Origin of the sequence: Caballeronia arvi (assembly GCF_001544695.2) — a bacterium.
Taxonomy (GTDB): Bacteria; Pseudomonadota; Gammaproteobacteria; order Burkholderiales; family Burkholderiaceae; genus Caballeronia; species Caballeronia arvi.
The window spans coordinates 56,038-112,187 of the sequence record NZ_FCOM02000016.1 but is presented as its reverse complement, the minus strand read 5'-3'; the positions used below and the strand labels follow the sequence as shown (position 1 = coordinate 112,187).

55 protein-coding genes and 1 riboswitch (2 of these 56 only partly in view) are annotated in these 56,150 nt (G+C 64.5%); of the genes, 34 read left to right on the top strand and 21 right to left on the bottom strand.

What is annotated here, in order from left to right; translation table 11 throughout:
- From cobN to AWB74_RS19655, 3 genes are all read left to right on the top strand, one after another.
- On the top strand, positions 1-1,919 hold the 3' portion of the coding sequence (cobN, locus tag AWB74_RS19665; RefSeq protein ID WP_061148407.1) for a cobaltochelatase subunit CobN. Its footprint begins 1,852 nt before the window's first position; 1,919 of the gene's 3,771 nt are visible here — the last part of the coding sequence; the start codon falls outside the window, past its left edge; its stop codon occupies positions 1,917-1,919.
- A gap of 14 nt (positions 1,920-1,933) precedes the next feature.
- Positions 1,934-2,929: an ATP-binding protein gene (locus AWB74_RS19660; protein WP_061148406.1), complete on the top strand. Its 996-nt coding sequence runs from the start codon at positions 1,934-1,936 to the stop codon at positions 2,927-2,929.
- A 119-nt stretch (positions 2,930-3,048) separates the two neighbouring features.
- Complete coding sequence (locus AWB74_RS19655; protein ID WP_061148405.1) at positions 3,049-3,627, top strand: vWA domain-containing protein; 579 nt, start codon at positions 3,049-3,051, stop codon at positions 3,625-3,627.
- Here the strand turns inward: AWB74_RS19655 and cobJ are convergent.
- Genes cobJ through cobG form a run of 4 tightly spaced genes read right to left on the bottom strand, consistent with a single transcriptional unit; the run spans position 3,603 to position 7,831 of the window.
- Positions 3,603-5,231, bottom strand: a complete 1,629-nt coding sequence (gene cobJ / locus AWB74_RS19650) for a precorrin-3B C(17)-methyltransferase (protein ID WP_061148404.1) — start codon at positions 5,229-5,231, stop codon at positions 3,603-3,605. The two genes, AWB74_RS19655 and cobJ, sit on opposite strands and share 25 nt — an antisense overlap.
- On the bottom strand, positions 5,219-5,947 hold the full coding sequence (locus AWB74_RS19645; RefSeq protein ID WP_061148403.1) for a precorrin-2 C(20)-methyltransferase: 729 nt from the start codon (positions 5,945-5,947) through the stop codon (positions 5,219-5,221). The genes cobJ and AWB74_RS19645 overlap by 13 nt, the downstream gene beginning before the upstream one ends.
- Positions 5,944-6,570, bottom strand: a complete 627-nt coding sequence (locus tag AWB74_RS19640) for a precorrin-8X methylmutase (protein ID WP_061148443.1) — start codon at positions 6,568-6,570, stop codon at positions 5,944-5,946. The genes AWB74_RS19645 and AWB74_RS19640 overlap by 4 nt, the downstream gene beginning before the upstream one ends.
- Positions 6,563-7,831, bottom strand: coding sequence for a precorrin-3B synthase (cobG, locus tag AWB74_RS19635; protein ID WP_087039103.1), 1,269 nt, complete (start codon positions 7,829-7,831; stop codon positions 6,563-6,565). Before cobG ends, AWB74_RS19640 begins: the two co-directional genes overlap by 8 nt.
- 65 nt (positions 7,832-7,896) lie before the next feature.
- A riboswitch (cobalamin riboswitch) is annotated at positions 7,897-8,085 on the bottom strand.
- 76 nt (positions 8,086-8,161) lie between these two features.
- On the opposite strand from cobG, the gene AWB74_RS19630 reads away from it, so the two are divergent.
- From AWB74_RS19630 to AWB74_RS19610, 5 genes are read left to right on the top strand one after another with little or no spacing between them, the layout of a single operon-like run.
- The gene (locus AWB74_RS19630) at positions 8,162-9,373 is read left to right on the top strand and encodes a bifunctional cobalt-precorrin-7 (C(5))-methyltransferase/cobalt-precorrin-6B (C(15))-methyltransferase (RefSeq protein WP_061148401.1); all 1,212 of its coding nucleotides are present in this window, start codon (positions 8,162-8,164) and stop codon (positions 9,371-9,373) included.
- 6 nt (positions 9,374-9,379) lie between these two features.
- Entirely contained in the window at positions 9,380-10,471 is a 1,092-nt protein-coding gene (locus AWB74_RS19625; protein WP_061148400.1) for a cobalt-precorrin-5B (C(1))-methyltransferase, read from the top strand.
- A complete protein-coding gene (locus tag AWB74_RS19620; protein ID WP_061148399.1) occupies positions 10,468-11,205 on the top strand; it encodes a cobalt-precorrin-6A reductase in 738 nt (245 codons plus the stop codon). The genes AWB74_RS19625 and AWB74_RS19620 overlap by 4 nt, the downstream gene beginning before the upstream one ends.
- Positions 11,202-11,927: a precorrin-4 C(11)-methyltransferase gene (cobM, locus tag AWB74_RS19615; protein ID WP_061148398.1), complete on the top strand. Its 726-nt coding sequence runs from the start codon at positions 11,202-11,204 to the stop codon at positions 11,925-11,927. The genes AWB74_RS19620 and cobM overlap by 4 nt, the downstream gene beginning before the upstream one ends.
- A gap of 7 nt (positions 11,928-11,934) precedes the next feature.
- The gene (locus AWB74_RS19610; RefSeq protein WP_061148397.1) at positions 11,935-12,339 is read left to right on the top strand and encodes a DUF4186 domain-containing protein; all 405 of its coding nucleotides are present in this window, start codon (positions 11,935-11,937) and stop codon (positions 12,337-12,339) included.
- Between the two features lie 4 nt (positions 12,340-12,343).
- Here AWB74_RS19610 and AWB74_RS19605 read toward each other — a convergent pair whose 3' ends face one another.
- Positions 12,344-13,102: a TerC family protein gene (locus tag AWB74_RS19605; RefSeq protein WP_061148396.1), complete on the bottom strand. Its 759-nt coding sequence runs from the start codon at positions 13,100-13,102 to the stop codon at positions 12,344-12,346.
- A gap of 299 nt (positions 13,103-13,401) precedes the next feature.
- On the opposite strand from AWB74_RS19605, the gene AWB74_RS19600 reads away from it, so the two are divergent.
- The 3 genes from AWB74_RS19600 (at position 13,402) to AWB74_RS19590 (ending at position 16,864) form a co-directional block, all read left to right on the top strand.
- Entirely contained in the window at positions 13,402-14,544 is a 1,143-nt protein-coding gene (locus AWB74_RS19600) for an OpgC domain-containing protein (RefSeq protein WP_061148395.1), read from the top strand.
- 146 nt (positions 14,545-14,690) lie between these two features.
- On the top strand, positions 14,691-14,864 hold the full coding sequence (locus AWB74_RS19595; RefSeq protein ID WP_087039102.1) for a DUF1328 domain-containing protein: 174 nt from the start codon (positions 14,691-14,693) through the stop codon (positions 14,862-14,864).
- A gap of 149 nt (positions 14,865-15,013) precedes the next feature.
- A complete protein-coding gene (locus tag AWB74_RS19590; protein ID WP_061148394.1) occupies positions 15,014-16,864 on the top strand; it encodes a sigma-54-dependent Fis family transcriptional regulator in 1,851 nt (616 codons plus the stop codon).
- Here the strand turns inward: AWB74_RS19590 and eutC are convergent.
- Both eutC and AWB74_RS19580 read right to left on the bottom strand, forming a co-directional pair.
- A complete protein-coding gene (gene eutC / locus AWB74_RS19585) occupies positions 16,861-17,631 on the bottom strand; it encodes an ethanolamine ammonia-lyase subunit EutC (RefSeq protein WP_061148442.1) in 771 nt (256 codons plus the stop codon). The two genes, AWB74_RS19590 and eutC, sit on opposite strands and share 4 nt — an antisense overlap.
- A complete protein-coding gene (locus AWB74_RS19580; protein ID WP_061148393.1) occupies positions 17,631-19,010 on the bottom strand; it encodes an ethanolamine ammonia-lyase subunit EutB in 1,380 nt (459 codons plus the stop codon). The genes eutC and AWB74_RS19580 overlap by 1 nt, the downstream gene beginning before the upstream one ends.
- A 144-nt stretch (positions 19,011-19,154) precedes the next feature.
- Here AWB74_RS19580 and mnmH point away from each other — a divergent pair, with 144 nt between their 5' ends.
- The gene (mnmH, locus tag AWB74_RS19575; RefSeq protein ID WP_061148441.1) at positions 19,155-20,219 is read left to right on the top strand and encodes a tRNA 2-selenouridine(34) synthase MnmH; all 1,065 of its coding nucleotides are present in this window, start codon (positions 19,155-19,157) and stop codon (positions 20,217-20,219) included.
- 26 nt (positions 20,220-20,245) lie between these two features.
- Positions 20,246-21,298 carry a permease gene (locus AWB74_RS19570; protein WP_061148392.1) on the top strand — a complete coding sequence of 351 codons (1,053 nt, stop codon included), beginning with the start codon at positions 20,246-20,248 and terminating at the stop codon, positions 21,296-21,298.
- 10 nt (positions 21,299-21,308) lie between these two features.
- Here the strand turns inward: AWB74_RS19570 and AWB74_RS45700 are convergent, their stop codons facing one another.
- The 3 genes from AWB74_RS45700 to AWB74_RS19560 are packed head-to-tail and all read right to left on the bottom strand — an operon-like array spanning position 21,309 to position 23,827.
- Positions 21,309-21,446, bottom strand: a complete 138-nt coding sequence (locus AWB74_RS45700; RefSeq protein WP_143749284.1) for a DUF2474 domain-containing protein — start codon at positions 21,444-21,446, stop codon at positions 21,309-21,311.
- A complete protein-coding gene (cydB, locus tag AWB74_RS19565) occupies positions 21,424-22,425 on the bottom strand; it encodes a cytochrome d ubiquinol oxidase subunit II (RefSeq protein ID WP_061148391.1) in 1,002 nt (333 codons plus the stop codon). Before cydB ends, AWB74_RS45700 begins: the two co-directional genes overlap by 23 nt.
- Positions 22,426-22,429: 4 nt before the next feature.
- Positions 22,430-23,827 (bottom strand): cytochrome ubiquinol oxidase subunit I, encoded by a 1,398-nt coding sequence (locus AWB74_RS19560; RefSeq protein ID WP_061148390.1) that lies wholly within the window; start codon positions 23,825-23,827, stop codon positions 22,430-22,432.
- A gap of 389 nt (positions 23,828-24,216) precedes the next feature.
- Between AWB74_RS19560 and ypfJ the strand changes: the two genes are divergently transcribed.
- From ypfJ to AWB74_RS19545, 3 genes are all read left to right on the top strand, one after another.
- Positions 24,217-25,092, top strand: a complete 876-nt coding sequence (gene ypfJ, locus AWB74_RS19555; protein WP_061148389.1) for a KPN_02809 family neutral zinc metallopeptidase — start codon at positions 24,217-24,219, stop codon at positions 25,090-25,092.
- A 226-nt stretch (positions 25,093-25,318) separates the two neighbouring features.
- The gene (waaC, locus tag AWB74_RS19550) at positions 25,319-26,332 is read left to right on the top strand and encodes a lipopolysaccharide heptosyltransferase I (RefSeq protein WP_061148388.1); all 1,014 of its coding nucleotides are present in this window, start codon (positions 25,319-25,321) and stop codon (positions 26,330-26,332) included.
- 176 nt (positions 26,333-26,508) lie between these two features.
- Positions 26,509-27,411, top strand: a complete 903-nt coding sequence (locus AWB74_RS19545; protein WP_061148387.1) for a flagellar brake protein — start codon at positions 26,509-26,511, stop codon at positions 27,409-27,411.
- A 24-nt stretch (positions 27,412-27,435) separates the two neighbouring features.
- Here the strand turns inward: AWB74_RS19545 and AWB74_RS19540 are convergent, their stop codons facing one another.
- The 4 genes from AWB74_RS19540 to AWB74_RS19525 form a co-directional block, all read right to left on the bottom strand.
- Positions 27,436-28,089 (bottom strand): DsbA family oxidoreductase, encoded by a 654-nt coding sequence (locus AWB74_RS19540; protein ID WP_061148386.1) that lies wholly within the window; start codon positions 28,087-28,089, stop codon positions 27,436-27,438.
- A 125-nt stretch (positions 28,090-28,214) separates the two neighbouring features.
- Positions 28,215-29,564 carry an NAD(P)/FAD-dependent oxidoreductase gene (locus tag AWB74_RS19535; protein WP_061148385.1) on the bottom strand — a complete coding sequence of 450 codons (1,350 nt, stop codon included), beginning with the start codon at positions 29,562-29,564 and terminating at the stop codon, positions 28,215-28,217.
- A gap of 1 nt (position 29,565) precedes the next feature.
- Positions 29,566-29,949 carry a HEPN domain-containing protein gene (locus tag AWB74_RS19530; RefSeq protein WP_061148384.1) on the bottom strand — a complete coding sequence of 128 codons (384 nt, stop codon included), beginning with the start codon at positions 29,947-29,949 and terminating at the stop codon, positions 29,566-29,568.
- The gene (locus AWB74_RS19525; protein ID WP_061148383.1) at positions 29,946-30,713 is read right to left on the bottom strand and encodes a hypothetical protein; all 768 of its coding nucleotides are present in this window, start codon (positions 30,711-30,713) and stop codon (positions 29,946-29,948) included. Before AWB74_RS19525 ends, AWB74_RS19530 begins: the two co-directional genes overlap by 4 nt.
- A 407-nt stretch (positions 30,714-31,120) precedes the next feature.
- Here AWB74_RS19525 and AWB74_RS19520 point away from each other — a divergent pair, with 407 nt between their 5' ends.
- Entirely contained in the window at positions 31,121-31,552 is a 432-nt protein-coding gene (locus AWB74_RS19520) for an OsmC family protein (protein WP_061123217.1), read from the top strand.
- Positions 31,553-31,591: 39 nt separating this feature from the next.
- On the opposite strand, the gene AWB74_RS19515 is transcribed toward AWB74_RS19520, so the two are convergent.
- A complete protein-coding gene (locus AWB74_RS19515; RefSeq protein ID WP_061148382.1) occupies positions 31,592-32,530 on the bottom strand; it encodes a LysR family transcriptional regulator in 939 nt (312 codons plus the stop codon).
- 135 nt (positions 32,531-32,665) lie between these two features.
- Between AWB74_RS19515 and AWB74_RS19510 the strand changes: the two genes are divergently transcribed.
- The 10 genes from AWB74_RS19510 (at position 32,666) to AWB74_RS19470 (ending at position 40,867) form a co-directional block, all read left to right on the top strand.
- Positions 32,666-33,511, top strand: coding sequence for a fumarylacetoacetate hydrolase family protein (locus tag AWB74_RS19510; protein WP_061148381.1), 846 nt, complete (start codon positions 32,666-32,668; stop codon positions 33,509-33,511).
- Entirely contained in the window at positions 33,508-34,260 is a 753-nt protein-coding gene (locus AWB74_RS19505; RefSeq protein WP_061148380.1) for an SDR family NAD(P)-dependent oxidoreductase, read from the top strand. The genes AWB74_RS19510 and AWB74_RS19505 overlap by 4 nt, the downstream gene beginning before the upstream one ends.
- 33 nt (positions 34,261-34,293) lie before the next feature.
- Complete coding sequence (locus tag AWB74_RS19500) at positions 34,294-35,610, top strand: MFS transporter (RefSeq protein WP_061148379.1); 1,317 nt, start codon at positions 34,294-34,296, stop codon at positions 35,608-35,610.
- Positions 35,611-35,992: 382 nt separating this feature from the next.
- The gene (locus AWB74_RS19495; RefSeq protein WP_061148378.1) at positions 35,993-37,087 is read left to right on the top strand and encodes a calcium:proton antiporter; all 1,095 of its coding nucleotides are present in this window, start codon (positions 35,993-35,995) and stop codon (positions 37,085-37,087) included.
- A gap of 115 nt (positions 37,088-37,202) precedes the next feature.
- On the top strand, positions 37,203-38,000 hold the full coding sequence (locus tag AWB74_RS19490; RefSeq protein ID WP_061148377.1) for an ABC transporter substrate-binding protein: 798 nt from the start codon (positions 37,203-37,205) through the stop codon (positions 37,998-38,000).
- 75 nt (positions 38,001-38,075) lie between these two features.
- The gene (locus AWB74_RS19485) at positions 38,076-39,197 is read left to right on the top strand and encodes a succinylglutamate desuccinylase/aspartoacylase family protein (protein WP_061148376.1); all 1,122 of its coding nucleotides are present in this window, start codon (positions 38,076-38,078) and stop codon (positions 39,195-39,197) included.
- 59 nt (positions 39,198-39,256) lie between these two features.
- Positions 39,257-39,724, top strand: coding sequence for an RbsD/FucU family protein (locus tag AWB74_RS19480; protein ID WP_061148375.1), 468 nt, complete (start codon positions 39,257-39,259; stop codon positions 39,722-39,724).
- Between the two features lie 107 nt (positions 39,725-39,831).
- Complete coding sequence (locus AWB74_RS46435; protein WP_160110283.1) at positions 39,832-39,981, top strand: hypothetical protein; 150 nt, start codon at positions 39,832-39,834, stop codon at positions 39,979-39,981.
- Positions 39,982-40,110: 129 nt separating this feature from the next.
- Positions 40,111-40,437 (top strand): ArsR/SmtB family transcription factor, encoded by a 327-nt coding sequence (locus AWB74_RS19475; RefSeq protein ID WP_061148374.1) that lies wholly within the window; start codon positions 40,111-40,113, stop codon positions 40,435-40,437.
- Positions 40,427-40,867 (top strand): SRPBCC family protein, encoded by a 441-nt coding sequence (locus AWB74_RS19470; RefSeq protein ID WP_061148373.1) that lies wholly within the window; start codon positions 40,427-40,429, stop codon positions 40,865-40,867. The genes AWB74_RS19475 and AWB74_RS19470 overlap by 11 nt, the downstream gene beginning before the upstream one ends.
- Before the next feature lie 54 nt (positions 40,868-40,921).
- Here AWB74_RS19470 and AWB74_RS19465 read toward each other — a convergent pair whose 3' ends face one another.
- The 4 genes from AWB74_RS19465 to AWB74_RS19450 all read right to left on the bottom strand — a co-directional run bounded on the left by AWB74_RS19465 (position 40,922) and on the right by AWB74_RS19450 (position 46,321).
- Positions 40,922-42,328 (bottom strand): NCS2 family permease, encoded by a 1,407-nt coding sequence (locus AWB74_RS19465; protein ID WP_096032023.1) that lies wholly within the window; start codon positions 42,326-42,328, stop codon positions 40,922-40,924.
- Between the two features lie 325 nt (positions 42,329-42,653).
- Positions 42,654-44,387, bottom strand: coding sequence for a gamma-glutamyltransferase (gene ggt, locus AWB74_RS19460; RefSeq protein WP_061148372.1), 1,734 nt, complete (start codon positions 44,385-44,387; stop codon positions 42,654-42,656).
- 65 nt (positions 44,388-44,452) lie between these two features.
- Positions 44,453-45,214: an SDR family NAD(P)-dependent oxidoreductase gene (locus AWB74_RS19455; RefSeq protein WP_061148371.1), complete on the bottom strand. Its 762-nt coding sequence runs from the start codon at positions 45,212-45,214 to the stop codon at positions 44,453-44,455.
- A 150-nt stretch (positions 45,215-45,364) separates the two neighbouring features.
- Positions 45,365-46,321 (bottom strand): LysR substrate-binding domain-containing protein, encoded by a 957-nt coding sequence (locus AWB74_RS19450; protein ID WP_061148370.1) that lies wholly within the window; start codon positions 46,319-46,321, stop codon positions 45,365-45,367.
- A gap of 449 nt (positions 46,322-46,770) precedes the next feature.
- Here AWB74_RS19450 and AWB74_RS19445 point away from each other — a divergent pair, with 449 nt between their 5' ends.
- The 7 genes from AWB74_RS19445 to oxlT all read left to right on the top strand — a co-directional run bounded on the left by AWB74_RS19445 (position 46,771) and on the right by oxlT (position 55,522).
- Positions 46,771-48,417, top strand: a complete 1,647-nt coding sequence (locus AWB74_RS19445) for a peptide ABC transporter substrate-binding protein (protein WP_061148369.1) — start codon at positions 46,771-46,773, stop codon at positions 48,415-48,417.
- Between the two features lie 18 nt (positions 48,418-48,435).
- Positions 48,436-49,356: an oligopeptide ABC transporter permease OppB gene (gene oppB / locus AWB74_RS19440; protein WP_061148368.1), complete on the top strand. Its 921-nt coding sequence runs from the start codon at positions 48,436-48,438 to the stop codon at positions 49,354-49,356.
- 11 nt (positions 49,357-49,367) lie between these two features.
- The gene (locus tag AWB74_RS19435; protein ID WP_061148367.1) at positions 49,368-50,258 is read left to right on the top strand and encodes an ABC transporter permease subunit; all 891 of its coding nucleotides are present in this window, start codon (positions 49,368-49,370) and stop codon (positions 50,256-50,258) included.
- A gap of 3 nt (positions 50,259-50,261) precedes the next feature.
- Positions 50,262-51,248 (top strand): ABC transporter ATP-binding protein, encoded by a 987-nt coding sequence (locus AWB74_RS19430; RefSeq protein WP_061148366.1) that lies wholly within the window; start codon positions 50,262-50,264, stop codon positions 51,246-51,248.
- Positions 51,241-52,224, top strand: coding sequence for a murein tripeptide/oligopeptide ABC transporter ATP binding protein OppF (gene oppF, locus AWB74_RS19425; RefSeq protein WP_061148365.1), 984 nt, complete (start codon positions 51,241-51,243; stop codon positions 52,222-52,224). The genes AWB74_RS19430 and oppF overlap by 8 nt, the downstream gene beginning before the upstream one ends.
- A gap of 225 nt (positions 52,225-52,449) precedes the next feature.
- Positions 52,450-53,856, top strand: coding sequence for an OprD family outer membrane porin (locus AWB74_RS19420; protein WP_061148364.1), 1,407 nt, complete (start codon positions 52,450-52,452; stop codon positions 53,854-53,856).
- Between the two features lie 349 nt (positions 53,857-54,205).
- On the top strand, positions 54,206-55,522 hold the full coding sequence (gene oxlT, locus AWB74_RS19415) for an oxalate/formate MFS antiporter (RefSeq protein ID WP_200821998.1): 1,317 nt from the start codon (positions 54,206-54,208) through the stop codon (positions 55,520-55,522).
- Between the two features lie 186 nt (positions 55,523-55,708).
- On the opposite strand, the gene AWB74_RS46430 is transcribed toward oxlT, so the two are convergent.
- Positions 55,709-55,885, bottom strand: a complete 177-nt coding sequence (locus AWB74_RS46430; RefSeq protein ID WP_160110281.1) for a hypothetical protein — start codon at positions 55,883-55,885, stop codon at positions 55,709-55,711.
- A 141-nt stretch (positions 55,886-56,026) separates the two neighbouring features.
- Positions 56,027-56,150 carry the 3' portion of a hypothetical protein gene (locus tag AWB74_RS46960; protein ID WP_200821997.1) on the bottom strand. It continues 20 nt past the right edge of the window, so the window shows 124 of its 144 coding nt (coding positions 21-144); the start codon falls outside the window, past its right edge; its stop codon occupies positions 56,027-56,029.

Here is a 56,150-nt window from a genome sequence, read left to right as displayed (position 1 = left end):
ACTATGGGCCGTTGCAGGATCTCGAGCGTCAGGTCGACGAATACTACGAAGCGCTGATGGTCGATGCGCGCCGCGCGAAGCTGTTGCGCAAGTCGATTCTCGAGAACATCGTAGAGAACAGGCTGCATGAAGAGCTCGGGCTCGATGCGCCGCGCGATGTCGCCGGTGAAGACACGCTGCTCACGCGCGCCGATGCCTATCTTTGCGAGCTGAAGGAAGCGCAGATACGCGACGGGTTGCATGTCTTCGGCATCTCGCCGCAAGGTGTGCAACGACGCGACACGCTGCTGGCGCTCGGCCGCTTTCCGATCGGCGACGGGCAGGGCGCGAACGCGAGTCTCATTGCCGCAATCGCGCGCGATCTGCAACTTCCCGATAGCTTCGATCCGCTCGACGCCGACTGGGCCGCGCCGTGGAGCGGGCCGCGTCCGCAAGCACTCGTCGATGTCATCGATGCGCCCTGGCGTCATCACGGCGATACGCGCGAGCGCCTCGAATCGCTCGCGATGCAACTGCTGTCCGACGATGATGCAGTCGCGCCCGGCCCGCACGCAGCGCTCGTGCTCGAACGCCTGCGCGGCGATGTGCTTGCGCGGCTCGATGCGTGCGGACCACAAGAGTTGATGCAGCTCAAACGCGGTCTCGAAGGACGTTTCGTGCCGCCGGGACCGAGCGGCTCGCCATCGCGCGGCAGGCCCGATGTATTGCCCACGGGACGCAACTTCTATTCCGTCGATACGCGCGCATTGCCGACGCAAGCGGCCTGGTCGCTCGGCGTCAAATCGGCGCATGCGCTGGTCGAACGTCATGTGCAGGATCACGGCGACTTTCCGCGCGCAATCGGCTTGTCCGTGTGGGGCACGGCGACGATGCGCACCGGCGGCGACGATATCGCACAGGCTTTCGCGCTGATCGGCGTGCGGCCGAAATGGGCGGCGGGCAGCCATCGCGTGACCGACTTCGAGATCCTGCCGATTTCGATTTTCAACCGGCCGCGCATCGACGTCACGCTGCGTGTATCGGGCTTCTTTCGCGATGCGTTTGCGAATCTCATGCATCTCTTCGACGCCGCCGTGCAAGCCATCGCCGAACTCGACGACGAGCCCGCCGACATCAACCCGATCCGCGCGCGCATTCTTCGCGAACGCGATGAACTCATCGCACGCGGCATCGATGCAAAGGAAGCGCGGCGCCGCGCAGGCTGGCGCGTGTTCAGCACGAAGCCGGGCGCATACGGCGCGGGCTTGCAGGAACTCATCGACGCGAAGCAATGGCAGACCGATGCCGATCTGTCCGCCGCCTATCAAAGCACGGGTGGTTATGCGTATTCGCAGTCCGGCGATGGCGAGGAAGCACGCGCGAGCTTCGGCACGCGGCTATCGACGCTCGATGTGGTGCTGCAGAATCAGGACAACCGCGAGCACGATCTGCTCGATTCGAATGACTATCACCAGTTTCAGGGCGGCATGGTCGCTGCCGTGCGCTATCTGTCGGGCGTGCAGCCGCAGACTTATAACGCGGATCACAGCAATCCCGCCGCGCCGCGCGTGCGCACCTTGAACGAGGAGATCGCGCGCGTGGTGCGGGCGCGCGTCGTGAATCCGAAGTGGATCGATGGCGTGAAGCGACACGGCTATAAAGGTGCATCGGAGCTTGCGGCGACTGTCGATTATCTGTTTGGTTACGATGCGACCGCGCGCGTCGTATCGGATCATCAGTACGCGCTCGTCACCGATGCCTATGTGAACGATGCCGGCACGCGCGAGTTCATCGCCGAACACAATCCGCATGCGCTGCAATCGATCTGCGAGCGCCTGCTCGAAGCGATGGAGCGCGGCTTGTGGCAGCAACCCGCCGGTTATCGCGAGCAGGTCGAACATCATCTGCTCGATGTCGAACAGCGAATCGAAGGCCGATAGTCTTGAACGAATCTATGTCATCTCCGGTGTTTCCCTTCCCGGCGCTCGTTGCGCAACAGCCCTTGCAGCAGGCGCTTTTGCTCGCGGCAGTCGATCCTTCCATCGGCGGCGTGCTCGTCAGCGGTCCGCGCGGCACGGCGAAGTCGACGGCGGCGCGCGCGCTCGCCGAGTTGCTGCCCGAGGGACAACTCGTGACCTTGCCGCTCGGCGCGAGCGAGGAACAGTTGATCGGCACGCTCGATATTCAAAGCGCCCTGCGCGATGGTGGCGTGCAGTTTTCTCCGGGCCTGCTTGCGAGGGCGCATCTCGGTGTGCTCTATGTCGATGAGGTCAATCTGCTGCCGAATCCGCTCGTCGATCAGTTGCTCGATGTGGCGGCGAGCGGCGTGAACATCATCGAGCGCGACGGCATATCGCATCGGCATGATGCGCGCTTCGTATTGATCGGCACGATGAATCCGGAAGAAGGCGAGTTGCGTCCGCAATTGCTGGATCGCTTCGGCCTCGCCGTTGAGATGAGCAATTGTTTCGATGCGGACGTGCGGCAACGCATCGTGAAGGCGCGCCTCGCATTCGACGCCGATCCCGATGCGTTTCGCGTGCAGCATGAGAGCGAACTGGCGTCGCTGGGCGAGCGCATTCACGCGGCGCGCGCGTCGTTGTCCGCATTCGCTTTCGACGATGCCGTTCATGCGCGCGTGAGCGAGCTTTGCATCGAGGCGCATGTCGATGGCCTGCGTGCGGATATCGTGATGTTGCGTGCGGCGCGGGCTTTGGCTGCGCTGGAAGGCGCATCGAATGTCGCGGTGACGCATGTCGAACGTGTCGCCGATGCGGTGCTGAAGCATCGGCGGCATGAAGCGCAAGCGCCTTCGCAAGCGCAACGCGCGCACGATCCGATGCCGCGCGATGCGGACAAGGGCGAAGCGGATTGGGGCTATGTGCCGCCCGAGCCGACGGGAACCGCGAAGGTCAAGCAAGTGAGGCCGCTCGCCGCAAAAAAAGCCTGAGCCATCGAAGGCGCGACGCGGATGCCTTCGATGCAAGGCATCGCCTTCGATGGAACGAAGCGCGTGCGAAGGGCCGTTTCGCCGCGCGCGAGGGCGAACTCAGCGCATCCATCGACTGGATGGCGACCTTGGGGGCGAAGCGCGCCGCGTCTCTCGATGCGCGGCATCTGCGCTATCGGCGCACGCAGGGCGAGGGCGCTCGACTGCATTGCTTCGTGCTCGATTGTTCCGGCTCGATGCTCGCTGGCGAACGGCTTGCGCGCGCGAAGGGGATGCTCGTCGCGCTGTTCGATCGGGCGTATCGCGAGCGTGCGGAGATCGCGCTCGTGTGTTTCGGCGGCGGGCGTGCGGAGGTGCGTCGTCAGCCGGGCGCGGCGCACTGGTTCAATGAGCGTTGGGTTGCGCCGATCGGAGGCGGCGGGGGAACGCCGCTCGCGCTTGGACTCGCGCGTGCGCAAACGGTGCTGACGCGCGCGGCGAGGCGCAGACCTTCGCAGAAGCGCTGCTTGTGGGTGCTGACCGATGGGCGCACGAATGAAAAGCCCGACGCGCCTTCATCGGCGGATGAGATCGTTGTGGTGGATTTTGAAGAGGGCGCGATACGGGCAGGACGCGGCGAGGTCCTCGCCAACGACTGGAACGCGCAATACGTCACCGCCGAAGACGCACTGGCCTACTCATACCACCGCGGCGTATAAACCCAGTCGCCCACGACGCGCGTCGTCGACGATCCTACGATCACCATCGTCCGCATATCGACGAGATCGCACTTCAGTTCGCTCAGCTTCACCACGCGCAACGCCTCGGCCGGACGCCCGATATCCCTTCCCAGAACAACGGGCGTCTCCGCACTCCGATACCGACGCACGATCTCGATCGCACGATCGAACTGCCATGGCCGCGCCTTCGAAAGCGGGTTATAGAACGCCATCGCCAGATCGGCTTCACAGGCATGCGCGATGCGCTGCTCGATGACGCTCCACGGCTTCAGGTTATCCGACAACGACAGCACGCAAAAATCATGACCCAGCGGCGCACCCGCGCGGGCGGCAGTTGCGAGCGATGCCGATACGCCCGGCACGATCGCGAGTTTCACCGCGCGCCATTCGGGATGCGCTGCGTATCCGTCGTCGAGCGCTTCGAGCACGGCTGCGGCCATCGCGAAGACGCCCGGATCGCCCGACGACACCACGACCACGCGCCGCCCTTCGCTCGCCAGTTCGAACGCGTGACGCGCGCGCTGCAATTCCTCGCGGTTGTCGGTGATGTGCACGCGTTGATCGTCGCGGAACGGGCCCGCCATTCGCACATAGGTTTCATAGCCGAGCACGTCTTCGGCGGCGATGAGCGCGGCACGCGCGGCAGGCGTCATCAGCTCCGCGCTGCCGGGGCCGAGTCCGATCACAGTCAGCGTGCCGCGTGCACGGCCGATCGATTGCGCATCGACGGGTGCATCGTGTACCTGCAATGCAATGCCGTTGATGTCTGTCGGTGCAGCGTCGGAAAAGCGCAGCGGCACATCGAGAGCACGCGCGGCATCTGCGAGCGATTGGGACGTCATCAGATGCATTGGCGCTATCAGCGCTGCAAGAGCAAGCGGCGATAACCCGCGTTCGCGCAAAGCGATTCGCACACGTTCCGCGACATCGATATCGTTTTCGATCCACGCAAGCACGCAGCGCGGATGAATCACGAGACTGTGTTCATCGTTGACCGCGAGCGGCGTGATGCGCACGGCGAGACGCGCATCGTCGGCGAGGGGCAAGGCGGCTGCGTCGAGCCAGGGCGCATCGCCTTCGATGCGCGTCGTTTCTCCCGCAAGCAGATCGGACACGAAGCGCTTGCCTTGCTCGATATCCGCAAGCGCATAACCTTCGGGCGGCGCGAGCAGGCACTGACCGAAGCGCAATTCACCGCTCGTCGTGATCGCAGGCGCGACGTCGAGCGCGGTGCCGATCTCACGTGCCAAAGCATTCACGCCGCTCGTTCCGCCGAGCAGCGGCACGACCGCGCTGCCATCCTGCGCAATGGCGAGCACGGGTGGTTCGGCACCCTTGTCGGCGAGAGCGGACGCAAGCGCGCGAATCACAATGCCCGCGGAACACAGCGCGACGATCGGCACGCCCGCGCGATACAACTCGCGCATGTGCGCGCCGAAATCGTCATACGCGACGTCCGCGATCACGCGATGAGCGAGACCATGCACGCGCGATTCGGGAAACCGCGATTGAATGCGCCGCGCGGTATCGAGCGCGCCGGAACCCAATACCACGATGGCCAACGAAGCACTCAAGCCCGCCATTTCTTCCCCGGCACGACGAGCAATGAAAAGTACGGCGACGCCATCGGATCGACTTCATCGAGCGGCACGATGCGCTGATTCGCCATCGTCGCGCGTTCGACATACAGCGCGCGATCGTCGAGCCCCAGCTTGCCGAGCACGCGCCGCACTTTCTCGAAGTTGCGTCCGAGCTTCATGATGACGGCCGCATCCGCCGCTTCGAGCCGTTGCGTCAGTTCATCTTCCGGCAACACGCCCGACAGCACCGACAAGCTCTGATTGCGATACACCAACGGCACGCCGAGCACCGCGACGCCGCCGAGCATCGAGCACACGCCGGGCACGACATGCGCATCGAAGCGCGCGGCGAGTCGATCGTGCAGATACATGTACGAGCCATAGAAGAACGGATCGCCTTCGCAGATCACGGCGACATCGCGGCCGGCTTCGAGATGGCCGGAGATCGTGAGCGCGGCTTCATCGTAGAACGCGCTGATGATCGTCTCGTAGCACAGCGGCGGTTCCAGCGCTTCGGTCGTCACCGGATAGACGAGCGGCAGGCGCGTCTGCGCATCGTCGAGATGCGATTCGATGATGCCGAACGCATTGCCCTTCTTGCCCTTCGCGACGAAATAGGCGACCACGCGCGCGGCCTTCAGAAGCCGCAACGCCTTCACGGTGATCAGCTCCGGATCGCCAGGACCGACGCCCAGGCCATAGAGACGTCCGCGCATCATTCGGCCTCCGAAGCAAGTGCGTTCACTGCCGCCGCCGCCATCGCGCTGCCGCCGCGTCGGCCGAGCAATGCTACGAAGGGCACGCCGCGGCTATCGGCGGCGAGCATCGCTTTCGATTCCGCCGCGCCGATGAAACCAACCGGAAAGCCGAGGATCAGCGCGGGCTTCGGCGCGCCGGCATCGAGCATGTCGAGCAGATGAAAGAGCGCGGTCGGCGCATTGCCGATCGCGACGATTGCGCCTTCCAGATGCGGTCGCCAGAGCTCGAGCGCAGCGGCCGAGCGCGTATTGTTCATCGCCCGCGCGCGCTCGGGCACCGATGGATCGCCGAGCGTGCAGATCACGCGATTGTCGGCAGGGAGTCGCGCGCGCGTGATGCCTTCGGCGACCATGCGGGCGTCGCAGAGAATCGGCGCGCCCGCTGCCAACGCTTGCCGGCCCGCGATGCCCGCGCCCGGCGAGAAGCGCAGATCGCTCACGATATCGACCATGCCGCACGCATGGATCAGGCGCACGGCGAGCTTTTCCAGATCGGCGGGAAGGGCGGCGAGGTCGGCTTCGGCGCGGATCGTCGCAAAGGACTGGCGATAGATCTCCGCGCCGTCGCGGATGTAGTCAGACATCGGCATGGCTCCGGGCGACCCGTTCGGCCGCCTCTTCGAGTGTGAGATTGCGCGCGACGGTTCGCTCGTCGCGATGTAAGTCGTATCGGCCCGGCGCGACCGCATACAGCGTGACCGGAACGGGATGCGCCGCCGCACACGAACGCTCGCAGCCGCTCAGGTGCACTTGATTCATATCGTGCGACGGCAGCAGCGGGGCGAGGCGAAGCGCATCGGCTTTGGTGTCGGCATGGCTTTTTGCGCAGCCTTCCGAACCCGCGCACGCGATGAGGCGCGCAAGCGGATCGCGCGGATCGGTTGCGAGTCCGAGGGCGCGCAGGCGTCGCAGCACTTCTTGCGTGTCTTCGAGCGCGATGCCCGGAATCAGCACGCTTTGCCACGGTGTCATCGTCAAATGGCCTTCCGCATGCGTGTCGGCGAGATCGGCGAGGGAATCGAGGGTGTCCGCGTCGAGACGCCCGAGGCGCGTTTGCGCGCCCGCATACCACGTCGCGCGATGCGGTTCTTCATGCGCGCCGAGTCGCAGGGACGCATCGGTGGGTTCGCGCTGCCACGTGTTCACGTCGGCATCGAAAGCGAAAGATTCGAGAAAGCGCGCAATGCCGATACGCGCGAGCAGATCGCGCATGCGATGCTCGTCGGGCAACGCAAGCGCGAGAAAGCGCCGCAGCACGCCCGACACGAACGGCAGCAGTTCTTCGCGCGCAATCGCGCCCGATGCGCGCTGGCGCATCGTTCCCGCAAGGCCGAAAGCGAAGCGCGCGCCATCGTCGATCGATGAGAGCCAGAGATCGTGCGGATGATCGGGCATCGCGAGGCGCTCGCCGCCGTCGAGCTGCAACGCGAATTTCGGCGACAGCGCGTGCAGCGCGGCATCGGCCTGCATCGACGCGATGATGTCCGCCGCGAGCGCACGCGTGTCGTCGCTGGCGAGCGGGCTGAGCATGACGTTGCGGAGATCGTCGCCGGCTGGCGTCGCCGGGCCGAGTCCCGCGTCGAGCGCAATATGCACGAGCGAGACGTGAGCATCGTCGCGAATGCCGCGCAGTTGCAGATTCGCGCGATTCGTCACTTCGATGACGCCCGAGCCGCATTCCCGCGCGGCGCGCGCGACGGCCCGCGCCGCGTGCGCGCCGAGTACGCCGCCAGGCAAACGCAGCCGTGCGAGGCCGCCGTCGCGCGCGGGCACGATGCGCATCAGGCCCGGACAGGCGGATGCGCGCGCGGCGGTCGTAAGCGTCGGGTGGTCGAATGAAGTCAAAAGCGTGACCCGTCAGGGCTTCGCGCACATTGAGCGAACCGGTACACCCCGCCCGGTCGGCGTCGCGCGAATGCGTTGAGTCGGCAGGTCTCTTGGCTGGCAGGTCTGGATCCGCGCCGGCCTTCCCGGTAAAAACCAGTGGCAGTGGAGCGCGGACTCGCTGCGTACAATTGCGGGGGCAGCCACAGTTTCTCTGTGTTCCCTCTTAGGCCCTGGATCTATCGACCCCGGGCACCGACGGACCTGTATTATGCCCGCTTTTATCGACCATCCGGCCGCTTCAGGGCCGCAACGTGAAGGGTATTCCGAACCGCAAAAAGGAGGCGGCGCATGTCGACCTGGCTGACCGTGGTGGGGATCGGCGAAGATGGCTGGCACGGCCTGTCGCGCGTGGCACGCCGCGCGCTCGTCGAAGCACAGTCGATTCACGGCGGCGAGCGCCATCTCGCGCTCTTGCCTGCGCGCATCGCAGCGCATCGCGTGCCGTGGCCGAAACCCTTTTCGCTCGATGCCGTGCTCGCCGGGCGCGGCGACGGCCACACGCGCGTGTGCGTGCTCGCGAGCGGCGATCCGATGTGCTTCGGCGTCGGCGCGACGCTCGCGCGCGAAGTCGCCAATGGCGAAATGCGCGTGATTCCGGCGCCGTCGTCGTTGTCGCTCGCGGCGGCGCGCTTGCGCTGGGCGTTGCAGGACGCGGTGTGCGTGTCGCTCGTCGGGCGGCCGGTCGCGTCGCTGCTCGCGAGCCTGCATCGCGGCGTGCGCCTGCTCGTGCTTTCCGCCGACGGCATGACGCCCGCCGCGGTCGCGGCGCTGCTGACGGCGCACGGCTTTGGCGCGAGCCGCATGACGGTGTTCGAGCATCTCGGCGGGCCGAACGAGCGCCGCATCGACGAACGCGCCGACGACTGGCGCGAGCCGCTCGTCGCCGCGCTCAATCTCGTCGCGATCGAATGCCGCACGCACGCGGGCCACGCCGGGCCGCCGCTCACGCCCGGCCTGCCCGACGACGCCTATCGTCACGACGGCCAGCTCACGAAACGCGACGTGCGCGCCGTGACGCTCGCGCATCTCGCGCCGCAGCCGGGTGAACTGCTGTGGGACGTGGGCGCGGGCTGCGGCTCGATCGGCGTCGAATGGATGCGCGCGCATGGCGCCTGCCGCGCGATCGCGATCGAAGCGAACGAAAGCCGGCAGCGCTTGATCGAGCACAATCGCGACGCGCTCGGCGTGCCCGCGCTCCAGCTCGTGCGTGGCGAGGCGCCCGCTGCGCTCGACGGCCTGCCCGCGCCCGATGCGGTGTTCATCGGCGGTGGCTTGACGGTGCCTGGCCTGCTCGACGCGTGCTGGGCGCGTCTGCGTCAGGGCGGGCGGCTCGTCGCCAATGCGGTGACGCTGCAAAGCGAAGCGGCGCTCGTCGAATGGCGCGCCCGGCACGGCGGCGAGCTGACGCGCATCGGCATCGCGCAGGCGGAGCCGCTCGGCAGCTTCGATACGTGGCGGCCGGCGCTGCCGATCACGCTACTGCACGCGAGCAAGCCGTGACGCGTCATGCGTGAAGACACACCGGAACAGGCCGCGCCGCTCCGAAGCGGCTACACGACCGGAAGCTGCGCGACCGCGACGAGCCTCGCCGCCGCGCGTCTGCTCTTGCTCGGCGAGACGAGCGAACGCGCGGAAATCGTCTTGCCGAAAGGCCGTCACGTGACGATGACGCTCGTGTTCTGTCGGACCATTGAAAGCGATTCAGCCGAAGCCGGTGTCATTAAGGACGCGGGCGACGATCCCGATGTGACGCACGGCGCGCTCGTCTTCGCGCGCGTGCGGTTGTCCGATCGGACCGGCGTTCGTTTTCATGCGGGCGAGGGCGTCGGCACCGTGACGCGCGCCGGGCTCGCGCTCGCCGTCGGCGAACCGGCGATCAATCCGGTGCCGCGCAAGATGATGACCGAACATCTCGAAGCGCTCGCCGCGAGCGCCAGTTATCGCGGCGGCTTCGAGGTGAGCATCGGCGTGGAAAACGGCGCGGCGCTCGCGCTGAAGACGATGAACCCGCGGCTCGGCATCGTCGGCGGTTTGTCGATACTCGGCACGACCGGCATCGTCAGGCCGTTTTCGTGCTCGGCGTATATCGCGTCGATTCATCAGGGGATCGATGTCGCGCGGGCGAACGGTTATCGGCATATCGCGGCATGCACCGGCAATCAGAGCGAAGACGCGATGCGCGCGCGGTATGGCCTGCCCGACATCGCGCTGATCGAAATGGGCGATTTCGTGGGCGCCGTGCTCAAACATTTGCGCCGCGCGAGCGTCGACAAGCTGAGTCTGTGCGGCGGTTTCGGCAAGCTGTCCAAGCTGGCGGCGGGCCATATGGATCTGCATAGCCGCAGTTCCAGCATCGACTTGACGCTGCTCGCCGTCTGGGCCGCCGATGCAGGCGCGAGCGACGCGCTGCAGGCATCGATCCGCGTGGCCAACACGAGCCAGGAAGCGCTCAAGATGGCGCGTGACGAAGGCATCGCGCTCGGCGATATCGTGTGCCGGCGCGCGCGCGATGTCGCGCTCGACGTGCTGCCGCCCGGCATCGAAGTCGAAACGTTCGCGATCGACCGGCAGGGCCATATCGTCGGGAGCGCGGCATGAAGCGCGTGCTCCTGCTCGGCGGCACCGGCGACGCGCTCGCCATCGCGCGCGGCCTTCCCGCCGCGCATGTCTACAGTCTCGCGGGCCTCGGGCGCGTGCCGTCCGATCTGTCGTGTGCGGTGCGCGTGGGCGGTTTCGGCGGCATCGACGGGCTCGTTCGTTATCTGCATGAAGAGCAGATCGCGCTCGTCGTCGACGCGACGCATCCGTATGCCGCGCAAATGAGCCGCCACGCGCATGCCGCGTGTGCGGACGCGCGCGTGCCGCTCTGGGCGGTGCGCCGTCCGGCATGGCAGCCGCAAACGGACGACGACTGGCGCGACGCATCGGACTGGCGCGGCATCGTCGAACGGATCGAGTCGTATCGGCGGCCGCTTTTCACGCTCGGACGCGAGCCGCTCGCGCATCTCGCTGAAATTCCCGCGTCGCAGCATTGGACGATTCGCTGTCTCGACGCGCATCCGGGCAACGAGCGTGCGAGCATCGTCGATGCGCGCGGCCCGTTCGATCTCACTGGCGAGCGCGCCTTGTTCGATAGCGCGCGCGTCGATGTCGTCATCAGCAAGAACAGCGGCGGCCGCGCGACGGAGGCGAAACTGGCCGTCGCGCGCGAGCGGGGCTTGCCCGTCGTGATGCTCACGCGTCCCGCGCTGCCCGACGCCGACCGCACATTCGACGATGCCGCCGCCACGCTCGATGCGTTATCACACTGGCTTCACACATCGGAAAAATGACCGTCTATTTCATCGGCGCGGGACCGGGCGATCCGGAACTCATCACTGTCAAAGGGCAGCGGCTCATCCGCACATGTCCGGTGATTCTCTATGCCGGCTCGCTCGTGCCGAAGGCCGTACTCGACGGGCATCGCGCGGAAAAATGTATCGACACGGCCGAGCTCGATCTCGACGCGATCGTTGCTCTTTTGCAGGAAGCGCACGCGAACGGGCAGGACGTGGCGCGCGTGCATTCCGGCGATCCGTCGCTGTACGGCGCGATCGGCGAGCAAATCCGCAGGCTCGATGCGCTCGCGATTCCCTGCGAAGTCGTGCCCGGCGTGACGGCGGCGGCGGCATCGGCGGCGGCGCTCAGGCGCGAGCTGACGCTGCCGGGCGTGTCGCAGACGGTCATTTTCACGCGCTACGCGACCAAGACGTCGATGCCGGACGGCGAGAGCCTCGCAGATCTCGCGCGCCATCGCGCGACGCTCGCGATTCATCTCGGCGTGCGGCATATCGAGCGGATCGTCGCGGATCTGCTGCCGCACTACGGCGCGGATTGCCCGGTCGCGGTCGTGTTCCGCGCGAGCTGGCCGGACGAGACGCGCGTGGCAGGCACGCTCGCGGACATCGCGCCGAAAGTGCGCGCGGCGGGCATGGAACGCACGGCGATGATTCTCGTCGGCCGCGTGCTAAACGCCGACGGTTTCGCGGATTCGACGCTCTACGCGAAGGAATGACCACGCCATGCGCGACCTCGACACCGTGTTCGATGCGCTCGCGAAATCGGCATTCCGGCGGCGTTTCGCGCTCGGCGTGCGCGAAGGGAAATATTTGCGGGAGAAGGGGATCGACACGGTCGTCGCGCAGGCGCGCGAGCTGATCGGCAAGCGGCTAGCCCCGCAGACGCCGTTGAACGACGGCAAACAGACGCCATTTCGGGGCCATCCGGTGTTCATCGCTCAACACGCGACCGCGACTTGCTGCCGCTCGTGTCTCGCCAAATGGCACGGAATCGCAGCGGGCAAGGCGCTCGACGATGCCGAGCGCCGGCATGTCGTCGCTGCCATCGAGCGCTGGCTGCGGGCGCAACCGTTGCCGGTGGCGCCCGCATCGACCGTCGACAATCCGCAGCGCGAATTGCCGTTCTGACCGGCTATTCCTGCCGATGCGCCGGCGCGCGCGCCTTCGCCCGCCGCGCCAGCATGTTCAAACCTTCCACGAGCGCCGAGAACGCCATCGCCGCATAGATATAGCCCTTCGGCACGTGCGAGCCGAACCCTTCCGCGATCAGCGTCATGCCGATCACGAGCAGGAAGCCGAGCGCGAGCATGACGATCGTCGGATTGCGTTCGATGAAACGCGACAGCGGCCCGGCGGCGAACAGCATGACCGTCACCGCGGCGATCACCGCGACAAACATGATCGGAATGTGCTCGGTCATGCCGACCGCCGTCACGATGCTGTCGATGGAAAACACGAGGTCGAGCAGAAGGATCTGGCCGATCGCGGACAGCGGCGTCAGGCTTTTCGACGGTCCGGCGCCGGCGCCGGCGTGGGCGTCGGCGTCGTGCGCGACGTGATGATGGATTTCGCTCGTCGCCTTCCAGACGAGGAACACGCCGCCCGCGATCAGGATCAGATCGCGCCAGGAAAAGCCGTGGCCGAATGCTTCGAAGATCGGCGTCGTGAGCCGCACGATCAGCGCGACGGTGCCGAGCAGCGCGAGGCGCATCACCAGCGCGAGCCCGATGCCGATGCGCTGCGTGCGTTCGCGATGCGCCTCGGGCAGCTTGTTGGTCAGGATCGAAATGAAGATCAGGTTGTCGATGCCGAGCACGACTTCCATCACGACGAGCGTCGCGAGGGCGGCCCAGGCGGCAGGATCGGCGAGGAGAGCGACGAGGTAATCCATGATGGTTCGAAAGAGGGTCGACGGTGAGGGCGTGATATTAGCCTGATCGGCACGGGAAATGAAAGGAAGCTGAAAACTTGAGACGAGACGCTGGCGTCCGGCAGGCGTGACGCGCAGATTCGGTAATTCTGTCAACGAAATTCGTCAAACCACCCACAAATACCGGATTTGAAACGATTATTTGCGCGACTTCTGATGATGCGCTGCGTCATTTACGGGTAAACTCCAATGCTTCGTCGCCGCCCTTTTGCGGCCGCCAACCAACCTTCCTGTCGCAGCAGGACATCACGTCAAGCCGCATGCAGCAAAAATCGCAACGTCTCGTCGAACTGGACTTCTTCCGGGGACTGGTTCTGCTGATCATCGTCGTCGATCACATCGGCGGCAGCATGGTGTCCCGCTTCACGCTGCATTCGTTCGCCCTGAACGACGCCGCCGAAGTCTTCGTGTTCCTCGGCGGTTTCGCCACGGCGACGGCTTATGTCTCGCTCGCTGCGCGCCGCTCGGAAAGCGCGGCGCGGGTGCGCTTCCTGAAGCGCGCGTTCGAACTGTATCGCGCGTTCGTCGTCACGGCCGTGCTGATGCTCGTCGCATCGTTTCTGCTGCGGCCGTTTTTCGGTCATGCGCCGAATCTCGCGCTGCATGATCTCGATACGCTCGTGTCCGACCCGATTGCCTCGATCGCGCAGATTCTCACGTTCGAGCGCCAGCCGTATCTCTCCGCCGTCCTGCCGATGTACGCGCTCTATGCGCTCGCCGTGCCACTCATGCTGCCGCTCGCGCGCAGCAAGCCGTGGCTGCTGCTGGGCCTGAGCCTCGCGCTGTGGGCATTCGCGCCGCAGATCGGCGAGCACATGCCTTCCGTCGACGACAACCTCTGGGACTTCAATCCCGCCGCGTGGCAACTGATGTACGTGCTCGGCGTGCTCGCGCGTTGTCAGCCCGTCTATCAGCGTGTGAGCGCGAACCGCTTCGGCTGGATCGTGAGCGCGGGAGCCGCGGCGCTGATCGCCGGCATGGCGTACTACAAGCTGCTCGTGTTGCCGCCCGTGCTGGACAGCGCGTTCAAACGCGATCTCGCTGGTCCGCGCGTCGTCAATTTCCTTGCGATTGCGTGGATCGCGGCGAATCTCGCGCGCTATGGCATCGTGAAGGAAATCGCCAAACGGCTGCCTTCGATCGGCGCACTCGGGCGCGACGGCATGGTGTCGTTCGTCGCGGGCACGGTGATTTCGCTCACCGTCGATTCGATCCTGTTCACGCTGACCGATGGTCTCATCAATGTGCCCGCGGGACTCGCCGCCGATGCGATCGCGATCGGCGCGCTGCTCGCCGTGCCGCGTGTGCATCAATGGGTGGCGGGGTGGCTCGGCACGCGCCGGGCGCCAGCGGTGGCGGCAGCGCCCGCGACCGTGGCCGCGCGGGACAATCGCGTGCGCTGAGTTTCGACGAAGCGGGCAGTTCGCTGCCCGCTTTTATTTTCCGTTCATATCGCAACTAACCGTCCTATTTTCCGCGCGCCTTAAACAAAGACGTCGAGGCACGCCGCTTGCAGAGCGAAGAGCATCACGACAAAACCGGACCTGCCATGCTCAAGCTTGCCATTCTCTTCGCGGTCATTTCCGTCATCGCCGGGTTTTTTGGGTTTACACGCGTGTCGTCCGGCGCGGCGGGGATCGCCAAGATCTGCTTCTTCATCTTCCTGATCCTGTTCGTCATCTTCCTCGTCGTCGCAATTTCGGCGGGTTCGCTGGTGCTATAGCGGCGTAACGGCGTCGCGCGCGGGAACTCCGCGCTTCCTCGAATCGCCCGCGCGCCGCGACAGTGTTACATTGCCGCGAGGAGACATTCACGCGACGGCGGGCGGCGCTTCGGCCGAATCTGCCGCGGTGAAGGGAAAAGGAGGAGGCAATGCATGCCATCGGCGCGGCCTTGCGGCCGGAGCAACGCGACGTCATCCGTCACTCGCACGAGCGCTCGGCCACGTTCGGCCTCTTCGAGACGATGCGTCCGGATTACGCGGTGCTGTCGGGCGCGGCGCTCGCCGTCAAGCTCGATGAAAGCCGCGCACTGTTCGCGCACGCACTGCCGGTGATGGAAACGCTGTACGCGCAGATCGCGAACACGCACAGCATGATCGCGCTGACCGACGCGGGCGGCCTCATCCTGCATTCGCTCGGGGACGACGATTTCCTCGCCCGCGCCGAAAAAGTCGCCTTGCGCGCGGGCGCGGTGTGGAGCGAGGCGCATCAGGGCACCAATGCGATCGGCACGACCATCGCGGAATGCAACGCCGTCACCGTGCACGGCGACCAGCACTATCTGCGCGCCAATCGGTTCCTCACCTGTTCGAGCGTGCCGATCCTCGATCCGCACGGCAATCTTTCCGGCGTGCTCGATGTCACCGGCGACCGTCGCGGCTATCACCAGCACACGATGGCGCTCGTGAAAATGTCCGGGCAGATGATCGAAAACCGGCTCATCGCGAGCGCGTTCGGCGACGGTCTGCGCATCCGCTTTCATAGCCGGCCCGAGTTCATCGGCACGCTGATGGAAGGCATCGCCGTCTTCGATCTCGATGGACGTCTCTTGTGCGCGAACCGCAGTGCGCAGTTCCAGTTCGGTCTCGAACTCGGGGCTTTGCGCTCGCAGACGCTCGAGGCCCTGTTCGGCGTGCGCGCCGATGCGCTGATCGCTTCCGCAGGCGAAGCGCCTTGCCGGATGGAGCTGCATAGCGGCGTCGTCGTGTTCGCGAACGTGGATTTTCAGGGACGCGTTTCATCGACGGTCATATCGCGTGCGCCAGTGTGCGAGCCGATGACGTCGAAACTCGCCGATCTCTGCACCGGCGATGCGCAGATGAACGACCTCGTCGCGCGCGTGCGCAAGGTCATCGGCAAGAACATCCCGATTCTGATCGGCGGAGAGACGGGCGCGGGCAAGGAAATGCTCGCGCGCGCCATTCACGGCGATTCGCCGCGCCGCGCCGGGCCGTTCGTCGCGGTGAATTGCGCGTCGTTGCCCGAAACCCTGATCGAATCCGAACTCTTCGGCTATACGCCGGGCGCATTCACTGGCGCGGCGAAGCGCGGCGCGATCGGCAAGATCGTGCAGGCGAATGGCGGCACGCTCTTTCTCGATGAAATCGGCGACATGCCGCTCGCGATGCAAAGCCGCCTCTTGCGCGTGCTTCAGGAACGCGTGGTCGAGCCGCTCGGCGCGGCGCGTGCGGTGCCGGTGGATTTCACGCTCGTTTGCGCGAGCAACCGCAAACTGCGCGAATGCGTGGCGCAAGGCGAGTTTCGCGAAGACCTCTATTACCGCATCAACGGTCTTTCGGTGACGCTGCCGCCGCTCGCCGCGCGCACCGACCTGTGCGCGGTCGTCGACAAGCTGTTGCGTCAGGAGCGCTTTGCGGGCCGCGTCGTGAGCATCGGCGATGACGTGCTCGCGCTCTTCGCGCGTCATCCGTGGCCCGGCAATTTCCGGCAGTTGAGCAATGTGTTGCGCACGGCATCCGCGATGCTCGACGATCACGACACGCATATTCGTATCGAACATTTGCCGCACGATTTCGTCGACGAACTGGGCGAGTGCACTCAGCCGGAAGACGTGCCGGCAAGCGCGGGCGGCGCACGTCTTTCCGACATCGAAGCGAGCGCGGTCGCGGCGGCGCTCAGGACGCACGGCGGCAACGTATCGGCGACGGCGCGCGCGCTCGGCATATCGCGCACGACCTTGTATCGCAAGTTGCGTATTTAGGCTTCGAGCGTTTTTGTGTCTGATGCGGGTAACGCGCCGCTCAGATCTTTCAGGCCGACGCCGGTGAGCTTCAGCCTGCGCGCTTCGTTCAGAATCCACAGCAATTTGAACGCGGCGGCGCCGTAATCGAGCCCTTCTGGGCGGACGTTCGAGATGCAGTTGCGTTCCGCGTCGTGGCGGCCGGTGCGCGGCGCGTAGGTCACATAGAGGCCGAGGCTGTCGGGCGAACTGAGGCCCGGCCGCTCGCCGATCATCACGACGACGATCGTCGCCCGTAAAAGCTCGCCGATGCGATCGCCCAGCGCGACGCGCGCCTGCGTCGCGATCACGACGGGCGCGACGTTCCAGCCTTCGAGCTGCGTGCGGACGCTCGTGAGCAGCGGCACGACATGACGTTGCGCGGCGAAGGCCGACAAGCCATCGGCGGCGACGAAAACGAGCTCGGGCGCGGAGGTGGACGTGGACGCATGCGCCGCAAGCCGCTGAGCGCTTTCGTCGGTCAGCACACGGCCCAGATCCGGCCGGCGCAGATAGCAATCGCGATCCGGCGCGGCGCTTTGCACGGCGAGCGTATCGAATCCAAGGGCGCGCAGCGATGCGTCGAGCGCGGCCGTATCGAGCGGTTGATGCACGGCATCGCGCGCCTGCGCATGCGCGAGCTCGAACGCGAGCAGAGGCGCGGTCGGCAGACTGCTGCCCGCGCGGCCCAGCGCGATGCGCGCGTTCGTGAAGCGCCTGAGCATCGTCCACGGGTCAGCATCGTTCATCATGCGTCGATCCAGTCGAGAAGAGGTTGCGCAGTAGTTCGCGAAAGCAGCGCGCCGTGCGCATCGGTCAGGCGCATCTTTTCCAGCCACGCCTCGAACTCCGGCGCGCGCTTCAGGTTCAGCGCGCGGCGGATATACAGCGCGTCATGAAACGACGTGCTCTGATAATTGAGCATCACGTCGTCCGCGCCCGGCACGCCCATGATGAAGTTGACGTTCGCCACGCCGAGCAGCGTGAGCAGCGTGTCCATGTCGTCGGAATCGGCTTCGGCGTGATTCGTGTAGCAGATGTCGCAGCCCATCGGCACGCCGAGCAGCTTGCCGCAGAAATGATCTTCGAGGCCCGCGCGGATGATCTGCCGTCCGTCGTAGAGATATTCCGGGCCGATGAAGCCGACCACCGTGTTCGTCAGCAAGGGGCTGAAACGGCGCGCGACCGCGTAGGCGCGCGCCTCGCACGTTTGCTGATCGACGCCGTGATGCGCGTTCGCCGACAGCGCGCTGCCTTGTCCCGTCTCGAAGTACATGACGTTATCGCCGACGGTGCCGCGCTTCAGCGACAAAGCCGCGTCGTGCGCTTCCTCCAGCAGCTTCAGGGACACGCCGAAACTCGCGTTCGCGCGCTCGGTGCCCGCGACCGACTGAAACACGAGATCGACCGGCGCGCCGCGTTCGATCACCGCGAGCGTGTTGGTGACGTGCGTGAGGACGCACGATTGCATGGGCACGTCGTAGCGCTGGCGGAACTCGTCCATCATCGCGAGCAGGCGGCCGATGGCGTCGGGCGAATCGGAGGCGGGATTCACGCCGATGACGGCGTCGCCGCAGCCGTAGAAGAGGCCGTCGAGCATCGATGCGGCGATGCCTTTCGGGTCGTCGGTCGGATGATTCGGCTGCAGCCGCACCGACAGCCGCCCGGGCAGGCCGATCGTCGTTCGAAAGCGCGTGACGACCGGGCGTTTCTTCGCGGCGAGGATCAGATCCTGATTGCGCATCAGTTTGGAGACGGCGGCGGCCATCTCCGGCGTGACGCCCGTCGCGATGCTTTCGAGCGCGGCGGCATCGGTGCTGTCGGCGAGCAGCCATTCGCGGAACTCGCCGACCGTCAGATGCGCGATCGGCGCGAAAGCGTCGCGCGAATGCGTATCGACGATGAGGCGCGTGACTTCATCGTCTTCGTAGGGAATGAGCGGTTCATCGAGGAACGCGGCGAGCGGCGTCTGCGCGAGCGCCATTTTCGCGGCGACGCGTTCTTCTTCCGTGGCCGCCGCGATGCCCGCAAGCTCGTCGCCGGAGCGGCGCGGACTGGCGCGGGCGAGCAGCGTCTTCAGATCGTCGAAACGGTAGCGGCGCGCGCCGATCGTCTCGTGATAGCTCATCGCTCTTCTCCGAACGTTCGATCCGCTCACTTTAACCGCATCGCGTGCGTCCGCGCATCGGGACAAAAACGCGTCCCGAGAGCCGAAATGCGCCCGCATGCGATAATTTTTCGCTCGATTCAGCCATGGCCCGCCCGCAAGCCCGTGAAAAACCTGCTCGTTTCCATCGACCGTCTGCGCGATTTCGATGAAATCGTCGACGTCCGCACGCCGCTCGAATTCGCCGAGGATCACATTCCCGGCGCGATCAACGCGCCCGTGCTCAGCAATGAGGAGCGCGTGATCGTCGGGACGATGTACAAGCAGGTCTCGCCGTTCGAGGCCACGCGCGTCGGCGCGGCGATGGTCGCGCGCAACATCGCGCATCATCTCGACACGCTCTTCGCGGACAAGCCGCGCAACTGGCGTCCGCTCATTTATTGCTGGCGCGGCGGCAAGCGCTCCGGCTCGATGACGACGTGGCTCAATATGATCGGCTGGCAGGCGCGTCAGCTCGACGGTGGCTACAAGAGCTACCGGCGCGACGTGATGGAGCGGCTCGGCACGATGCCACGGCGGTTTCGCTACGTCGTCCTGATCGGCCACACGGGCAGCGGCAAGACGCGGCTGTTGCAGGCGCTCTCGTCGGCGGGCGCGCAGACGCTCGATCTGGAAGGGCTCGCGGCGCATCGCGGATCGCTGCTCGGCGCGTTGCCGGGGCGTCCGCAGCCGTCGCAAAAGGCATTCGATTCGGCGCTGCTGCAGACGCTGTCGGCCTTCGATCCGGCACAACCGGTTTTCGCCGAAGCGGAAGGCCGGCGCATCGGCGCGATCACGGTGCCCGATGCCGTGCTCGACAGCCTGCACGCGGCCTCGTGCGTGCGGGTGGAAGCGCGCCGCGAAGACCGCATCGCGTTTCTGCTGCAGGATTACGCGCATCTCTTCGACGATCCCGCCTTCTTCAAGACGCAGTTGTCGAAGCTCATCGGACTGCATAGCCGCGAGCTCGTTACGCACTGGCATCGTCTGATCGACGACGACGCGCGCGCCGCGCTCTTTGCCGAGCTGATCGACCGTCATTACGATCCCGCGTACGGACGCAGCAGCCAGGCGCTCTATACGGGATTGCCGCACGCGTCGCCCATGCAGTTCCGTCCGAACGATGCCGATAGCGTCGATCAGGCGAAAGCCTTGCTCGTCCGGCTCGCCGAGACGACGCCCGCGCTCTGATTCCATCTCACTTCTTCAAAGAAAAAATCATGACCACGCTCCGACAACCTCGCGTCGCTCTCGGCTGGATGGTGTTCCTGCTGATCGCCGTCGTGGGACTCTTCTACGTCAAATGGTTTCCGTACTACAACCGGGCGTTCGTCGCGGCGAGCCAGCATTCGATCGGCAAGTCCATTCTGATGGGCACGGCCGCGAGCGCGCCGGAGCCGTCGTGGCAGGCCGCGCTCGATTACGCGATGGCCTACGGCAAAGCGATCTGGCAAGCGATGGTGCTCGGCCTCTTGCTCGGCTCCGCGGTGCAGGCGCTGATTCCGCCGCGCTGGGTCGCGCGCGCGCTCGGCGAGCATAACTTCGGCAGCGTCGTGAACGGCGGACTGATGTCCTTGCCAGGAATGATGTGCACGTGCTGCGCGGCGCCGGTCGTCGCGGGTTTGCGCGCGCGTGAGGCGGCGCCGGGCGCGGCTGTCGCGTTCTGGCTCGGCAATACCGTGCTCAATCCGGCGGCGCTGGTTTTCATGGGCTTCGTGCTCGGCTGGCAATGGACCGGCTTGCGCCTCGTGCTGGGCGTGCTGATGGTGTTCGGCCTGGGCTATGCGGTGAATCGCATGGTGACGCCCGCGCAGGCGACGGCATCGCGCGCGGCGTTGGCGAAACTGGTCGAAGAGGATGAGCCGGGCACGGCGTTCTCGCGCTGGGTGAAGATTCTCGGCCGCATGACCTTGCGGCTCGTACCGGAGTACATCGTCCTCGTGCTGCTGCTCGGCGCGGCGCGCGCGTGGCTCTTTCCCCACATCGGGCCGGACATCGATAACGGCCTGCTGTGGATCGTCGCGTTCGCCGTCGCCGGCACGCTCTTCGTGATTCCGACGGCGGGCGAGGTGCCCATCATTCAGGCGATGCTGTCGCTCGGCATGGCGGCGGGACCGGCCGGCGCGCTGCTGATGACCTTGCCGCCCGTCAGCGTGCCGTCGCTCGCGATGCTCGCGCGGTCGTTTCCGTCGCGCGTGCTGGCGGTGGTGGCGGTAACCGTTGTCGTGTTCGGGATCGTGAGCGGGGTGATTGCGGCGGCGTGGTTTTGAGCGTGCCCGCTCAATGAATCGCCGCCCCCGCCTTGATCAACAGCTTGAACGGCAGCGCGAGCAGCATCGCGCCGCCGACGCCCGCCATCCAAAGTGCGACGAACCAGAACGCCTTGCGCGCACGCTCAATGGTAGTGATGTTCGCCATGACGCACCTTTCCTCTGAAGACCCAATAGCCTAGCGTCGTGTACGCGACGATCACAGGCAGAATCACCGCCGCGCCGACGATCGTGAAGAGCTGGCTGGAACGGGGCGCGGCCGCATCCCAGATCGAGACGCCGGGAAAAATCTCGTGCGGTGAAATGCTCGCGATGAGGCCCGCATAACCGAGCAGCACGAAGCCGAGCGCCACCGCGAACGGACGCTTCTCGTGGCGCGACTGAATCGAGCGGCGCATCGCCCACGCACAGACCGCGACGAGCACCGGCACCGGCAACAGGCGATAGAACAACGGCGAATCGAACCAGCGCGACGCGATGCCCGCATCCTGCAACGGCGTCCAGATGCTGACGACCGCGATCGTCGCGAGTTGCAACACCGTCAGCGGCCACGCGACGCGATACACGCGCCGCTGCAAGTCGCCTTCGGTCTTCGCGATCAGCCAGCACGCGCCGAGCAGCGCATAGGTGACGACGAGCGCGCCGCCCGTGAAGATCGAGAAGGGCGAGAACCAGCCGAAGGCGTCGCCGGCGAAGCGGCCATCGGCGACGGGAATGCCGCCGAGGAACGCGCCGAGTGCCACGCCCTGAAAGAACGTCGCGCCCGCCGATCCGCCGATGAACGCGAGATCCCACATGTGCTTCGTGCGCTGCGCCTTCGCGCGGATCTCGAACGACACGCCGCGGAAGATCAGGCACACGAGCATCAGCACGAGCGGCAGATAGAGCGCGGACAGCACGGTCGAATAGACCATCGGAAAGGCGGCGAAAAGTCCCGCACCGCCGAGCACGAGCCAGGTCTCGTTGCCGTCCCAGACGGGCGCGACGGTGTTCATCATCACGTCGCGATCATGCTGGTCGGGAAAGAACGGAAAGAGAATGCCGATGCCGAGATCGAAGCCGTCGAGCACCACGTAAAGGAACAGGCCCAATGCGATGATCGCGGCCCAGGCGAGAGTCAGGTCCATGTGCTTACGCTCCTTCGATGGACTGTTGCGGGAGGCTCAACGGACGATGCGCGCTGCCGTCGGATGGTTGCGTATGCGAGCCCGGCAGCGCGGGACCGTGACGCAAGAGCTTCAGCAAGTAGTAGATGCCGGTGCCGAACACGATCGTGTACACGATGACGAACGCCAGCAGCGACACGCCGACCTGCTGCGCGGTGACGGGCGACACGGCATCGGCCGTGCGCATCACGCCATAGACGACCCACGGCTGGCGGCCCGCTTCGGTCGTGACCCAGCCCGCGAGCAGCGTGATGAAACCGGTCGGGCCCATCGCGAGCGCGAAGCGATGGAACCAGCGCGCATCGAACAACCTGCGTTTGCGATGCAGCCACCACGCGGCGAACGACATCACGATCATCAGCACGCCGAGACCCGCCATCACGCGAAAGCTCCAGAACACGAGCGTCGAATTCGGACGGTCTTCCTTCGGAAATTCCTTCAGGCCGCGAATCTCGCCGTCCCAGCTGTGCGTGAGGATCAGGCTGCCGAGATGCGGAATCGACACGGCGTATTTCGTCGTCTCCGCTTCCATATCGGGGATGCCGAAGAGATTGAGCGCGGTGCCGCCTTTCTCGGTCTCCCAGATGCCTTCGATCGCCGCGATCTTCGCCGGCTGATGCTCGCGCGTGTTCAGGCCGTGCGCGTCGCCGACGAGCGCCTGAATCGGCGTCAACGCGAGCAGCAGCCAGAGCGACATCGAGAACATCTTTTTGATGGCCGGATCGCGGCGGCCCTTGAGCAGATGCCACGCGCCGGTGGCGGCGACGACGAGCGCCGCGACGATGAACGCCGCGATCGCCATATGCGCGAGCCGGTACGGGAACGACGGATTGAAGATGATCGCCCACCAGTCGACCGGCACGACATGATCGCCTTCGATGCGAAAGCCTTGCGGCGTCTGCATCCAGCTATTCGACGCGAGAATCCAGAACGTCGAGATGAGCGTGCCGATCGCGACCATCAGCGTCGCGCCGAAGTGCGCCTTCGGACCGACCTTGTTCCAGCCGAACAGCATGATGCCGAGGAAGCCCGCTTCGAGAAAGAACGCGGTCATCACTTCGTACGTGAGCAGCGGCCCGGTGACGGGACCGGCGAAGGTCGAAAAGCCGCCCCAGTTGGTGCCGAACTCGTACGCCATGACGACGCCCGACACGACGCCCATGCCGAACGCGACGGCAAAGACCTTCGACCAGAAGAGGCACAGTTCCTTGTAGACAGGTTTGCCGGTTTTGAGCCAGGCGCCTTCGAGTACCGCGATGAAACTCGCGAGCCCGATGGAAAGCGCAGGAAAGATGATGTGAAACGAGACGGTGAACGCGAACTGGATCCGCGCCAGATCGAGTGCTTCGGGAGTCGAATGCATGATGACTTTGTGCCTTGAAATTCACGCGCGCCCGCCGTAGGAAGCGGGTATGCCCTGTACCGAATAAGACGTGTTACGGGCCGAAGAGTAGCGCTATTTCGAGAGACTGTTGCGCTGCGTCAGGAATTTTGCATTGCGCGCAAATGCCGCAATTTCAAGGCTTTGGCGCCGCTAGCAGATTGATTTGCCGATGATTTCGAGATGGGCGGATGGTGCGGTGCGGCAAGAGCGCGCAGGCGCTTTCGCGACAATCGACCGCACGGTTCGATCCGACTCGCGGAAGGCACGGAAAGAAGTTTTACGATGCGTCGGCACGAGACGTGCGAGCCGGGCGGGTACCATAATGGCTTTTGAACACGCGCACCGCGCGAGCAGCAAGGAGAAGCATCATGCGCCTCGATGACGAAGCAGAAAGTCGGAATGTCGAAGACCGGCGGGGCGGCGGGGGCGGCTTTCGGGTCGGCGGCGGATCGATCGGCATCGGTACGATCATCGTGGCGCTCGCGGCGTCGTATTTCTTCGGCATCAATCCGATGACGATCATCAACGGCGCGCAGGTGCTGCAAGGCAACGCGCCGCAACAGCAGGCCGCGCCGAGCAACGCGCCGCCCGCCAACGACGCCGGCGCAGTATTCGTGCGCCGCGTGCTCGGCAACACCGAGCGCACCTGGCAGCACATCTTCCGCGCGCAGTTCAATCAGGACTATCCGACGCCCAGGCTCGTGATGTTCTCCGGCGCGACGCAAACCGCGTGCGGTACCGGCCAGACGGCGATGGGTCCGTTCTATTGTCCGGGAGACCGCAAGGTCTATATCGATCTCTCGTTTTATCGCGAACTGCGCGACCGCTTCGGCGCGAGCGGCGACTTCGCGCAGGCTTATGTGATTGCGCATGAAGTCGGGCATCACGTGCAGAACGTGCTCGGCATCATGGGCAAGGTCGACCAGGCGCGCTCGCGCTTGTCGCGGGAACAGGCCAACGCGCTGTCGGTGCGTGTCGAGTTGCAGGCAGATTGCTTTGCGGGTGTCTGGGCCGCGGTCGCGCAGCAACAGAACGCGAAGCTGATCGAGCCCGGCGATTTCGAACAAGGCTTGAACGCGGCGGCCGCGATCGGTGACGATCGATTGCAGCAGCAATCGCAAGGTCGCATCGTGCCCGAGGCGTTCACGCATGGCACGAGCGAGCAGCGGCAACGCTGGCTGCGGCGCGGCATGTCGTCAGGCGACGTCAGCCAGTGCGACACCTTCTCGGCGCGCTCGCTCTGAGCGCCGTCGCGGCGGGCAGAGCCGGCTTTCATCTCGAAATGGGCTATGCTGAAGCGTCGAGACGCGGGCGCTTCGCCGGTGCGGCTTGAGGGCAGCGCTTACAAACGCTGACACCGCGCGCGTCTCAAAGTCATTAGAATCGCTGGTTTTCCGGGCGCGGCCATTCGTCCCGTGCGACGTGACGTCCTCCGGATCGGCCACGTACCGGAGCATTTCCGTACTATTCATGAAGCGAATTCTGATCGTCAAAGTCACGTCGCTCGGCGATATCGTCGAGACGCTGCCGGTGGTTGCGGATCTGAGGCGCGCGTTTCCATCCGTCAAGGTCGACTGGGCCGCGGACGCCGCGTTTGCCGACATCATCCGCTGGAATCCGGGCGTCGATCGCGTGCTGAGCGCGCCGCTGCGCAAGTTCAAGAAGGCGCGCAACTGGAACGATCTGAAGGACATCGCTGCGTCGATCAGCGAACTTCGCGCAGAAAAATACGACGTGATCGTCGATATCCACGGCGTCTACAAGAGCGCGATCATCGCGTTCATCGCGCGGGGACGGCGGCGCTTCGGCTATCTGAACAAGGATCTCGGGGAACGGGGCGCGGCGTTTGCGTACAACGCGCGCTTCGGCCCGCGGCCGCTCACCGATGCGTGGCGCGGCATGCGCGTGAGTGTTGCCGAGGCGCTCGGCTATCGATTCGATGAGACGCCCGACTACAACATTCAGTTGCCGGCGCTCGCGCGTGATCTGAATATTCCGCGTGGCGCGCCCATCGCGATGTTGTTCCACGCGACATCGGCGGACGTGAAAAAGTGGCCGAAAGAGCATTGGGGCGAAGTCGGCCGATGGCTCACCGCGCGCGGTTATACGATCGCGCTGCCGTGGGGCACGGAGCGCGAACAAGGCGAAGCGCAAGCGATCGCGGCGCTCGTTCCCGGCGCGATCGTGCTGCCGAAACTGTCCGTCCTGGAATGCGCGCACTGGATCCGCGCGTCAGAACTCGTCGTCGGCGCCGACACCGGACTCGTGCATCTGGCGCATGCGTTGCAGCGTCGTACCGTCATGCTGTTTGCCGCGACTTCGCGCGAGCATTTCGGCGTGAACGATCCGGGCCGCTCGGTCTCGGTGGGCGAGGACGGCGCGCCGCCCGACGTGCCGCAGGTGCTTGCCGCGATCGAAAGTGTGACGAGCGGGCCGTCGCGTGCAGGGTCGCCCTCAAGCGAGTCCGGCGCGATGATCCGCTGAGCGCGTTATCTCGATAAAACTTTTATGCGCATAAACCTCCTTCTGCGCGTGCGGCCGCACCAGTCGTAAATTCGAAACAAATATCAGTGCGCTAACGTAAAAGTTGCCATACGACTCTTGACGGCGGCTTCGGCAAGCACGACGATTGCGGAAACGCTTAAGAATCGTCCTATAAGATGACCGAAGAAACCGTCGCAGAAGCGCGCCAGTTACTGGTTCGCCTCCACCCTTCCGAGATACCGCTCAACGCCGCGCTCGAATGGCCTATCGTGGCCGCCGACGGCGCATTGCTGTTCGCTGCGGGTGCCGTCGTGCCGGATGCGTCGGCGCGTGAGTTCATGTTTCGCCATTTCGAGCCGCACCGCGCGGTGCAGGAGCCAGCGCCGAGCGTGCCCGATGACGCGGCCGCCGGGGACGGTCCGCTGACACTGGAAGATATCGGTCTCACGATCGGTGCGCGAGTCGGCTTGCGGGGTACGGGCGGCACGGGCTCCGTCATGTATGCGAGCCGCGTGATCGGGTTTTCCACGCCGCGCCGCAACGGCGACCGTTCGCTCTTCGTGACACAGCCGGTGATGACGGGTTTCTCCCCGCTCGACCTGACGCTCGGCGAGCAGGTCGATCTCGTCGCGCTCACGGGGCGGGGCGTGTTCCGCTTTGCCTGCACCGTCGACGCCACCTGCCGCGAGCCGTTCAACTACGCGGTGCTGTCGGCGCCGGGCGCGATCCGCAGATTGCGCACGCGCAAGTTTGCGCGCATGCCGACGCGCCTCGCAGCACATTTCGCCCCGGATGGCCAGCCGCACGCCGCGCGGCAACTGGGCCGCGTGAGCGACATCAGTCCTTATGGCATGTCGCTGACCGCCGCGAATCCGGCCGCGCACGTGGGCGATCGCCTGAGGCTGTCGTTTCAGTTCAAGACCGATGGCGTCGACGTGAAGATCGACACGATCGCGATCGTGCGCCATGTCGGCACGATCGATCCGGCCGATGGCAGCGCGGCCTACGGGCTCGAGTTCGAATCGGTCGAGCCGTCGCAGCGTATCGCGCTGAAATCGTTCATGGCCGAGCACAGCTAGCATCGCCGGCTTGCGGCAGCGGCTTCAGTTGCCCGGAAAGCCGTCAGGAAAGAGCCGCTCGACCGCCGCTTCGAAATGCTGGACCGGCGCGGCGCCGCGCAGGGCGATCGGCGCCGGCGGTTCCTGGCCGGGCGCCGGCTCGCGCGACAGCACCGCGAACGGCACGCCGGCCACGCCCAGCTTCTTTGCAAACTCTTCGTCTTCGATCACGAGATCGGTGTACGTGCCGTCATCGAGCGCTTCTTCGAGCATCTCCGGATCGATGCCGCACGCCGCCGCAATATCGAGCAGCGCGTCGGTGTCGCCGATATCGATGCCTTCCTCGAAATACGCCTTGAAGATCGCGCGATGCACGAGATCGTAGCGGCCCGATTCGCGCGCGAACATCGCGGTTTCGAAGGCCTTGCGGCTGCGCGGCGTGACTGGCGGCAGACGCATCGTCATGCCACGCTCTTCCGCAAGCGGACGCACCGAGTTTTCCCAGGAATCGACGATCGCCTCGCTGTTCGGATCGGGCAGGGGCGTCGGCTCCGGGCGCAATTCGAACGCGTGCCAGCGGATCTCGACCGCATCGCCGTATGCGTTGCGGAACTGATCGAGCACGGGCGTCTCGAGATAGCAGAACGGGCAGATGAAGTCCGACCAGACGTCGATGTAAAGAACAGGCGTGGATGCCATGTGAGCCCCAAAACGAACGGCGCACGCGCGCCGTTTGACTGAACCGGGCGACCGCCGCCACAAGCGACGGCCGCAAAAGCGGTATGTTAGCGCGTGCAGGCGACGGGCGCGTGTCTCCCGATCCGTCAGAATCCGCCGTCGATCTCGATCTTGCTGCCGTCGAAAAAGCGCGACAGGCGAAACGCCTCTGGATCGACGAGCGGCGCGTCGTTCGCGACGATGTCGGCCATCAATTGGCCCGCACCCGGCCCGATGCCGAAGCCGTGACCCGAGAAACCCGTCGCGATGAAGAGTCCCGGCCTGCGCTCGACGCCCGAAATGACCGGCACCGCGTCGGGCGTGACATCGATGTAGCCGGCCCACGCCTGCTCGACGCGCAGATGGGCGAGCGCCGGAAAGAGTGCGCGGAATTCCTTGAGGGCTGCCTGGTTGAAGGATTCGACGGGCGCGGGATCGAGCGTGCGAGCGGTCTCGAAGATCGTCGGCCGGTCGAGCGGCCACCGTCGCGGCCGGCGCAGTTCCTCGAAGAAGCGCGCGTTCAGGCCGAGCTTGATCGAGCCGATCTGACTCTTCAGCGCGGGCAGGAATTGGGCGAAGAGGCGAAAGCTGTCCGGCGTGATGTCGTGATAGCTGTGAAACGCGTTGGCGATGGTGTAACCGCCGTCGAGGCGCTTTCGATAACCCATCTCCTGATTGCACGCGCTCACGTCGGGGCCGTCTTCGGGGGTGTCGATTTCCGACGTGCGCATGACCGACGAGCGCACCATGAGTTGCGGCACCTCGACGCCGAGGCTGCCCGCGAAGTAGCGCGTCCACGCGCCGCCCGCGACGACCACGCTCGCGCAGCCGATACGTCCGTATTCGGTGACGACGCCGCTGATCGCGCCGCCGCTCGTCTCGATGCCGCGGACCGCGCAGGGCGTCAGCACTTTCACGCCGCGCTCGCGCAGCGCGGCGGCCATCGCGGGCACGGCGCGTTGGGGTTCGGCACGGCCGTCGCCCGGCGTGTAGATGCCGCCGGCGAAACTTCGCGAGGTGCCCGACATCAGCGAGGCGGTTTCGCTAGGGGAGACGATGCGCGAATCGAGTGCGTCGCGGCCGACGAGCGCGACGGCGCGCGCGAGCCAGGCTTCGTGATCGGCGAGGGCTTTGGCGTCGTCGGCGGCATAGAGGATGCCGCATTCGCGAAAGCCGGTGTCGATGCCGAGTTCCGCATCGATGCGCCGCCAGAGCTTCAGGCTCTCGAGGCTGAGTTCGAGCTCGCGCAGGTCGCGATGCGTCGCGCGGCACCAGCCCCAGTTGCGGCTCGATTGCTCGCCGGCGATGGCTCCCTTCTCGCAGACGGCGACGGACAGGCCTTTCGCGGCGAGCGCACGCGCGGTGTTGATGCCGATGATGCCGCCGCCAATGATGACGACGTCGACGCGGTCCGGCAGGGTGCGGTCTTCGGAGATGCGGTCGGTCGGTGGGCCCATGTTATGTGGTGCTCTTTAAAACGTTCAGGGCGAGCTCAGCGGACTTCGATGCCAGTTCGTGATCGACGTGCTCGTCGAGGTGGTAGTCCGCCATGACGCGTGCATTGCGTAACTGCGCCAAGTCGCTGGCGATCGCTTTCGATATCCGGTACTTTTCATCGCCTGGTTTGATCATGGGACTACCCAGTTGCGCGATCAGCTGTTCATGACTGCCACGCGCGTGTCCGACGGTACCGGGCACAGGCAGTTGCCGGTGGAACGCATGCGCCGCGTGGAATGCGCCGTAGTACGCCCGGCTGCAGACGGCCCGAAACCGCGGTTCATCTGCCGCATCGCTCAGCAACGCGGTTGCGCATTCGATAAGTTCCTCCGCCGTGCTGCTCATAGACGCCCGCCTTCGATCCAGACAGCAAGTGCGTTTAGGTCGAAACGCTCCAGCTTGTCTTCCTCGGGAATCATCTCGTAAGTCATGTTGTGTGCCGGCTCGAACGGGAGCGGCACGAGCAGCCTGTAACTCACGGTGCGGCAGACGCCCTCCACCGACAGGACGTGCGGCACGATGACAGCCTGATACCCATGCCGTCTCAACACCGTGCCTCCGCAATCGAGCCGATCCCCGATGTCTTCGTCGGTGACGTTCGCATCCGTCATGATCGAACGGGCTTCCATCACTTGCTCGGACCAGGCATCGTCCAGCTCGACGCCCGTGTTGCGCGCTCCTTCGATCAATTCGGCCGTGCGGCCGATCGCCCCCGCAAGAAACCCACACCGTGCGATCTCAGCGATATTCCGATTTCGCGCCACGCACAACTCGCGAAACAACGCCTGCGCGCCCGAGAACAACCCCAGATTCAGCCGCGTGATCATCCAGTTCTCGCGATTCACGCCCGTCTGCCCGAGCGCCACGCTATTTCTGAACGCTGCCTCCGCGCCATCAACGTCGCCGGCGAGCGCGCGCCACGATCCCGTCAATTCCCACGCGGCGCACGCGTCCACGCGCATGAGCCGATCGATGTCATGTCTGATCGCGCTCCATTCGCGCGAGAGCGGCGTTATTTCCGCCGTGTCGATGAAGCGCGGCGAAGCAGCCTGCAGCGCGTTGATGCGATCCACGATCTGATGCGTTTTCGGTTGAGGTAGTGCGTTCATGCTTGTTGCCAGGAGATGCGAAAAACGATGCCGTATCTGACGAGCGACCGAACTGCGCCTTATCGCGCATCGGTCAAAACGGCGGGTGAAAGGATGCTAAGTGAATCGTTCGTTTTTGACCATACGAATGAAGTTGCTCAAAGGCAGTGAGACACCGATGACTTGCCGCAAAGCCGGGCGGAACAAGGCTTTCACGCTGCCATCGTCCGAACGTTATAAGCCGATTCGCATAGTCCCTGCGTCCGCTCGCGCGTTCCGCTACGATGCTCGACGGCGCACTTGTCTGAAACCGTTCAGGCTATCGAAGCGGGCACGGCACGTGCGGTTCGTCATGACGCGCACGCCTCGCAAACGGTTCGCGCGGGCGACAGTCATCGCAATTCCACTTCATCTTCGGGAGAACTTTCGTGCAAAAGACAGCATCGGCAAAATGGAGCGGCGGCATCAAGGACGGCAAGGGTTTCATCACGACGCAAACCGGCGTGCTCAACGAAGCGCCCTATGGCTTCAAGTCACGCTTCGAGGAAGGTCCGGGCACGAATCCCGAAGAGCTGATCGGGGCGGCGCACGCAGGCTGCTTCACGATGGCGCTCTCGCTGCAACTCGAGCAGGCCGGCATGAAGGCCGAAAGCCTCGAAACGAAGTCGACGGTTACGCTCGACAAGGACGGCGACGGCTTCACGATCACCGCTTGTCAGCTCGACCTCAAGGCGAAGATTCCCGGCGCGGACAAAGCCGCCTTCGACAAGGCCGCGCAAGCCGCGAAGGAAGGCTGCCCGGTGTCGAAACTGTTCGCGGGCAACACGAAGATCACGCTGAACGCCGAACTGGTGTCATAAGCACGCACCACGCGCAGTGAAGCGACGCGGACGGGCACCTTACCCGTCCGCGTTTTTTTCGCGCGTCAGTTCCTCGATGACGAGCCGCGCCGGCGCTGGCAGCGCCGCGCCTTTGCGCGTCACGACGCCGTACGGCTCCGTGCGCGAACGCACCGCAATCGCGAGCCGCTTCGCGAGTCCGTGTTCCGCGAGAAAGGTCGCCATGTCGAGCGGCATCATCGCGACGAGCGTCGGGTCACGCTGCAGCAGCAGCACGGTCGTGATGGTCGAAGCCGTTTCGACCGGATGCAAGGGCAGCGGCAAGCCCGCTTCCTTGAACTCGCGCTCGTAGAGGCTGCGAATCGGCATGATGGCCGGATAGACGATCCATCGGCTAGAAGCGAGGTCGGCAAGCTCGACGTGCGGCGCATCGACGAGTGCATGCGCGACGCCCGCGACGATCGCGAGCGGTTCGTCGCGCAGTTCGACGTAGTGGTAATGATCGGGCTGGCGCGCGACGCTGGCGCGGCAGATCGCGACATCGAGCCGTCCCTGATCGAGCAGCGAAAGCAGCCGCGCGCTCGTGTCTTCGACCACTTCGACGGTCAGCGCCGGCTGTCGCTCCCGCAGACGCGCGAGCGCATCGACGAGCACGCCCGATACGGCGCCCGTGATCGCGCCGATCGCGAGCCGCCCGCCCGTGCCTTGCAGAATGCCCGCCATCTCCTCGCGCAAGTGCGCGACGTCCATGTGAATCAGCCGCGCATAGCGGATCACGCAGCGGCCGAGTTCGTTGGGCTGGATGCCTTGCGCGGACCGCGTGAACAGCGTCGCGCCGAGCGTCGCTTCGATCTCGCGCAGCGCCTTGGTCGCGCCGGGCTGCGTGAGCGCCATTTCATCGGCGGCGCGATGCAGCGAGCCGTGATCGTCGAGCGCGATCAGAAGACGCAGTTGCTTGAGCCGCAGGCGCGCGGCAATGGAATCGACGTTCGGCAGCATGCGCGCGACGGTTTATCAGGGAGAACACGAAGATAACGCAAAGTTATCGCCCGTGCCGCAGCTTTCATTATTCAAGGGCCGCCGCGTTCTCTACATTGTGGGTTTCCGTTCAACTGTTCAAGGAAGCCACGACCCATGAAGCTCTTGCGATACGGCGCGCCAGGCCGCGAAAAACCCGGCCTTCTCGATTCCAACGGCACGATCCGCGATCTGTCGGCCGTCATCGGCGATATCGCCGGCGATGCGCTCCTGCCCGAATCGCTCGCGCGTCTTTCGAAGCTCGATCCGTCGACGTTGCCGAGCGTGCCTGCGGGCGAACGCATCGGGCCGTGCGTGGGACGCATCGGCAAGTTCATCTGCATCGGGCTGAACTACGCCGATCACGCGGCGGAATCGAATCTGCCGGTGCCGGCCGAGCCGGTCGTGTTCAACAAATGGCTGTCGGCGGTCGTCGGCCCGAACGACGACGTGCGCATTCCGCGCGGCTCGAAAAAGACCGATTGGGAAGTGGAACTGGGCGTCGTGATCGGCAAGGGCGGCGCGTATATCGACGAAGCCGACGCGATGAGCCACGTCGCCGGTTATTGCGTGATCAACGACGTGTCCGAGCGCGAGTATCAGATCGAGCGCGGCGGCACGTGGGACAAGGGCAAGGGCTGCGACACGTTCGGTCCGATCGGCCCGTGGCTCGTCACCACCGACGAAGTGCCCGATCCGCACAAGCTGCCGCTCTGGCTCGAAGTCGACGGCAAGCGCTATCAGAATGGCAACACCGGCACGATGATCTTCAAGGTCGGCGAGATCGTCTCGTACCTTTCGCGCTTCATGAGCCTGCAACCGGGCGATGTCATTTCGACGGGCACGCCGCCGGGCGTCGGCATGGGCCAGAAACCCGAGCCGGTCTATCTGCGCGCGGGGCAGACGATGCGCCTCGGCATCGAAGGACTGGGCGAACAACAACAACGCACGGTGAACGCATGAACCGGTACGACTTCACGAATCGCGCGGCTGTTGTGACGGGCGGGGCGCAGGGCATCGGTTATGCGGTGGCGCAGCGCCTCGTCGAAGGCGGGGCGCGTGTCGCGTTGTGGGATCGCGATGAAGGCGCGCTGGCCGAAGCGCGCGCCTCACTTGCGAAGGCCGGCGACGTGGAAACCGTGCTCGTCGATCTAACCGATCGCGATGCCGTTGCACGCGCCACGTCGGCCACGCTCGCGCGCTTCGACAAGATCGACGTGCTCGTGCACAGCGCGGGCATCGCGGGCGCGAACGCGTCGGTCGCCGATTATGCGCCGGAAGAATGGGCGCGCGTGATCGACGTCGATCTGAATGCGGCCTTTCACGTGAACCAGGCGGTCGTCAAATCCATGATTGCACGCGGCTATGGACGCATCGTGAATATCGCGTCGATCGCGGGCAAGGAAGGCAATCCGAACGCGTCGGCGTACAGCGCGGCGAAGGCCGGCGTGATCGCGCTGACCAAGAGCCTCGGCAAGGAAACGGCCGGGCTCGATATCGCGGTGAACGCCATCACGCCCGCCGCCGCGCGCACGAAAATCTTCGAGCAGATGAAGCAGGAGCATATCGACTACATGCTGTCGAAGATTCCGCGCGGGCGCTTCGTCGAAGTGAAGGAGATCGCGTCGATGGTCGCGTGGCTCGTGTCGTCGGAGAATTCGTTCACGACGGGCGCGGTGTTCGATCTGTCGGGAGGGCGCGCGACTTACTGATACCGCGGTCAATAAAAACCAAAGGAGACAAACGTGGATTCCATCGCCGCCCCGCGCGCGCTTGCGCACGACGACGCCCAGATCTACCGCAAGGTGTTCTGGCGCTTCGTGCCGCTGTTCGTCGCATGCTTCGTGTTTTCGTATCTCGACCGCATCAATATCAGCTTCGCGAAGCTGCAGATGCAAAGCGAACTCGGCTTCTCCGATGCGATGTACGGCTTCGGTGCAAGCGTGTTCTTCGTCGGATACTTTTTGTTCGAAGTGCCAAGCAATATCGTTCTGCATCGCGTCGGGGCGAAGCGCTGGATCGCGCGCATCATGATCACGTGGGGCATCGCATCGGCGTGCATGATGTTCGTGCGCACCGACACGTGGTTCTACGTGCTGCGCTTTCTGATCGGCGCGCTCGAAGCGGGCTTCGTGCCGGGCGCGCTGTACTTCTTCACGAAGTGGTTTCCGTCGTCGCGGCGCGGGCGCATCAATTCGTTTTTCATGGCGTCGATCGCGCTGTGCGGGATCATCGGCAGCCCGCTCTCGGGCGCGATCATGAAGTTCTGCGATGGCCTCAACGGCATGCCCGGCTGGCAATGGCTCTTTCTGCTCGAAGGCATTCCGTCGGTGCTGCTCGGCTTCGTCGTGCTCGCTTTCGTCGATGACGACGTCGATCACGCGAAATGGCTCGACGCCGACGAAAAACGCGCGCTCAAGGCACAACTCGCGAGCGATCCGAAAGTGGGCGAAGTGCATTCGCTGAAAGCGGCGCTCAGCGAGCCCGTGACGCTCGTGATGGCGCTCATCTATCTCTTTCTCGCGATGGGCATCTACGGCCTCGTCTTCTGGATGCCGCAGCTCGTGAAGACCGCGGGCACGAGCGATCCGTTCATGATCGGCCTGATCTCGATGCTGCCCTACGCGGTCGCGGGCATCGGCATGATTCTGATCGGCAGGCACTCGGACCGGACCGGCGAGCGCCGCTGGCATCTCGGCGCATGCGCGCTCGCGGGCACGGTCGGTTACGTGCTGTGCGGCTTCTTTCCGGGCAACACGGTGATGCTCGTGATCGGGCTGACGATCGCGGCGACCGGGATCATCACGTCGCTGGGTCTGTTCTGGATCTTGCCGACGCGCTTTCTCACCGGCATCGCGGCGGCGAGCGGCATCGCGCTCATCAATTCGGTGGGGCAGTTCGGCGGCATCATCAGTCCGTACATGGTCGGCAAGGTGAAGACGATGACCGGCAGCGCGACGCCCGGCCTCTACGCGATCGCGTTCGCTTGCCTGCTCGGCGCGATGCTGATCGTATGGGGCTTGCCGCGGCGTCTCTACTTCAGGGAAAGCGGCAGCGCATGACGTGCGCGAGCGCGCAGGGCCGTGCTTGCGGGCGGCTTTGTGCGCGTTCATCTTGCCAAATTCCTGCCGAGCCTCCCCCGTTCGGCACTGTGAGCGCCTAGCCCGCTTAGAAGCGGACGCCCGGATTGTCCCCGACGACGCTCAAGCCCTAATCTCCGACCATTGCCTGAATAATTCGCCCGATGGCAAACCCGTGCGCGAGAACACGCGCCGCGCGGGGTTTTCGCTATCATGCCGATGGTCTGCGGCCCTTTGTCACGGCAATTTCCCTGCACGCGCGCCGCCCGAACGGGTCCGACGCATTCGGCGCGTTTTTGCTGCGACCTTGTGGCCACATCGCATGAGCCGACGATCCCATTCACCCGATCCGCCCGGAGCGCCGATGAAACTCAAACTGGACTGGACCCTCGTTACCCCCATACTCGCGCTCGTCGTGCTCGGCGCGGCCTCGGTCATTCACGGCGGCGTGCTGATCGCGCTCGCGTCCATCGCGCTGGCATTTGCGGTGTTCGCGGCCGTGCATCACGCGGAAGTGGTCGCGCATCGGGTCGGCGAGCCGTTCGGCACGCTGGTGCTCGCGGTTGCCGTCACGGTGATCGAGGTCGCGCTGATCGTCTCGGTGATGCTCTCCGGCGGCCCGGAAAAAGCCGGCCTGCCGCGCGATACCGTGTTCGCCGCGATCATGATCTGCGGTTGCGGCATCGTCGGACTGTGTTTGCTGGTCGGCGGCTTGCGGCATCACGTGCAGGACTTTCAACTGCAAGGCGCGAGCGCGGCGCTCGCGATTCTCTGCGCGTTGTCCGTGCTCACGCTCGTGCTGCCGAACTTCACCAGCACGGTCGTGGGGCCTGCGCTGTCCACGTCGCAACTGATTTTCGTCGGCGTGATTTCGCTCGTGCTGTACGTGACGTTCGTGTTCGTGCAGACGATCCGTCATCGCGATTATTTTCTGCCGTACACGCCGCCCGTCGCCGCCGATGCGCGCGCGGAAGACGACGCGCCCCACGCGCCGCCGCCGACGAGCCGCGAGGCGTGGATCGCGCTCGTGTTTCTGATGCTGTCGCTCGTGTCGGTGGTCGGGCTCGCGAAGCTGCTGTCGCCGGCGGTCGAGGCGGGCATCGCGGCGGCGGGTGCGCCCGAAGCCCTGGTGGGCGTCGTGATCGCCGCGCTCGTGCTGTTGCCCGAAGCCCTCGCCGCGTTGCGCGCGGCGCGCCTGAACCGCCTGCAGACGAGCCTGAATCTCGCGCTCGGCTCCGCGCTCGCGAGCATCGGCCTGACGATTCCGACGGTGGCGGTCGTATCGATCGTCATCGGCCAGCCGATCGCGCTCGGACTCGCGAACAAGGAAATCGTCATGCTGGCGCTCACGCTGCTCGTGTCCGTCATCACGCTCGGCACGGGCCGCTCGACGGTCCTGCAAGGCGTCGTGCATCTCGTGATCTTCGCGGCTTTCCTGTTTCTTTCAGTCGTGCCTTGACGGAGGTCGTGCGCTGAATCGTGGGTTTTTGTTACCATTCGCGGTTTTGCGCGCAATTGCGCGAGATTGCTCGCGCACTGTCTCGCCGTCTCATCGAAAGTCCCGAAGGAAAAGCATGTCATTCAAGAAGTCTGCATCGCTCGCTGTGTGTTCTGTCATTGCCGCACTCGCCGCCGTTTCCATTTCCGCGCAAGCCAAAGAAATCACGCAAATCCGTTTCGCCGTCGATCCGTCCTATCCTCCGTTCGAATCCAAGCAGGCCGATGGCAAGCTCGCCGGTTTCGACATCGACCTCGGCAATGCGCTTTGCGGGCAGATGAAGGTCAAGTGCGTATGGGTCGAGAACAATTTCGACGGCATGATTCCCGGCCTGAAGGCGCGCAAGTTCGACGCCGTGCTGTCCGACATGGGCATCACTGAAGAGCGACTCAAGCAGATCGATTTCACCGATCCGCTCTACGACACGCATGCGCAGCTCGTCGCGCGCGCGGGCTCCGGCATCCTGCCGACGGCGCAGGCGCTCAAGGGCAAGCGCGTCGGCGTGGAGCAGGGCACGGTGCAGGAGCGCTACGCGAAGGTGAAGTGGGAACCGCAGGGCGTGACGGTCGTGGCTTACGGCGATCAGGAACAGGTCGAGGCCGATCTGGTCGCGGGCCGCATCGACGCGATGTTCACCGATGCCGCGCAAGCCGCCATCGGTTTTCTGAAGAAGCCGCAGGGCAAGCCGTTCGCGCTCGTCGGGACGATCGTCGAAGACAAGGCGATCATCGGTCCGGGCACGGCCATCGGTCTGCGCAAGGGCGATGCCGACCTGAAGAACGGCCTGAACAGCGCGTTCGCCGAGATCAGGAAGAACGGCACGTTCAAGCGCATCATGGCGAAGTACTTCGAGACCGATATCTCGATCCAGTAATCGCCGTCTGACACGTTCGCACGGGAAAGGCATCGTTCGCGGTGCCTTTCTTTTTTCACGAGAGCTTTCGAAAAGATGCAGGTTCATCACCATCCGCTCGTTTGCGCGTCGCTCGGCACCGGGCGCGCGATCACGAGCTACGCGTTCGGCCGGGACGACGATACATCGCCGAAGGTCTATATCCAGGCCTCGCTGCATGCGGACGAACTGCCGGGCATGGTCGTCGCGTGGTATCTGAAGCGGCATTTCGCCGAACTGGAAGCGGCCGGACGGCTTGCCGCGCGCGTCGTTCTCGTGCCGGTCGCCAATCCGGCGGGGCTGAATCAGCACTGGTTCGGCGCGCAGATGGGCCGCTTCGAGATGCGTTCGGGCCAGGATTTCAACCGGCGTTTTCCCGAGGCCGGACCCGCGCTGGCGCTGAAACTGAAGCACTGCCTGACGGACGATGCGACCCATAACGCGCGGCTCATCCGCGCCGCCCTGCGCGAGCACTTCGCGGCGCTGACACCGTCTACCGAGCTCGATTCGCAACGCATCGAACTGATGAAGCTCGCGTGCGACGCGGATCTCGTCATCGATCTTCATTGCGACTGGGAAGCCGTCGCACATCTCTACACGACGCCCGAGGCGTGGCCCGCGGTCGAGCCGCTCGCGCGCTTTCTCGGTAGCGACGCGCAACTGCTCGCGGAAGTCTCCGGCGGCGAGCCATTCGACGAAGCGTGCGCTTCGGCGTGGCGCTATCTGCGCGGCGTGTTCGGCGAGCGTTTTCCGATTCCGCAGGGCATGACGCCGGTCACGCTGGAACTGCGCGGCGTGCGCGACGTATCGCATGAAATGGCGGCGCGCGATGCGCAGGCGATCGTCGACTATCTGACGCACATCGGGATGATTCCGGGCGACGCGCCGGAGCTGCCGGCGCTGCGTCGTCCCGCAACGCCGCTCGCCGGATGCGAGTACCTGCATACGCCGGTGTCGGGCGTGATCCTGCATCGGCGGGAAGTCGGAGAGACGGTGCGCGCGGGCGACATCATCGCCGACGTGCTCGATCCGCTCGACGACCGGCTCGTGCCGCTCGTCGCGCAGACGGACGGCGTGCTGTACGCGCGCCACTGGACGCGTTTCGCGACGGCGGGCATGCTGGTAGCGCGTATCGCGGGCGAAGACGCGGCGCGCACGGGCGACCTGCTCGTGCCGTAGGCGTGCCGCGGCGGGTACCATAGATTCGGCCGGTCTTACGTCATGGAGAACAAGAAAACATGTTGAAGAACATCGATCCGCTGCTCAATCCCGACATCCTCCACGCCCTCTGCGCGATGGGGCACGGCGACGAAGTCGTGATCTGCGACGCCAACTTTCCCGCCGATTCCGTCGCGCGACGGACCGTGCTCGGCCGCGTGCTGCGGCTCGACGGCGTGAGCGCGCCGCGCGCGGTGCGGGCTGTGCTGTCGGTGTTGCCGCTGGATACGTTCGTCGAGCATCCTGCCGAGCGCATGGAAGTCGTCGGCGATGCGGCCGCGCTGCCCGCGGTTCAGCACGAAGCGCAGCGAGAAATCGACGCCGCCGAAAGCCGCGCGGTGCCGTTCGCATCGATCGAGCGTTTCGCGTTCTATGAGCGCGCGAAAAACGCCTACTGCGTGATCGCGACGGGCGAAACGCGCGGATATGGGTGCTTCATTTTCAAGAAGGGCGTGCAGCTCACGCCCGATTCGCCGCAGCAAAACTGACCGGTGGACCTAGGGAATACCCTGTTGCTTTTTTGAGAAGTTGTTGCAATGCAGCGTAATCGGCGTATATTCAGGGTTATCCCTTAGCTACTTACCCCGAGACGCTCATGAAAACCACCGCTCAACAATCCTTGTTCGTTTCGCTCGGTTCCTCGTTGCGCGCCGCAAAGGCTGCGCTGCGTCGTGAGTGGAATCGCGCGTTGCAACTGCATCTGCAAAACTGCGAGATTCTCGTCGAATCGTATCGCCGTAAGTAAGCAGCACGCAGCAGCAGCCCGGTCAAGCGCATCAGTCGACGCCCCGGAAGCCTCAGGCTTCCGGGGCGTCGTCGTTTTGGGTCGTGTAGTTCGCCTTGACATGCAACCAAATGGTTGCATAATGTCCTCATGGATGACGATTCGGTTTTCCGCGCCCTGGCGGATGCGAGCCGCAGGCAGCTTCTCGACCGGCTGCATGTCGAGAACGGCCAGACGCTCGGCGAACTGTGCGACGGCCTTCGCATGACGCGCCAGGCTGTGTCGAAACATCTCGCGATACTCGAAGCCGCGAATCTCGTGGCGACGCAGCGTCACGGCCGCGAGAAGCGTCACTTTCTCAATCCGGTGCCGATCCACGAGATCGCGCGACGCTGGATCAGCAAGTTCGAGCTTCCGCGCCTGGATGCGCTGTCCGACCTCAAACGCACGCTTGAAGGAGACGATCATGACCAGTGAAACCTTTGTCTATGTCACCTACATTCGCACGACGCCCGAGAAGTTGTGGGACGCGCTGACATCGCCCGAGTGGCAGAAGAGGTACTGGTTCGCGATGCACCAGGAATCCGACTGGACCGTCGGCTCGGCGTGGAAGATGCTGTTTTCCGATGGACGCGTCGCGGATTCGGGGGAAGTGCTCGAAGCGGAGCCGGGCCAGCGCCTCGTGCTGAAATGGCGCAACGAATTCCGCGACGATCTGAAGGATGAAGGCTGGTCGCGCTGCACTTACGAAATCGAAAGGCAGGGCGACGCTGCCGTGAAGCTCACCGTCACGCACGTGAGCGAGGGCCGCAAGTTCATCGAGGCCGTGTCGGGCGGCTGGCCCAAGATTCTCTCCAATCTCAAGTCGTTGCTGGAGACGGGAAGTGTCGCCATCGAGATGAAGTAAACGCAAAAACGGCGCGCCGTCCTGTCGAACGAGCGCGCCGTTCCCGCGAGAAAACTAGATCGCCCAGCCGCCGAGATAGAACACGGCGAGCACCACTGCGATCGCCACCGTGCCGACATTCAGCTTGCGCCATTCGCCCGCAACAATCCGGCCGATCACGAGCGTGCAGAAGCCGAGCATGATGCCGGTCACGATATTCGCCGACAGCACGATATACACCGCGCAGACGAGGCCGGACATCGTGTCGACGATATCGTCGAAATGCAGCTTGCTGACGTTGCCGAGCATCAGCAGGCCGACGTACATCAGCGCGGGCGCCGTCGCGTAGGAAGGCACGAGCGCGGCGAGCGGCGAGAGGAACATCACGACGAGGAACAACACGCCGACGACCGTCGCAGCCAGCCCCGTCTTGGCGCCCGCCGCCACGCCCACCGACGATTCGATATACGCCGCCGCCGGTGCGCCGCCGAAGCAGGCCGAGAAGATCGAGCTCAGCGAATCCGCGGTCAGCGCGCGCCCGCCGTTGACGATGCGCCCGTTCTGGTCGATCTGGCCCGCCTGGCCCGCAACGGCGCGGATCGTGCCGGTCGCGTCGAACACGGCGGTCATGACGAGGGCGAGCACGCTCGGCAGCACGGCCATCGAGAGCGCGCCCTTGATGTCCATCGCGCCGATCAGCGACGAATGGCCCGGCGCCGACAGCGACGGCAGCGCGAAGATGCCATGAAAGCGCACGGACGGATCGAAGATCAGGCCAATGGCCGACAGACCGATCACGACGAGCAGGATGCCGCCCGGCACGCGCCGGCGCTCCAGACCGAAGATCGCAGCGAGACCGAGCACCGACATCAGCACCGGAAAGGCCGTGATATGCCCGAGCGACACCGGCATGCCGGGCGCGGGATTCTTGATGATCAGGCCGACATCGTTCGACGCGATCAACAGCAGAAACAGGCCGATGCCGATGCCCGTGCCGTGCGCAACACCCGTCGGCAGATTGCGCAGGATCCACGAGCGCACGCCGGTGACGGAGATCGCCGTGAACACGACGCCCATCAGGAACACTGCGCCGAGCGCGATGGCGGGGGTGAGCCCCTTGCCGAGCACGAGGCCGAAAGCCGTGAACGCGGTGAGCGAGATCGCGCAGCCGATCGCGATCGGCAGACGCGCCCACACGCCCATCAGAAGCGAGCCGAAAGCAGTCGTCAGACACACGGCGACGAACACCGCGCTCGTATCGAAGCCGGCCTTGCCGAGCATGCCCGGCACGACGAACACGGAGTAGACCATCGCGAGGAACGTCGTGATACCCGCGACGACTTCGCGTTTTTCGGTGCTGCCGGTTTTCGAAATGCCGAAGTAACGATCGAGAAAGCCGCCGCTCGCGGCCTCTCTTTGCTCTTCGCGTTCGGTGGGGGAAATGTCGATATCGCCAAGCTGCTGGGCGGAGGATTCCAACATGACTGCTCCTTTATCAGCACGCTGAAACGGGACACCGTGCGCGCATGAGATGCGCACTTCGGTCCGTCATCAGGGTCGTCTCGTATGTAGTTCTGGATGATGCCGAGTGACACGCGTTGAGGGCTGCACTCGGTCAGGACAGAGACTAGGGGAACAGAACGCGGGGTCCAATCCCATGAAAAACATGCCGCTCATGCCGAAGGGCTTATATGCCGCGAATCCCGCGCGGGGCGGGGCTTTCGCAAGTGCGGAAAAAGGCCGGACTAGGGCAAACGCTTAGTCCGGCCAGGGGCGCTATTTTACGCTTTCGCCGTTGTGCGGCGCATTACCGGATGATGCGCGACAGGCCGCGTCCGCGCGGATCGGACATCGGTTCGGGCTTGTCGCCGTCGATGCGAATCGCCTGAATGTCGCCGTTGAAGCCCTGCATCGTGAACTTGTAGCCCTTCGCTTCCAGTTCCTTGATGACTTCGGGATCGAGCTGATGATACGGCTCCTGATAGATCGTGTTCGGCGGCAGCAACTGATGATGGAAGCGCGTCGCGCCCACGGCTTCCGGCAGCGGCATCTCGAAGTCGTACACGTTCGAGAGCACCTGGAAGATCGACGTGAAAATGCGCGAGCCGCCCGGCGTGCCGATCACCATCGCGACCTTGTCGTCCTTCGTGAGGATGGTCGGCGTCATCGACGAAAGCGGGCGCTTCTTCGGCGCGATGGCGTTCGCATCGCTGCCGACGACGCCGAACATGTTCGGCACGCCCGGCTTCGACGCGAAGTCGTCCATTTCGTCGTTGAGCACGACGCCCGTGCCTTCCGCGACCACGCCCGAGCCGAAATAGCCGTTGATCGTGTACGTGTTCGACACCGCGTTGCCCCACTTGTCGACGACAGAGAAGTGCGTTGTCTCGGCCTTCTCCGGCATCGACGTACCGAGTCCCGGCTGCACGCTCTTCGTGTCCGAAGGCGTGTCCGGATTCACTTCCTGCGCGCGCTTCAGGATGTAGTCGTCGTTGATGAGTTGCGCGACCGGCACCTTGTAGAAATCCGGATCGCCGAGATACTGCGCGCGATCGGCGAACACGCGCTTTTCGATCTCCGCGACGAGATGAATGTACTGCGCGGAATCGAGCGGCACGCCTTCGAACTTGTCCTTCAGATCCGCTTTCATCTTCAGCATCTGCACGAGACCGACGCCGCCCGAGCTCGGCGGCGGCGCGGTGATCACGCGATAGCCGTTCCAGCTCGCGGTGATCGGCTGACGCCACACGGCCTTGTAGTCCTTCAGGTCGCGCTTCGTGATGAGCCCGTGACCTTCCATCGACTTGGCGATCAGATCGGCGGTGTCGCCTTCGTAGAAGCCTTTCGCGCCTTTATCGGCGATGCGTTGCAGCGTGGTCGCGAGATCGGGCTGCTTGAACGTCTGGCCCGCCTTCATGCCGCCGAAGTAGAGATCGAAGTTGGTCTTGCCGGCGAAATCCTTCGCGGCGGCGTCGCGCCGCGCGATCAGCTGATCGTCGACGACGAAGCCGTCCTGCGCGTATTTGATGGCCGGCGCGAGCACCTGCTTCCACTTCAGCTTGCCGAAGCGCTTCTGCGCTTCCCACATGCCATCGACGGTGCCCGGCACGCCCACCGCGCGATGCCCGACGAGGCTCATGCCCTTGATGACTTCGCCCTTTTCGTCGAGATACATGTTGCGCGTCGCGGACATCGGCGCGCGCTCGCGGTAGTCGAGAAAGTACGGGCGATGGTCGACGTACAGCGTCATGAAGCCGCCGCCGCCGATGTTGCCCGCTTCCGGATAGGTGACGGCGAGCGTGAAAGCGATCGCGACGGCCGCATCGACCGCGTTGCCGCCTTGCTTGAAGATCTGTTCAGCGGTGTCGGCGGCGTATTTGTCGGCGACTGCGACGGCCGACGCCGTCAGGACTTGCGGCTGAGCGTCGGACGTCTTCGCATGGGCGGGCGCGGTTTCGACGAATCCCGCCGTAGCGAGCGACGCCGCCACGATGGCGCCGAGCGCGAAAGACCGTAAGCGCGGTTCTTGTTTCAAAAGCATCTCCTGCGTCTCCTTTTATTACGTGCGACGAAAAACTACGTGCTTATACCACGCGCGGCATCGACTCAAGGCATCAACTGGCCGCCGTTCACATCGATGATCTGGCCCGTCACGTAGCGCGACATTGCTTCCGAGGCGAGATAGAGGAACGCGCCGCTGCAGTCGTCGGGCTCGCCGATGAAGCCCATTGGAATCGCCTTGCGGAACGATTCGAGCTGCTCCGGCGACGTGAAGCGCTCCTGGAACGGCGTCTGGATCACGCCGGGCGCGACGGCATTCACGCGGATGCGGTCGGGCATCAGTTCCTTGGCCATGCCCTTCGTGATCGTGCTGACAAAGCCTTTCGAGGCCGCGTACAGCAGTGCGCCCGGTCCGCCGCCGTTGCGCGCTGCCACCGACGTCACGTTGATGATCGAGCCGCCGCCGCCCGAGCGCAGCGAAGGCAGCGCCGCGCGCGTGAACGCGACGACCGAGCGGGCGTTGATATGCATGATCTCGTCGAAGAGCTCGTCGCTCACGGAGGCGATCGGCTCGCGCTTCACGAGGCTGCCTGCGTTGTTGATGAGCACGTCGATCTTGCCGAAGGTTTCGACAGCCTGCGCGACGGCGGCATCGATCGCCTTTGAGTCGCGCATGTCGGCGCCGACCGTGATCGCCGTGACGCCGAGCGCGCGCACGTCCTTCGCGACTTCCTCGGCCTTGTCCTTCGAGCTGTTGTAGTGCACCGCGACATTGGCGCCGTACTGCGCGAACGCACGCGCCGCCGCCGCGCCGATGCCGGTGCTCGCGCCGGTGATGAGGATCGATTTGCCTTTGAGATCGTGCATGAGTGCTCCGTGTGGAAGATGGCCCGCCGCGCGACGGGCGACGCATGAAGAGGTTCTGAAGCGCGCGCAACAAACGAGAGTATGAAGCGAAGCGCGAACGCGCGTTCGCCCGCGCGAATGCCGGAGCGTGACCAGGCGCGGAGAAGCGCGTCAGTCCGTCTCGACGGACAGGCCTTCGGGCGCATCACCCGAAGCGGCGTCCTGCGGGGCGTCGAACGAGTAATGCGCGACGATCCGCTTCACCGAATCCCGGAACGAGGCGACGAGGTCCGAACGGATGCCGCTGCTCGGATACGACAGCACGTATTCGTATTCGATGTCCGTCTCGAACGGCCGCACGACCACGCCGTGCGGGCGCCAGACTTTCGCGGCGAACGGCTCGACGATCGAGATGCCGAGGCCGCCCGCGACCATCGCATAGCGCGTGTGGGCCGTGTCGGTGAAAACGGTGTAGCGCGGCCGGTCTGCGGTCGACGAAATGAGCGATTGCTCGGCGTCGTACGGTTGGCGCGAGTTCGGCAGCCAGCCGATCAGCTTTTCCCCGCGCAAGTCGGCCGGCCGGACGATTTTCTTCTTCGCGAGCCTGTGCGTGGCAGGCATCGCGCACGAGGCGGGCACCTTGAGCAGCGTCTCCACCTCGATGCCCGCGACCGCGGGGAACGCGAGGCTCAGCGCGATATCGGCCTTGTGGTTCTGCAGATTCACGAGCACTTCGGGCACTTTCACCGAATCGACCTTGATCGGCACACCGGGATGCCGCGCGGTGAAATCGGCGAGCACGGGCGGCAGGAGCGTCGTCGCGAGTACGGGCATGCACGCGACCGTGAGGCCATCGGAGGCTTCCTCGCGAATCATGTCGGCGACCTGCTTCAGGCGCTCCAGCCCGAGGAAATTCTCCTCGACCGACTTGTAGAAACGCAGGCCCGCCGTCGTCGGATTCAGACGGCCGCCGACGCGCGAAAAGAGACTGAAGCCCAGATCGGCTTCGAGATCGGCGATCAGACGGCTGATCGCGGGCTGGGTCACATGGAGCTTTTTGGCTGCGCCGACACTGGTGCCGGTCATGATGAGGCTGCGAAAAGCCTCGATCTGGCGGAAACGGATCATCTTGCTGACGGCTGTGAGGCGACTGTTAAAACATGTGGATGCGGCGACGCAGATCTTATAGGAAACAGGCACTTGCTGCCGCATCGCTGACTGACCGCCGATCGCTGACAGTGCGCGGATGCAACAATTCGAACGACTATTCGAAAAATTTAGTGTCTATAAGCACATGTGAGTGGCATCCATCTTATTGATGCGAAATACTCGCCGCCAGCCTGAAGCGCCAAATGAAAGCCGGTGCGTAAGAAAAGATCGTTCGGCGTGAGCAACGAGCGCGTAAATCGACGCTCTACGCCGACAGTTAATAGAAAGCTTTTTGTTAGCTTTGCTAAATTCACGGCGCGGCTGTTTATCCCGATCGCGATAAACAAGCCGACACGAACGACCGCGAATGCCGCGCACGACGACAAAAAGCAGCAAGCGATAAACGAGACGAACAAAGAGGACTCCCCATGACGTTTTTTGCCGTTCCCCACGCATCGATCCATCGCACGAAGCTCGCCGCCGCGGCGGCGCTGCTCGCCCTCTCCGCACTGAACGCATCGAACGCGACGGCCGCCATCGTGCCGTCCGGCGTCGCGCTCGCCGCGAAGCAGGAGCTCGTGCGCAACAACGGCTCCGAGGTCGAAACGCTCGATCCGGCGCTGGTGGAAACCGTGGTGGCGGCCAATGTCGCGCGCGATCTGTTCGAAAGCCTGACCGCGACGAACTCGGACGGAACCGTCGTGCCCGGCGTCGCGGAGAAATGGGAGCAGAAGGACGCCACGACCTGGATCTTCCATTTGCGCAAGAACGCCCGCTGGTCCAATGGCGATCCCGTCAGCGCAAACGATTTCGTCTACGGCTGCCAGCGCTTTCTGGACCCGAAGACCGCATCGTCGTATGCGAGCGTGTACGGACCGTTCCTGCTGAACGGCACGGATATCGTCGCGGGCAAGAAGCCCGTCAGCGCGCTCGGCGTGCGCGCCATCGACGCGAGCACGATCGAAGTCAAAACCGATGGCCCCGTGCCGTTCCTGCCGGAACTGATGTCGAATCCGAACCTCGGACCGGTGCATCGCGCGACGGTCGAGAAATTCGGCAAGGACTGGACGAAGCCGGGCAACATCGTCAGCAACGGCGCGTTCCAGCTGAAGGACTGGCAGGTCAACAGCAAGCTGGTGCTGTCGAAGAACGCGAGCTATTGGGACAAGACCAACGTTCAGCTGACGCAGGTCACCTATCTGCCTATCGAAGACGAGAACACCGACGTCAAGATGTTCCAGTCGGGCGAGAACGACATGACGTATCAATTGCCGACTGGAACGTACGCGAAATACAGCCAGCAGTTCCCGAAGGACATCCGCAACTCGCTGATTCTTGGCACGCGCTATTACAGCTTCAACAATCGCGATCCGCTGCTGAAGGACGTGCGCGTGCGCAAGGCATTGTCGATGGTGATCGACCGCGATCTGCTTGCGCAGCGCGTGACCGCCGATGGCCAGACGCCGCTCTACGGCCTGCTGCCGAAGGGTGTGAGCGGCGCGGACGTGTCGAACTACGAATGGGCCACGTGGCCGATGGCGAAGCGCGTCGAGGAAGCGAAGAAGCTGCTGGAGCAGGCGGGCGTGAAGCCGGGCACGAAGCTGCGTTTCGCGATGAACACGAGCGACTACAACAAGAAGATGGCGATTTTCGTCGCGTCGGAATGGAAGACGAAGCTCGGCCTCACGATGGACATCGAGTCGATGGAGTTCAAGGTGCTGCTGAAGAAGCGTCATGGCGGCGACTATCAGATCGCGCGCAACGGCTGGGTGGCCGATTACAACGACGCGACGACCTTCCTCACGCTCGTGCAGTGCAAATCCGAGCAGAACGACAACTTCAGTTGCAGCCCGAAGGCCGACGCGCTCATCAAGGAAGCCAGCGAAACCACGGATCTCGCGAAGCGTACGCAATTGCAGACGCAGGCCGCGAAGATCGCGATGGATGACTATCCGATGCTGCCGCTGCTCCAATACGGCTTGCCGCGCCTCGTGAAGAGCTATGTCGGCGGATACTCGCTGAAGAACCCGATGGATCACTACGGCAGCAAGGATCTGTACATCGTCAAGCACTGACGAAAAGGAGCCTTTCTCATGTGGTCTTACACGTTACGGCGCGTGCTGCTCACGCTGCCGACGCTGCTGATCGTCATCACGGTCTGCTATCTGTTGCTGCACGCGACACCGGGCGGCCCGTTCGACGGCGAGCGCAAGGTGTCCGCCGAAGTGCTCGCCAATCTGCAGGCGAAGTATCACCTCGGCGAGCCGCTGTGGAAGCAGTATCTCTATTACCTCGATGGCCTGCTGCACGGCGATCTCGGCGCGTCGTTCCGCTACGCCGACTGGAGCGTGAACGATCTCGTGCTGCGCGCGCTGCCGGTGTCGCTGACGATTGGCGGCGTGTCGATGCTGCTCGCTGTTCTGATCGGCGTCGGGCTCGGCATCGCGGCGGCGCTGCGTCGCAACAGCATCGCCGACTATGCGCTGATGCTCGTCAGCAATGCGGGCAATGCGTTTCCGTCGTTCGTGCTCGGGCCGGTGCTGATCCTCGTGTTCGCGATCCTGCTGAAGTGGCTGCCCGCGGGCGGCTGGAACGACTTCCAGTTGCGCTACATGGCGCTGCCCGTCGCGCTTCTCGTGATGATCAATGTCGCGACCGTCGGCCGCGTGACGCGCGCTAGCCTGATCGAAGTGCTGAACACGAACTACATTCGCACCGCGCGCGCGAAGGGCTTGCCGATGCGGACCATCGTGCTGCGTCATGCGCTGAAACCGACGCTGATTCCAGTCGTATCGGTAATCGGGCCGCTCGCGATCTCGTCGATCACGGCGGCGGTCGTCACGGAATCGGTGTTCTCGCTGCCGGGCATCGGCAAGCTGATCGTGAACGGTGCGGCCAATCGCGATTACACGCTCGTGCTCGGTCTCGTCGTGCTCGTGACGGTCGTGGCCGTGCTGCTCAACCTGCTGGTCGATCTCGCCTACGCGTGGCTCGATCCGAAGATTCGCTATTGAGAGGGCGCGCGATGAAATCTGCTTCTCTTGCTCCCATGCTGGAAAGGGCGGTCGCGGGCCGCAGTCCGTGGCAGGACGCGCGCGCGCGTTTCCTGCGCAACAAGGCCGCGGTCGTGAGCCTGACCTTGCTGGTGCTGATCACGCTCGCGTGCATCATCGGGCCGTGGCTCTTGCCGAACGCATTCGATTCCACCGACTGGAACGCGACGAGCGTGCCGCCGACGCTCGCCAACTGGCATCTCTTCGGCACCGACGACACCGGCCGCGACCTGCTCGTGCGCTGTCTGATCGGCGGACGTGTCTCGCTGATGATCGGCGCGCTCGCCACGTTGACGTCCGTCACGCTCGGCATCGTGTGGGGCGCGATCGCGGGCTTCGTCGGCGGCCGCGTCGATAACGCGATGATGCGCATCGTCGACATGATGTACGCCATTCCGTATCTGCTCATCGCGATCCTGATGGTCACGCTGCTCGGCCGCGAGTTCTATCTCGTCGTCATCACCATCACCATCTTCTCGTGGATGGACATGGCGCGCGTCGTGCGCGGCCAGACGCTCTCGATCCGCTCGAAGGAGTATGTCGAGGCGGCGCGCGCGATCGGCGTGCCGACGCGGCGCATCATCGCGCGGCATGTGGTACCGAATCTGCTCGGCATCGTCGCGATCTACACGACGGTCACCGTGCCCGCCGTGATTCTCACGGAATCCGTGCTGTCGTTCCTCGGCCTCGGCGTGCAGGAGCCGATGACGAGCTGGGGCGTGCTGATACAGGACGGCGTCGGCGTGATGGAGTCGTCGCCGTGGATTCTGCTGTTCCCGGCGGCGTTCCTGTCGATCACGCTTTACTGCATCAACTTTGTCGGCGACGGGCTGCGCGACGCGCTCGATCCGAAGGACAGGTGAGCCATGCCGCTACTCGAAGTCAAGGATCTTCACGTCGAATTCACGACGCACGACGCTGCCGTGCGTGCGGTCAACGGCGTGAATTTCACGCTGGAAGCGGGCGAGACGCTCGGCATCGTCGGCGAATCGGGCTCGGGCAAGAGCCAGAGTATTCTCGCGATGATGAATCTGCTCGCATCGAACGGGCGCGCGCGCGGCCAGGCGTTCTACCGCGGCGAGAATCTCATCGGCATGTCGCACAAGGCGATGAACCGCATCCGCGGCAATCGCCTCTCGATGATCTTTCAGGACCCGATGAGCTCGCTCAATCCGTATCTCACGATCGAGCGGCAGATGACCGAAGTGCTGGAGCTGCACAAGAACGTCACGCGGCGCGAAGCGAAGAAACGCGCGATCTCGATGCTCGAAGCCGTGCGTATTCCCGAAGCGGCGCATCGCATCGGGCAGTATCCGCACGAGTTGTCGGGCGGCATGCGCCAGCGCGTGATGATCGCGATGGCCTTGCTGTGCGAACCCGAAGTGCTCTTCGCCGACGAACCGACCACCGCGCTCGACGTCACCGTGCAGGCGCAAATCCTGCAATTGCTGCGTAACTTGCAGCACGACTTCGGCACGTCGATCGTGCTGATCACGCACGATCTGGGCGTCGTCGCCGGGCTGTGCGAAAAGGTGATGGTGATGTACGGCGGCCGCGTGATGGAACAGTGCGATGCGGCCACGCTCTTCGCGAAGCCGTCGCATCCGTACACCATCGGTTTGCTGCGCGCACTGCCGCGTCTCGATCACGAAGGCGGCGAACTCACCGGCATTCCCGGCAATCCGCCGAACATGGCGCATCCGCCGGCGGGCTGTCCGTTTCACGAACGCTGCGCCGACGCGAGCGCCGAATGCGCGATCGAAGCGCCCGCGCTAAAGGCCATCGAAACGGGCTGGCTTCGGGCTTGTCACCGTCCGGTTCATCTGATCACGAAGGAAACGAGCCATGTCTGACGCGACGATTCTTTCCGTGCGCGACATGCGCGTGCATTTTCAGGTGAAGCCGAAGAACCGCCTGCCGTGGGCGCCGCGCCGCACGCTGAAGGCGGTCGAGGGCGTGAGCTTCGATCTGAAAGCGGGCGAAACGCTCGGCGTCGTCGGCGAATCGGGATGCGGCAAGTCCACGTTGTCGCGCGCGATCCTGAACCTGATTCCCGCGACGAGCGGCGACATCGTGTGGATGGGCGCGACGCTGTCGGGCGCGGGCAAGCGCGAATGGCACCGCGTGCGCGCCGACGTGCAGATGGTCTTTCAGGACCCGCTCGCGTCGCTCGATCCGCGCATGACGATCGGGCAGATCATCGCGGAGCCGCTCGTCGAGCATCGGCCGGGCATGAACAAGCACGAAATCGACGAGCGCGTTCGCGCGATCATGGCCAAAGTCGGCCTGCGCGAGCAGATGATCAACCGCTATCCGCACGAGTTCTCGGGCGGGCAGTGTCAGCGCATCGGCATCGCGCGGGCGTTGATCGTCGAGCCGAAGCTCGTCATCTGCGACGAGCCGGTGTCCGCGCTCGATGTGTCGATTCAGGCGCAGATCGTCAATTTGCTCAAGTCGCTGCAAAAGGAGATGAAGCTCGCGCTCATCTTCATCGCGCACGATCTGGCCGTGGTGCGCCACATCTCCGATCGCGTGATGGTGATGTATCTCGGCCGCGTGATGGAACTCGCCGACAAGCACGCGCTCTACGACACGCCGCGTCATCCGTACACGCGCGCGTTGCTGTCGGCGGTGCCGGTGCCGGACCCGTCGGTGGAGCGCGCGAAGACCGTGCAGATTCTGTCCGGCGATATCCCGAGCCCGATCGATCCGCCTTCGGGCTGCGTATTTCACACGCGCTGCCCGATGGCGCAGGCGCGCTGCTCGCGCGAAGTGCCGGCGCTGCGAACGCTGGGCGCGGGTTCATCGGCGGCGTGCCTGTTTGCGTGACGAGTCAGTCGCGCCAATCAAAACCAATGACATTCGAGGAAGCGACTCCCACGCACTAAAAGAACGCCTGTAGATCAGGGCGGCCCGTGCGCCGCCCGCCTTTCGCCCGTTTGCCCGACAGCCTGAATGCCCCGACGTTTTCATCGACGTTGCGGGCAGGGTGTTTTGCAATCCTTATTTTCGATAAAGCCGTCAGCAGTTGAATCAATAAGTGGAGATCTTTTCGTGAAAAAACAAAAACGTTCACTCGCGCTATCGATTTTGTTGTTCAGCGGGGTCATGGCCGCCGCGTTCGCCGCGCACGCCGATGAAACCGATACCCAGCCGCCGTCACGCCACACCGAAGCGCCACCGGATTCGCCGCCGAATACCGAAGCGGATGCGCCCGTGAGCAATCAGGCGAAGGCGAAGGGTTTTGTCGAGGATTCGCATTTGAATATCCTGATGCGCTCTTTCACCGAGCATGACGAGTTCAAGGGCGCGGGCAAGAAAGACGCGTGGGTGCTCGGCGCGCAGGCCGTGTTCGAATCGGGCTATACGAAAGGATTGATCGGGCTGGGCGCCGACGTGTCGCTCTTTGGCGCGCTCAAGCTCAACGGCGGGCAGGGCGCGGGCAATCGCGTGCATGTTTCGTCGAGCGGGGATCCGAGCGGTGCGAATCAGCTCGCGTGGGCATATCCGGGCGTGTGGGACGTCAAGGCGCGCGTGTCGAACACGGTGCTCAAATACGGTCAGCAGCTCTTCGACAACCCGTTCCTCGTGCCGCACGACAACCGCGCGTTGCCGCCGACGTATCGCGGTTTCTCCCTCGCAAGCGACGAGATCAAGAACCTCACGCTGAAGGCCGGCACGGTCGACGGCGTCATCGCGCGCGGCATGACGACGGTCACCGGCCTCCAGACGGAATACGGCGGCACGCACGTCTCGCGCTTCACGTACTTCGGCGGCGACTGGACGCACGGCGACGATACCTCCGTGTCGCTCTATGGCAGCGTTGCGAACGACGTGTGGCAGCAGTACTACCTGACGGCGACGCAAAGTATCGGCGATCCGAAGCGTATCCAGTGGACGGGCTCACTGAACTACTACTACACCGGCGCGATCGGCGACAAGCGACAAGGCCCGATCACCAACAACGCATACTCGCTCGCGCTCGCCGGCACACACGGCGCGCATACGGTGCAGTTCGCATTCCAGCAGATCGTCAGCGATCAGACGTTCGACTACATGGGCCAATCGGCGGGCGACTATCTCTCGAACTCGCTCGACGTGGATTACAACCAGCCGCACGAAAAATCGGTGAGCCTCTCGTACACGCTCAACATGAAGCAATACGGCGTGCCGGGACTCAAGCTCACGATGTGGAGCGCCTACGGCTGGGGAACCGACGGCAGTTCGATGGCCAACAGCGGCACGGCGCAGGCGGCGAACTACATCATCGACGGTCAGCCGATCCACGGCACGCACTACGAGTTCGGCGTGATCCCGAGCTACACGGTGCCGGACGGCAAGTTCAAGAACACGTCGGTCAAGTTCTACTACATGCATCACCACAGCAACAGCGCGTACTATCCGGACGGCACGAGCGACGTGTTCCGTTTGATGGTCAACGTGCCCGTCAACGTGTTCTAAAAAAGCGCCGAAATAGTCGCAGCGTAAACCCTACAAAAATACCCGTTTACATTACGTTTAACTTTCATTTATAAAGAGAGGGCGTGCTGCGGATTGCCATGTCTCGCCCACGCTCATCGCCCGGCAGGCCTGTCTCTGCCGGGCTTTTTTTTGTCCGCCCAAAGCGCACACACTGCAGCTTTCATGCGCTTACGAGTACTGCGGCTGTAAGTGAAAACCCCGCCATTTCTTTCGCTTGACTTACTTGATATATCACATACTGTGTATATGCGACGCAGCATGAAAACGCGTCGCGAGAGGCGCCGTTCGGCGTCCGATTACACAAGGCAAATTTGCCAAGGAGACAGGCATGGGAATGAACCAGATGGACCGCGAAGACAAGGCGTCGCGCCTGGCGTCGCCGTGGGTGCAGTTGGTTTTCGGCGTCATTTGCATGGCGATGATCGCCAACATGCAGTACGGCTGGACGCTCTTCGTCAATCCGATCGACGAGAAGTATCACTGGGGACGCGCGGCCATTCAGGTCGCCTTCACCATCTTCGTCGTGACGGAAACATGGCTCGTGCCGGTGGAAGGCTATCTCGTCGACAAGTACGGGCCGCGGCCGGTCGTCGTGGGCGGCGGTCTTCTATGCGCGATCGCGTGGGCGCTCAACTCGGTGGCGTCGTCGCTGCCGTTGCTGTATTTCGCGGCGGCGGTCGGCGGTGTGGGCGCGGGCGCGGTCTACGGCACGTGCGTCGGCAACGCGCTCAAGTGGTTCCCGGCGCGGCGCGGACTGGCCGCGGGCATCACGGCGGCGGGCTTCGGCATGGGCTCGGCTGCGACCGTCGTGCCGATCGCGCACATGATCAAGTCGAGCGGCTATGAATCGACCTTCCTCTGGTTCGGTCTCGGCCAGGGTCTCGTCGTGTTCCTGCTCGGCATGGCGCTGTACGCGCCGCCCGCGCAATTGCTCGCGACGGTGAAGAGCACGGTCAAGGCCGCGGTCTACAACGCGAGTCCGAAGCAGGTGCTGGCGTCGCCGATCTTCTGGGTCATGTACCTGATGTTCGTGATGATGGCCGCCGGCGGTCTGATGGCGACTGCGCAGCTCGGGCCGATCGCGAAGGACTTCGGCCTGCACGATTCGCCCGTGTCGCTGCTCGGTCTCACGCTGCCCGCGCTGACCTTCGCGCTTACGATCGACCGCGTGCTCAACGGCCTGACGCGGCCGTTCTTCGGCTGGGTGTCGGACCGCATCGGACGGGAAAACACGATGTTCATCGCGTTCGCGATCGAAGCGGTGGGCATCGTCGCGCTGTCGCGGTACGGGCATGACCCGGTGGCATTCGTCGTGCTGACCGGCATCGTGTTCTTCGCGTGGGGCGAAATCTACAGCCTCTTCCCGGCGACGTGCGGCGACACCTTCGGTCCGAAGTTCGCGGCGACCAACGCGGGTCTGCTCTATACGGCCAAGGGCACGGCTGCGCTGCTGGTGCCATTCTCGAGCGTCATCACGACGATGACCGGAAGCTGGCACGCGGTGTTCATGCTCGCGGCGGGGATGGCGGCGGTATCGGCGCTGCTTGCGCTCTTCGTGCTGAAGCCGATGCGCAATGCGCATACGCAGAAGCATGCGCGCGCTTCATCGCTGGACATGTCGTACACGCCCATCGTGAAGGAGTGATATGGGCTGAGGCGGGCGACCCGGCGTGTCGCCCGTTTTCTACTTATCGAGCTCGCGCTCTCCGCTTTTTGCGACTCATGATGATGCGGCGCAGGCGCCGCATTGCGGATGCGCGTTTTGTCGTGCCGCCGGCAGGTGGTCTCCTCGCTCTCTTATCCCCGTGATTCAGGCGGCACGACGTGCGTCCTACGGCGACGCGCGAAACGAAAGCAGATGACGCCGCGGATTCGATGCGCAGCGCCGGACGACGCAATGCGCGAAGCGCGGCATACGGGCGTCGATACTGGCGATCCGCGCGACGAAGGCCAGCGCACAAGCCGGCGATACGAGAGCGAGCAGAGCCAGACTTACTTGAGCGTTCATGCCAATCTCCAGTCGATGTCGATGTTGCCCGGTGACTGTAGTGTCGTCGCGAGCGGCGCGCGCGCAAACCCGGCTCGCGCGGGGAGTCCGCGATTATTCAGGAGATAGACGAAGCGAGCCCCGCATTGGTGGGGACGACGTTCAGAACCGCGTGCCCACGCTGCAGCCACCGAAGCCGCCGCCGTTGGTCGCAAAGCCGTTGCAGCCAAAAAGGCCGCAACCACCGAGCATGAGGGATGCGGCGACGAGCGCCGCCGCGGCGCAA

Bases quoted from the DNA above. Each gene is read 5' to 3' on its own strand.
- AWB74_RS19660 (WP_061148406.1), top strand. From the start codon at position 1,934: ATGTCATCTCCGGTGTTTCCCTTCCCGGCGCTCGTTGCGCAACAGCCC.
- AWB74_RS19655 (WP_061148405.1), top strand. From the start codon at position 3,049: ATGGCGACCTTGGGGGCGAAGCGCGCCGCGTCTCTCGATGCGCGGCAT.
- cobJ (WP_061148404.1), bottom strand. From the start codon at position 5,231: ATGGCGGGCTTGAGTGCTTCGTTGGCCATCGTGGTATTGGGTTCCGGC.
- AWB74_RS19645 (WP_061148403.1), bottom strand. From the start codon at position 5,947: ATGATGCGCGGACGTCTCTATGGCCTGGGCGTCGGTCCTGGCGATCCG.
- AWB74_RS19640 (WP_061148443.1), bottom strand. From the start codon at position 6,570: ATGTCTGACTACATCCGCGACGGCGCGGAGATCTATCGCCAGTCCTTT.
- AWB74_RS19630 (WP_061148401.1), top strand. From the start codon at position 8,162: ATGTCGACCTGGCTGACCGTGGTGGGGATCGGCGAAGATGGCTGGCAC.
- AWB74_RS19625 (WP_061148400.1), top strand. From the start codon at position 9,380: ATGCGTGAAGACACACCGGAACAGGCCGCGCCGCTCCGAAGCGGCTAC.
- AWB74_RS19620 (WP_061148399.1), top strand. From the start codon at position 10,468: ATGAAGCGCGTGCTCCTGCTCGGCGGCACCGGCGACGCGCTCGCCATC.
- cobM (WP_061148398.1), top strand. From the start codon at position 11,202: ATGACCGTCTATTTCATCGGCGCGGGACCGGGCGATCCGGAACTCATC.
- AWB74_RS19610 (WP_061148397.1), top strand. From the start codon at position 11,935: ATGCGCGACCTCGACACCGTGTTCGATGCGCTCGCGAAATCGGCATTC.
- AWB74_RS19605 (WP_061148396.1), bottom strand. From the start codon at position 13,102: ATGGATTACCTCGTCGCTCTCCTCGCCGATCCTGCCGCCTGGGCCGCC.
- AWB74_RS19600 (WP_061148395.1), top strand. From the start codon at position 13,402: ATGCAGCAAAAATCGCAACGTCTCGTCGAACTGGACTTCTTCCGGGGA.
- AWB74_RS19595 (WP_087039102.1), top strand. From the start codon at position 14,691: ATGCTCAAGCTTGCCATTCTCTTCGCGGTCATTTCCGTCATCGCCGGG.
- AWB74_RS19590 (WP_061148394.1), top strand. From the start codon at position 15,014: ATGCATGCCATCGGCGCGGCCTTGCGGCCGGAGCAACGCGACGTCATC.
- eutC (WP_061148442.1), bottom strand. From the start codon at position 17,631: ATGAACGATGCTGACCCGTGGACGATGCTCAGGCGCTTCACGAACGCG.
- AWB74_RS19580 (WP_061148393.1), bottom strand. From the start codon at position 19,010: ATGAGCTATCACGAGACGATCGGCGCGCGCCGCTACCGTTTCGACGAT.
- AWB74_RS45700 (WP_143749284.1), bottom strand. From the start codon at position 21,446: ATGGCGAACATCACTACCATTGAGCGTGCGCGCAAGGCGTTCTGGTTC.
- cydB (WP_061148391.1), bottom strand. From the start codon at position 22,425: ATGGACCTGACTCTCGCCTGGGCCGCGATCATCGCATTGGGCCTGTTC.
- AWB74_RS19560 (WP_061148390.1), bottom strand. From the start codon at position 23,827: ATGCATTCGACTCCCGAAGCACTCGATCTGGCGCGGATCCAGTTCGCG.
- ypfJ (WP_061148389.1), top strand. From the start codon at position 24,217: ATGCGCCTCGATGACGAAGCAGAAAGTCGGAATGTCGAAGACCGGCGG.
- waaC (WP_061148388.1), top strand. From the start codon at position 25,319: ATGAAGCGAATTCTGATCGTCAAAGTCACGTCGCTCGGCGATATCGTC.
- AWB74_RS19545 (WP_061148387.1), top strand. From the start codon at position 26,509: ATGACCGAAGAAACCGTCGCAGAAGCGCGCCAGTTACTGGTTCGCCTC.
- AWB74_RS19540 (WP_061148386.1), bottom strand. From the start codon at position 28,089: ATGGCATCCACGCCTGTTCTTTACATCGACGTCTGGTCGGACTTCATC.
- AWB74_RS19535 (WP_061148385.1), bottom strand. From the start codon at position 29,564: ATGGGCCCACCGACCGACCGCATCTCCGAAGACCGCACCCTGCCGGAC.
- AWB74_RS19530 (WP_061148384.1), bottom strand. From the start codon at position 29,949: ATGAGCAGCACGGCGGAGGAACTTATCGAATGCGCAACCGCGTTGCTG.
- AWB74_RS19525 (WP_061148383.1), bottom strand. From the start codon at position 30,713: ATGAACGCACTACCTCAACCGAAAACGCATCAGATCGTGGATCGCATC.
- AWB74_RS19515 (WP_061148382.1), bottom strand. From the start codon at position 32,530: ATGCTGCCGAACGTCGATTCCATTGCCGCGCGCCTGCGGCTCAAGCAA.
- AWB74_RS19510 (WP_061148381.1), top strand. From the start codon at position 32,666: ATGAAGCTCTTGCGATACGGCGCGCCAGGCCGCGAAAAACCCGGCCTT.
- AWB74_RS19505 (WP_061148380.1), top strand. From the start codon at position 33,508: ATGAACCGGTACGACTTCACGAATCGCGCGGCTGTTGTGACGGGCGGG.
- AWB74_RS19495 (WP_061148378.1), top strand. From the start codon at position 35,993: ATGAAACTCAAACTGGACTGGACCCTCGTTACCCCCATACTCGCGCTC.
- AWB74_RS19490 (WP_061148377.1), top strand. From the start codon at position 37,203: ATGTCATTCAAGAAGTCTGCATCGCTCGCTGTGTGTTCTGTCATTGCC.
- AWB74_RS19485 (WP_061148376.1), top strand. From the start codon at position 38,076: ATGCAGGTTCATCACCATCCGCTCGTTTGCGCGTCGCTCGGCACCGGG.
- AWB74_RS19480 (WP_061148375.1), top strand. From the start codon at position 39,257: ATGTTGAAGAACATCGATCCGCTGCTCAATCCCGACATCCTCCACGCC.
- AWB74_RS46435 (WP_160110283.1), top strand. From the start codon at position 39,832: ATGAAAACCACCGCTCAACAATCCTTGTTCGTTTCGCTCGGTTCCTCG.
- AWB74_RS19475 (WP_061148374.1), top strand. From the start codon at position 40,111: ATGGATGACGATTCGGTTTTCCGCGCCCTGGCGGATGCGAGCCGCAGG.
- AWB74_RS19470 (WP_061148373.1), top strand. From the start codon at position 40,427: ATGACCAGTGAAACCTTTGTCTATGTCACCTACATTCGCACGACGCCC.
- AWB74_RS19465 (WP_096032023.1), bottom strand. From the start codon at position 42,328: ATGTTGGAATCCTCCGCCCAGCAGCTTGGCGATATCGACATTTCCCCC.
- ggt (WP_061148372.1), bottom strand. From the start codon at position 44,387: ATGCTTTTGAAACAAGAACCGCGCTTACGGTCTTTCGCGCTCGGCGCC.
- AWB74_RS19455 (WP_061148371.1), bottom strand. From the start codon at position 45,214: ATGCACGATCTCAAAGGCAAATCGATCCTCATCACCGGCGCGAGCACC.
- AWB74_RS19450 (WP_061148370.1), bottom strand. From the start codon at position 46,321: ATGATCCGTTTCCGCCAGATCGAGGCTTTTCGCAGCCTCATCATGACC.
- AWB74_RS19445 (WP_061148369.1), top strand. From the start codon at position 46,771: ATGACGTTTTTTGCCGTTCCCCACGCATCGATCCATCGCACGAAGCTC.
- oppB (WP_061148368.1), top strand. From the start codon at position 48,436: ATGTGGTCTTACACGTTACGGCGCGTGCTGCTCACGCTGCCGACGCTG.
- AWB74_RS19435 (WP_061148367.1), top strand. From the start codon at position 49,368: ATGAAATCTGCTTCTCTTGCTCCCATGCTGGAAAGGGCGGTCGCGGGC.
- AWB74_RS19430 (WP_061148366.1), top strand. From the start codon at position 50,262: ATGCCGCTACTCGAAGTCAAGGATCTTCACGTCGAATTCACGACGCAC.
- oppF (WP_061148365.1), top strand. From the start codon at position 51,241: ATGTCTGACGCGACGATTCTTTCCGTGCGCGACATGCGCGTGCATTTT.
- oxlT (WP_200821998.1), top strand. From the start codon at position 54,206: ATGGGAATGAACCAGATGGACCGCGAAGACAAGGCGTCGCGCCTGGCG.
- AWB74_RS46430 (WP_160110281.1), bottom strand. From the start codon at position 55,885: ATGAACGCTCAAGTAAGTCTGGCTCTGCTCGCTCTCGTATCGCCGGCT.